This is a genomic window from Stenotrophomonas sp. NPDC077461, assembly GCF_049545475.1.
In the GTDB taxonomy this organism is placed as follows: Bacteria; Pseudomonadota; Gammaproteobacteria; order Xanthomonadales; family Xanthomonadaceae; genus Stenotrophomonas; species Stenotrophomonas nematodicola.
The window spans coordinates 56,386-112,295 of record NZ_JBMWDO010000005.1; the positions used below are offsets into that span (position 1 = coordinate 56,386).

The 55,910-nt window shown below is 67.4% G+C and carries 49 protein-coding genes, 1 tRNA gene and 1 pseudogene (1 of these 51 running past the window's edge); 23 read left to right on the plus strand and 28 right to left on the minus strand.

Features of this window, described 5'->3' with window-relative positions; all coding sequences use genetic code 11:
- From ACPEH8_RS10525 to ACPEH8_RS10535, 3 genes are all read left to right on the plus strand, one after another.
- Positions 1–401, plus strand: the final stretch of a protein-coding gene (locus tag ACPEH8_RS10525; RefSeq protein WP_423666705.1) for a TIM-barrel domain-containing protein. Its footprint begins 2,962 nt before the window's first position; the window shows 401 of its 3,363 coding nt (coding positions 2,963–3,363); the start codon falls outside the window, past its left edge; the stop codon is at positions 399–401.
- A gap of 148 nt (positions 402–549) precedes the next feature.
- The gene (locus ACPEH8_RS10530) at positions 550–3,522 is read left to right on the plus strand and encodes a TonB-dependent receptor domain-containing protein (RefSeq protein ID WP_423666707.1); all 2,973 of its coding nucleotides are present in this window, start codon (positions 550–552) and stop codon (positions 3,520–3,522) included.
- Between the two features lie 52 nt (positions 3,523–3,574).
- Positions 3,575–4,930, plus strand: coding sequence for a Gfo/Idh/MocA family protein (locus tag ACPEH8_RS10535; protein ID WP_017355728.1), 1,356 nt, complete (start codon positions 3,575–3,577; stop codon positions 4,928–4,930).
- A 10-nt stretch (positions 4,931–4,940) separates the two neighbouring features.
- On the opposite strand, the gene ACPEH8_RS10540 is transcribed toward ACPEH8_RS10535, so the two are convergent.
- The 3 genes from ACPEH8_RS10540 to ACPEH8_RS10550 all read right to left on the minus strand — a co-directional run bounded on the left by ACPEH8_RS10540 (position 4,941) and on the right by ACPEH8_RS10550 (position 6,874).
- Positions 4,941–5,384, minus strand: coding sequence for a hypothetical protein (locus ACPEH8_RS10540; protein ID WP_136005973.1), 444 nt, complete (start codon positions 5,382–5,384; stop codon positions 4,941–4,943).
- A 111-nt stretch (positions 5,385–5,495) separates the two neighbouring features.
- The gene (locus ACPEH8_RS10545; protein ID WP_423666709.1) at positions 5,496–6,341 is read right to left on the minus strand and encodes a hypothetical protein; all 846 of its coding nucleotides are present in this window, start codon (positions 6,339–6,341) and stop codon (positions 5,496–5,498) included.
- Between the two features lie 392 nt (positions 6,342–6,733).
- A complete protein-coding gene (locus tag ACPEH8_RS10550) occupies positions 6,734–6,874 on the minus strand; it encodes a hypothetical protein (protein WP_017355725.1) in 141 nt (46 codons plus the stop codon).
- Between the two features lie 964 nt (positions 6,875–7,838).
- On the opposite strand from ACPEH8_RS10550, the gene ACPEH8_RS10555 reads away from it, so the two are divergent.
- Together ACPEH8_RS10555 and ACPEH8_RS10560 are read left to right on the plus strand one after the other, a co-directional pair.
- A complete protein-coding gene (locus ACPEH8_RS10555) occupies positions 7,839–9,692 on the plus strand; it encodes a PAAR domain-containing protein (protein WP_423666711.1) in 1,854 nt (617 codons plus the stop codon).
- Positions 9,689–10,372, plus strand: coding sequence for a GAD-like domain-containing protein (locus tag ACPEH8_RS10560; RefSeq protein WP_423666713.1), 684 nt, complete (start codon positions 9,689–9,691; stop codon positions 10,370–10,372). Before ACPEH8_RS10555 ends, ACPEH8_RS10560 begins: the two co-directional genes overlap by 4 nt.
- 177 nt (positions 10,373–10,549) lie before the next feature.
- On the opposite strand, the gene ACPEH8_RS10565 is transcribed toward ACPEH8_RS10560, so the two are convergent.
- A tRNA-Arg gene (locus ACPEH8_RS10565) sits at positions 10,550–10,626 on the minus strand.
- 160 nt (positions 10,627–10,786) lie between these two features.
- Here ACPEH8_RS10565 and ubiA point away from each other — a divergent pair.
- The gene (gene ubiA / locus ACPEH8_RS10570; protein WP_017355723.1) at positions 10,787–11,680 is read left to right on the plus strand and encodes a 4-hydroxybenzoate octaprenyltransferase; all 894 of its coding nucleotides are present in this window, start codon (positions 10,787–10,789) and stop codon (positions 11,678–11,680) included.
- A gap of 120 nt (positions 11,681–11,800) precedes the next feature.
- Positions 11,801–13,192 carry a short-chain fatty acid transporter gene (locus ACPEH8_RS10575; RefSeq protein WP_166473732.1) on the plus strand — a complete coding sequence of 464 codons (1,392 nt, stop codon included), beginning with the start codon at positions 11,801–11,803 and terminating at the stop codon, positions 13,190–13,192.
- A gap of 18 nt (positions 13,193–13,210) precedes the next feature.
- On the opposite strand, the gene ACPEH8_RS10580 is transcribed toward ACPEH8_RS10575, so the two are convergent.
- The 3 genes from ACPEH8_RS10580 to ACPEH8_RS10590 all read right to left on the minus strand — a co-directional run bounded on the left by ACPEH8_RS10580 (position 13,211) and on the right by ACPEH8_RS10590 (position 18,371).
- A complete protein-coding gene (locus ACPEH8_RS10580) occupies positions 13,211–16,081 on the minus strand; it encodes a type I restriction endonuclease (RefSeq protein WP_423666715.1) in 2,871 nt (956 codons plus the stop codon).
- Positions 16,082–16,260: 179 nt separating this feature from the next.
- Positions 16,261–17,775, minus strand: coding sequence for an HsdM family class I SAM-dependent methyltransferase (locus ACPEH8_RS10585; RefSeq protein WP_423666717.1), 1,515 nt, complete (start codon positions 17,773–17,775; stop codon positions 16,261–16,263).
- Positions 17,772–18,371 (minus strand): restriction endonuclease subunit S, encoded by a 600-nt coding sequence (locus tag ACPEH8_RS10590; RefSeq protein WP_136004659.1) that lies wholly within the window; start codon positions 18,369–18,371, stop codon positions 17,772–17,774. The genes ACPEH8_RS10585 and ACPEH8_RS10590 overlap by 4 nt, the downstream gene beginning before the upstream one ends.
- A gap of 451 nt (positions 18,372–18,822) precedes the next feature.
- Between ACPEH8_RS10590 and ACPEH8_RS10595 the strand changes: the two genes are divergently transcribed.
- Positions 18,823–18,954: a hypothetical protein gene (locus ACPEH8_RS10595; protein WP_017355718.1), complete on the plus strand. Its 132-nt coding sequence runs from the start codon at positions 18,823–18,825 to the stop codon at positions 18,952–18,954.
- A 47-nt stretch (positions 18,955–19,001) separates the two neighbouring features.
- Here ACPEH8_RS10595 and ACPEH8_RS10600 read toward each other — a convergent pair whose 3' ends face one another.
- Positions 19,002–19,691 (minus strand): VOC family protein, encoded by a 690-nt coding sequence (locus ACPEH8_RS10600; protein ID WP_423666719.1) that lies wholly within the window; start codon positions 19,689–19,691, stop codon positions 19,002–19,004.
- A 209-nt stretch (positions 19,692–19,900) separates the two neighbouring features.
- Here ACPEH8_RS10600 and ACPEH8_RS10605 point away from each other — a divergent pair, with 209 nt between their 5' ends.
- Positions 19,901–21,088: a hypothetical protein gene (locus tag ACPEH8_RS10605; protein ID WP_017355716.1), complete on the plus strand. Its 1,188-nt coding sequence runs from the start codon at positions 19,901–19,903 to the stop codon at positions 21,086–21,088.
- 15 nt (positions 21,089–21,103) lie between these two features.
- On the plus strand, positions 21,104–21,307 hold the full coding sequence (locus ACPEH8_RS10610; protein WP_313159964.1) for a CD225/dispanin family protein: 204 nt from the start codon (positions 21,104–21,106) through the stop codon (positions 21,305–21,307).
- Between the two features lie 282 nt (positions 21,308–21,589).
- Here the strand turns inward: ACPEH8_RS10610 and ACPEH8_RS10615 are convergent, their stop codons facing one another.
- Complete coding sequence (locus ACPEH8_RS10615) at positions 21,590–23,095, minus strand: YifB family Mg chelatase-like AAA ATPase (RefSeq protein ID WP_423666721.1); 1,506 nt, start codon at positions 23,093–23,095, stop codon at positions 21,590–21,592.
- 100 nt (positions 23,096–23,195) lie between these two features.
- Positions 23,196–23,456, minus strand: coding sequence for a ubiquinone biosynthesis accessory factor UbiK (ubiK, locus tag ACPEH8_RS10620; RefSeq protein WP_136004651.1), 261 nt, complete (start codon positions 23,454–23,456; stop codon positions 23,196–23,198).
- A gap of 126 nt (positions 23,457–23,582) precedes the next feature.
- Here ubiK and ACPEH8_RS10625 point away from each other — a divergent pair, with 126 nt between their 5' ends.
- On the plus strand, positions 23,583–23,921 hold the full coding sequence (locus ACPEH8_RS10625) for a P-II family nitrogen regulator (RefSeq protein ID WP_017355128.1): 339 nt from the start codon (positions 23,583–23,585) through the stop codon (positions 23,919–23,921).
- Between the two features lie 54 nt (positions 23,922–23,975).
- Here ACPEH8_RS10625 and ACPEH8_RS10630 read toward each other — a convergent pair whose 3' ends face one another.
- Entirely contained in the window at positions 23,976–24,626 is a 651-nt protein-coding gene (locus ACPEH8_RS10630) for an RIO1 family regulatory kinase/ATPase (RefSeq protein ID WP_166473533.1), read from the minus strand.
- A gap of 511 nt (positions 24,627–25,137) precedes the next feature.
- Between ACPEH8_RS10630 and ACPEH8_RS10635 the strand changes: the two genes are divergently transcribed.
- Positions 25,138–26,043 carry an aspartyl/asparaginyl beta-hydroxylase domain-containing protein gene (locus ACPEH8_RS10635; RefSeq protein ID WP_026070635.1) on the plus strand — a complete coding sequence of 302 codons (906 nt, stop codon included), beginning with the start codon at positions 25,138–25,140 and terminating at the stop codon, positions 26,041–26,043.
- A gap of 132 nt (positions 26,044–26,175) precedes the next feature.
- Here ACPEH8_RS10635 and speE read toward each other — a convergent pair whose 3' ends face one another.
- Positions 26,176–27,030, minus strand: coding sequence for a polyamine aminopropyltransferase (gene speE / locus ACPEH8_RS10640; protein ID WP_017355131.1), 855 nt, complete (start codon positions 27,028–27,030; stop codon positions 26,176–26,178).
- 189 nt (positions 27,031–27,219) lie between these two features.
- On the opposite strand from speE, the gene speA reads away from it, so the two are divergent.
- A complete protein-coding gene (gene speA / locus ACPEH8_RS10645; RefSeq protein ID WP_017355132.1) occupies positions 27,220–29,109 on the plus strand; it encodes an arginine decarboxylase in 1,890 nt (629 codons plus the stop codon).
- A gap of 43 nt (positions 29,110–29,152) precedes the next feature.
- Complete coding sequence (locus ACPEH8_RS10650) at positions 29,153–29,476, plus strand: DUF6122 family protein (RefSeq protein ID WP_017355133.1); 324 nt, start codon at positions 29,153–29,155, stop codon at positions 29,474–29,476.
- A 25-nt stretch (positions 29,477–29,501) separates the two neighbouring features.
- Here the strand turns inward: ACPEH8_RS10650 and ACPEH8_RS10655 are convergent, their stop codons facing one another.
- From ACPEH8_RS10655 to ACPEH8_RS10665, 3 genes are read right to left on the minus strand one after another with little or no spacing between them, the layout of a single operon-like run.
- Positions 29,502–30,827, minus strand: coding sequence for a sensor histidine kinase (locus tag ACPEH8_RS10655; RefSeq protein ID WP_423666723.1), 1,326 nt, complete (start codon positions 30,825–30,827; stop codon positions 29,502–29,504).
- Entirely contained in the window at positions 30,824–31,486 is a 663-nt protein-coding gene (locus ACPEH8_RS10660; protein WP_017355135.1) for a response regulator transcription factor, read from the minus strand. The genes ACPEH8_RS10655 and ACPEH8_RS10660 overlap by 4 nt, the downstream gene beginning before the upstream one ends.
- Complete coding sequence (locus ACPEH8_RS10665) at positions 31,486–31,785, minus strand: PepSY domain-containing protein (RefSeq protein ID WP_017355136.1); 300 nt, start codon at positions 31,783–31,785, stop codon at positions 31,486–31,488. The genes ACPEH8_RS10660 and ACPEH8_RS10665 overlap by 1 nt, the downstream gene beginning before the upstream one ends.
- Positions 31,786–31,922: 137 nt before the next feature.
- Between ACPEH8_RS10665 and ACPEH8_RS10670 the strand changes: the two genes are divergently transcribed.
- Entirely contained in the window at positions 31,923–32,357 is a 435-nt protein-coding gene (locus ACPEH8_RS10670) for a PepSY domain-containing protein (RefSeq protein ID WP_017355137.1), read from the plus strand.
- Positions 32,358–32,423: 66 nt separating this feature from the next.
- On the opposite strand, the gene ACPEH8_RS10675 is transcribed toward ACPEH8_RS10670, so the two are convergent.
- The 3 genes from ACPEH8_RS10675 to ACPEH8_RS10685 form a co-directional block, all read right to left on the minus strand.
- Complete coding sequence (locus ACPEH8_RS10675) at positions 32,424–32,915, minus strand: hypothetical protein (RefSeq protein ID WP_153165061.1); 492 nt, start codon at positions 32,913–32,915, stop codon at positions 32,424–32,426.
- Positions 32,916–33,013: 98 nt separating this feature from the next.
- Complete coding sequence (locus ACPEH8_RS10680) at positions 33,014–34,225, minus strand: NAD(P)/FAD-dependent oxidoreductase (protein ID WP_423666725.1); 1,212 nt, start codon at positions 34,223–34,225, stop codon at positions 33,014–33,016.
- A gap of 66 nt (positions 34,226–34,291) precedes the next feature.
- Positions 34,292–34,786 carry a lipocalin family protein gene (locus ACPEH8_RS10685; RefSeq protein ID WP_423666727.1) on the minus strand — a complete coding sequence of 165 codons (495 nt, stop codon included), beginning with the start codon at positions 34,784–34,786 and terminating at the stop codon, positions 34,292–34,294.
- A 164-nt stretch (positions 34,787–34,950) separates the two neighbouring features.
- On the opposite strand from ACPEH8_RS10685, the gene ACPEH8_RS10690 reads away from it, so the two are divergent.
- Both ACPEH8_RS10690 and ACPEH8_RS10695 read left to right on the plus strand, forming a co-directional pair.
- Entirely contained in the window at positions 34,951–35,199 is a 249-nt protein-coding gene (locus ACPEH8_RS10690) for a hypothetical protein (RefSeq protein WP_017355141.1), read from the plus strand.
- A gap of 83 nt (positions 35,200–35,282) precedes the next feature.
- Positions 35,283–37,700: a DUF3772 domain-containing protein gene (locus ACPEH8_RS10695; protein ID WP_423666728.1), complete on the plus strand. Its 2,418-nt coding sequence runs from the start codon at positions 35,283–35,285 to the stop codon at positions 37,698–37,700.
- A 43-nt stretch (positions 37,701–37,743) separates the two neighbouring features.
- Here the strand turns inward: ACPEH8_RS10695 and ACPEH8_RS10700 are convergent, their stop codons facing one another.
- Both ACPEH8_RS10700 and ACPEH8_RS10705 read right to left on the minus strand, forming a co-directional pair.
- Entirely contained in the window at positions 37,744–39,852 is a 2,109-nt protein-coding gene (locus ACPEH8_RS10700) for a phosphoglycerol transferase I (protein WP_166473531.1), read from the minus strand.
- 262 nt (positions 39,853–40,114) lie between these two features.
- Positions 40,115–41,761: pseudogene (locus tag ACPEH8_RS10705) on the minus strand (ABC1 kinase family protein); the annotation flags it as partial.
- Between the two features lie 176 nt (positions 41,762–41,937).
- Here ACPEH8_RS10705 and ACPEH8_RS10710 point away from each other — a divergent pair.
- Positions 41,938–42,876 carry a DUF808 domain-containing protein gene (locus tag ACPEH8_RS10710; protein ID WP_017355145.1) on the plus strand — a complete coding sequence of 313 codons (939 nt, stop codon included), beginning with the start codon at positions 41,938–41,940 and terminating at the stop codon, positions 42,874–42,876.
- Between the two features lie 28 nt (positions 42,877–42,904).
- On the opposite strand, the gene ACPEH8_RS10715 is transcribed toward ACPEH8_RS10710, so the two are convergent.
- The 3 genes from ACPEH8_RS10715 to ACPEH8_RS10725 are packed head-to-tail and all read right to left on the minus strand — an operon-like array spanning position 42,905 to position 45,697.
- On the minus strand, positions 42,905–43,558 hold the full coding sequence (locus ACPEH8_RS10715) for a hypothetical protein (protein ID WP_423666730.1): 654 nt from the start codon (positions 43,556–43,558) through the stop codon (positions 42,905–42,907).
- A 10-nt stretch (positions 43,559–43,568) separates the two neighbouring features.
- On the minus strand, positions 43,569–44,084 hold the full coding sequence (locus ACPEH8_RS10720) for an RNA polymerase sigma factor (RefSeq protein ID WP_136004638.1): 516 nt from the start codon (positions 44,082–44,084) through the stop codon (positions 43,569–43,571).
- Between the two features lie 50 nt (positions 44,085–44,134).
- Entirely contained in the window at positions 44,135–45,697 is a 1,563-nt protein-coding gene (locus tag ACPEH8_RS10725; RefSeq protein WP_017355148.1) for a GGDEF domain-containing protein, read from the minus strand.
- Between the two features lie 147 nt (positions 45,698–45,844).
- On the opposite strand from ACPEH8_RS10725, the gene ACPEH8_RS10730 reads away from it, so the two are divergent.
- Entirely contained in the window at positions 45,845–46,486 is a 642-nt protein-coding gene (locus ACPEH8_RS10730) for an NAD-dependent dehydratase (protein ID WP_017355149.1), read from the plus strand.
- Between the two features lie 96 nt (positions 46,487–46,582).
- Here the strand turns inward: ACPEH8_RS10730 and ACPEH8_RS10735 are convergent, their stop codons facing one another.
- From ACPEH8_RS10735 to pdhA, 4 genes are read right to left on the minus strand one after another with little or no spacing between them, the layout of a single operon-like run.
- Positions 46,583–47,947: a dihydrolipoamide acetyltransferase family protein gene (locus ACPEH8_RS10735; protein ID WP_423666732.1), complete on the minus strand. Its 1,365-nt coding sequence runs from the start codon at positions 47,945–47,947 to the stop codon at positions 46,583–46,585.
- Complete coding sequence (locus ACPEH8_RS10740; RefSeq protein ID WP_136004635.1) at positions 47,944–48,297, minus strand: SH3 domain-containing protein; 354 nt, start codon at positions 48,295–48,297, stop codon at positions 47,944–47,946. Before ACPEH8_RS10740 ends, ACPEH8_RS10735 begins: the two co-directional genes overlap by 4 nt.
- A gap of 1 nt (position 48,298) precedes the next feature.
- Positions 48,299–49,369 carry an alpha-ketoacid dehydrogenase subunit beta gene (locus tag ACPEH8_RS10745; protein WP_136004633.1) on the minus strand — a complete coding sequence of 357 codons (1,071 nt, stop codon included), beginning with the start codon at positions 49,367–49,369 and terminating at the stop codon, positions 48,299–48,301.
- Positions 49,362–50,444 carry a pyruvate dehydrogenase (acetyl-transferring) E1 component subunit alpha gene (pdhA, locus tag ACPEH8_RS10750; RefSeq protein ID WP_017354863.1) on the minus strand — a complete coding sequence of 361 codons (1,083 nt, stop codon included), beginning with the start codon at positions 50,442–50,444 and terminating at the stop codon, positions 49,362–49,364. Before pdhA ends, ACPEH8_RS10745 begins: the two co-directional genes overlap by 8 nt.
- Positions 50,445–50,767: 323 nt before the next feature.
- On the opposite strand from pdhA, the gene ACPEH8_RS10755 reads away from it, so the two are divergent.
- The 4 genes from ACPEH8_RS10755 (at position 50,768) to ACPEH8_RS10770 (ending at position 55,294) form a co-directional block, all read left to right on the plus strand.
- A complete protein-coding gene (locus tag ACPEH8_RS10755) occupies positions 50,768–51,646 on the plus strand; it encodes a tryptophan 2,3-dioxygenase (RefSeq protein ID WP_017354862.1) in 879 nt (292 codons plus the stop codon).
- A gap of 242 nt (positions 51,647–51,888) precedes the next feature.
- Positions 51,889–53,391: a peptide MFS transporter gene (locus tag ACPEH8_RS10760; RefSeq protein WP_017354861.1), complete on the plus strand. Its 1,503-nt coding sequence runs from the start codon at positions 51,889–51,891 to the stop codon at positions 53,389–53,391.
- Positions 53,392–53,399: 8 nt separating this feature from the next.
- A complete protein-coding gene (locus ACPEH8_RS10765) occupies positions 53,400–54,005 on the plus strand; it encodes a thioredoxin family protein (RefSeq protein WP_153165053.1) in 606 nt (201 codons plus the stop codon).
- Positions 54,006–54,151: 146 nt separating this feature from the next.
- On the plus strand, positions 54,152–55,294 hold the full coding sequence (locus ACPEH8_RS10770) for a hypothetical protein (RefSeq protein WP_229296524.1): 1,143 nt from the start codon (positions 54,152–54,154) through the stop codon (positions 55,292–55,294).
- A gap of 12 nt (positions 55,295–55,306) precedes the next feature.
- Here the strand turns inward: ACPEH8_RS10770 and ACPEH8_RS10775 are convergent, their stop codons facing one another.
- Entirely contained in the window at positions 55,307–55,798 is a 492-nt protein-coding gene (locus ACPEH8_RS10775) for a MarR family winged helix-turn-helix transcriptional regulator (protein ID WP_051008562.1), read from the minus strand.
- Positions 55,799–55,910: the final 112 nt, after the last annotated feature.

Sequence of the window (55,910 nt, forward strand, 5' to 3'; positions counted from 1 at the left end):
CGCAGGTCGCAAGCGACCACGCCTTCGGTGGCCAGGCCGACATGCGCATGAACGGCCTGCACTTCCGCCGCGGTCTGGGCGTGGGTGCGGCCAGCCGGATCGACCTGCAGCTCAAGGGCAACTGGCGCCTGCTGCGCGCCGACCTGGGCATCGACGACCAGTGCCGCGCCGCCGGCGGCATGCAGTTCCAGGTCTGGGGCGACGGTCGGCTGCTCTACGACAGCGGTCTGGTGAAAGCGCCTGGTGTGGTCAAACCGGAGCTGGACGTGCGCGGCCTGCAACGGCTGAGCCTGCGCACGCTCGGGGCGCAGGGCGACATGCCTGCGCAGGTCTGTGGCAACTGGGCCAACGCGGCCCTGATCGGACAGGAGGGCGATACCGCCAGCATCGTGTCGCCCTGACGCCGCACCCCGCGCGCGACCCACCCGTTTCTGAACTGCTCTCTCCGTTTCCCGTCTGCGGCCCTCCGGCCGCGGCACGGGGGACGTTTGCCTGACATCCACCCATCCACCGCCAGCCCCACGCTGCGGATCGAACAAGGAGACACAGATGTTGACCGAACGCCATCGCCATCGCTGCATCCCCGCCACGCCCTTGTCCATCGCACTGGGCCTGGCCCTGGCCGCCGCCGGCAGCGCCGCTGCGCAGGATGCCACGCCCGATCCCACGGCCACCGAGCTGTCGCGGATCGAAGTCACCGGCTCCAACATCCGCCGCAGCGATGTGGAAACCGCCTCGCCCGTGCAGGTGATCAGCAAACAGGACATCGAGAACATGGGCGCGCGCACCCTGTTGCAGGTGCTCGACAACCTGCCGGCCGCGCGGCCGGGCCAGCAGGATTCGCGCTCGCTGTTCACCGGCTCCGACGGTGCCTCGCAGGCCAACCTGCGTGGCCTGGGGGCACAGGGCACGCTGGTACTGCTGAACGGCCGACGCCTGTCGTACTACGGCGCACCGGCGGGTTTCCAGACCCAGTTCGTCAACATCGATGCGATCCCGGCGGCGGCGATCGAACGCATGGAAGTGCTCACCGACGGCGCCTCGGCCGTGTACGGTACCGACGCGGTGGCCGGCGTGATCAACGTGATCACCAAGCGCAACTATCAGGGGGCGGAAGTCAGCCTCACCACCGATACCTCTTCGCGCATCGATTCCTATGGCGAACACCAGGGCAGCATCACCGCCGGTTTCGGCGACCTGGACGAGGACCGCTACAACGTCTACGCCTCGGTCAACCTGTACCGGCGTGACGCGATTCCGCTGAGTGACTTCTACAACAAGCGGCCGCCGCAGTATTACGTCAACAACCCGAACTACATTCCCAACCTGCGACTGGGCACCGGCAGCAAGCCGGGCGAGTTCAATCCGGGCAGCTACTTCGCCTTCGACCCGGTCACCGGCCGGCGCGTGCAGGAAGCCGCACCGGGCTGCAACAACGTGCTCACCACCGAAGCGGCCGGCCCGCGGTGCATCTGGGAAACCTGGATGAACAACGAGATCGACGCCGGTGCCAAGTCCGAACGCAACACCGCCTACGTCAACGCGCACTTCCTGATCGGCGACAGCACCGAAGCCTTCGCCGAAGCGACCTACACCGACATCGACCTGACCGCCAACGGCGGCACGCCGCGCGCCTATGGCACCACCACCGGCAACCCCACCAGCTGGTTCTCCCGCAACACCGGCACCACGGTCAACCAGTTCCTGTACCCGTACCTGGGGCCCAACAACGAGTACAACCATGCCAGCCCCGAGCTGAAGGCATTGATGGGCGGCGTGGTGGGCCTGCAGTACCTGCTGCAGGACGTGGGCGCCAACCACTTTGGCCAGCGCAATACCGACCAGAGCTACCGCGTGGTCACGGGCCTGCGCGGCGCCGCCGGCGACTGGAACTGGGAAACCGCTTTCGCCACCGCCGGTTCCCATTCGGTGACCTACCAGACCACCAACGTCAACCTGGCCGGGTTCCAGAAGGCCTTCGGCCCTTACACCATCGATCCGGGTACCGGCCGGGTGATCATCTCCGACCATCCCGCCTACAAATTCGGTGAGATCAGCGACGCCAACGCCGCACTGATCCGCGAGGCCTTCCCCACCTTCGACATCGAGTCCTGGACCCGCCTGCACACGCTGGACGGCAAGATCGAAGGCCCGCTGTTCACCCTGCCGGCCGGTGAAGTGCGCGCGGCCTTCGGCTTCAACGCCACCCGCGAAACGTTCTACACGCCGGGCAACCCCGACGCGGCCAATGGCCTGATCACCCAGCAGGGCGGCTCGTGGTTCGACGGCAGGCGCAACACGTACGCGCTGTTCGCCGAAACCGTGGCGCCGCTGACCGACAAGCTGGAACTGGAAGCCGCGCTGCGCGTGGACAAGTACCCCGACTTCAGCGCCAACCTCGCCCCGAAGCTCGGCCTGACCTACCAGATGTTCGACCAGCTGATGCTGCGCGGCACGTATTCCGAAGGCTTCCGCGCGCCGAGCCTGGCCGAAGCGGGTACCGGCGGCGTGTTCGCGCAGATCGGCGGCTACCGCGACGAACTGCGCTGCAACGAAACCAACGCGATCGCCAACCTGCTGCGCCGGTCCGCGCGCCCCGGCGATGTGGACCTGGGCAATTCACTGCTCAACAGCGACTGCAGCCGCAACGTCGCCCGCATGACCCAGCCCAACCAGGACCTCAAACCGGAAAAGGCCAAGATCGCCACCGCCGGCGTCGTGTTCGAACCGACCCAGTGGCTGTCGGTGTCGGCCGACTACTGGTTCATCTACCGCCGCAACGAGATCGCCGCACCGGACTACAGCAAGGCTGAAGACATCCAGTCGATGACGCGCTCGCCAATCACCGAGGCCGACCTGGCCAACCAGGCGGCGCTGGCGGCCATGTGCGCCGACCCGGCCAGCGGCGTGGCATGCCCGGCCACCCTGCCGGGCTACAGTGCAGGCAACGTGCTCAGCGTGGTCGGCCAGTACAAGAACCGCGGCCGCACCCTGATCGACGGCTTCGACATCGACGCGCGCACCCGCTTCACGCTGGGTGACTGGGGCGCCCTGAACGTCGGTGTTGCCGCCACCATCCAGCGTCGCAAGGAGACCTACACCGACGACGAGCTCGGCTGGTACTACGGCAACACCATCGGCTACTACGGCAACCCGCGCCTGCGCGCGACGTTGAACGCCGACTGGAACTACCAGGCCTTCACCACCAGCTTCTTCATCAACTATGTCGGCGGCACCAAGTGGGCGTGGGACCGTATCGATGCCGAGGACAACAATCCCGAGACCTGCACCGGTGGCTACCTGGCACTCAATCCGGCCCAGTGCGACGGCGTGCCGTCGTGGTGGACCGCCAACCTGAGCGTGGCCTGGCGTCCCGACGCGCACTGGAACATCGGCTTCACGGTCAAGAACCTGTTCGATCGCATTCCGTTCTACGATCCGAACAGCTTCCTGGGCGACTCCAGCGATTACGCCACCATCTACGGCCGTGGCTACAGTCTCACCGTCGGCTACAAGTTCTGACGTTTCCACCGCGCCGGTGCCTGCCGGCGCGGTCTTTCGAGGAGGGTTTTTCATGCAACGTAGGGAATTCATTCTGGCCAGTGCCGCCGTGGCGGCCACCAGCCTGCTGCCGCAGACGCCGGCATGGGCGCGCGGTCGCAAGGTACGCCTGGGGGTGATCGGCACCGGCATGCGCGGTCAGGTCCTGCTGAAGGAACTGGTGCGCCGCGACGACGTGGAGGTGGTCGCGCTGTGCGACATCGAACCGATCATGCTCGGCCGTGCCGTGGAGATGGTGGCGAAGGCAGGCAAGCCTGCGCCGAAAACCTACGGCCAGAACGGCGACGTGAACGCCTGGAAGCGTCTGCTGGAACAGCGTGGCCTGGACGGTGTGATCATCGCGACCCCGTGGGAGTACCACGCGCCGATGGCCATCGCCGCGATGCAGGCCAAGGTCGCGGTCGGCTGCGAAGTGGTCGCCGGCATCACCCTGCAGGACCACTGGGACGTGCTCAAGACCCAGCTCGACACCGGCACGCCGTACATGCTGCTGGAGAACGTGTGTTACCGCCGCGATGTGATGGCGGTGCTGCAGATGGTGCGCGCCGGCCTGTTCGGCGAACTGGTGCACCTGCAGGGTGGCTACCAGCACGACCTGCGCGGGGTGAAGTTCAACTCCGGCGATCCGTCCCAGCCTTACGACAGCGGTGTGGAGTTCGGCGCCAAGGGCTGGTCCGAGGCGCGCTGGCGTACCGAGCATTCCGTGCAGCGCAACGGTGAGCTCTACCCCAGCCACGGCATTGGCCCGTGCGCGATGTACACCGGCATCAACCGTGGCAACCGCTTCACCCACATCAATGCGTTCGCCAGCAAGGCACGCGGGCTGCACGAATACACCGTGGCCAAGAGTGGCGGCACCACCCATCCCAGCACCAAGGTGGCGTTCAAGCTGGGCGACATCGTCACCACCACGCTGGCCTGCGAGAACGGCGAGACCATCCTGCTGCAGCACGACACCTCACTGCCGCGTCCCTACTCGATGGGCTTCCGCGTGCAGGGCACCAAGGGCCTGTGGATGGACGTCAACCAGTCCATCCACATCGAAGGCCGCAGCCCGCCACACAAGTGGGAGCCGATCCAGGCCTACCAGGACCAGTACGAACACCCGCTGTGGAAGCAGCACGCCGCTACTGCCGCCAGCGCCGGCCACGGCGGCATGGACTGGTTTGTGATCCACGCCTTCGTCGAGGCGCTCAAAGCCAAGGCGCCGATGCCGATCGACATCTACGATGCCATCACCTGGAGCGCGATCACCCCGCTGTCCGAGCAGTCCATCGCCAACAGCTTCCAGACACTGGAGTTCCCGGACTTCACCGCCGGCCTGTGGAAGCAGCGCAAGCCGATCTTCGCCTTCGACGGCACCTACTGAGCCCGCGCCGTCACCGCGACGGCCACCACCAGAACCACAGCGCTGCCGCGCCGGTGCCCATTGCATGGTCGCCCCGGCCGGCGGCGATGTCGTTCACGCCCTGCCTGAGCAGGGCCAGGGCACCGGCGTTCAGACGCAGATGAGCCCGGTCGCCCTCGTGCTGCCACCCCCAGCCGTCCACAGTGGCGTCGTGTCCGATCCGGACCGAGACGGGTGCTTCCCACGCGGCACGGCGGTTGTTGGGGACGGCGAGCAGCGGTGGGGACGGCGGGGTTACCCGCACCGTGCGCGCCGCGCCGGTGCCATCGGCCAGCAACGCATCGATCAGCCCCTGCAACGACGCGCATCCGGCCGCATCACAACTGAGGTGCCAGCCGGGGAAGTTGCGCTGATGACCGGTGTAGCGCCACAACGCGGTCGTGCCGTGCTGCTGCCAGGCGTGTGAGGTTCTCATTGGCGCATTCTGCCCCAGCGACCGGCCCACCGTGTCCGCGCGGACGCTCCCACTGGAGCGGGGTTGGAAACGAGCGTCCGTTGCTTTGTTCGGGCTGATTCGGAAAAACGCCTACCTGCAGCATGATCCATATATCACCGCTCCTTTCCTTAGGGCGAGTGAAAGCTGCTGTGAACTCATCTCCTTTTCAAGGCCTTTGATCTGCTGGACCGGTACCAACGATGGATCGGACAGTCGCACGGCCTCGAAATAGGCCCTGCTTGCAACAAGGTCCTCGTTCACCAGAACGCCGGCCTGATAAGCATTGCCAAGTTGCAACAGCGCGTCCGCACTCCCTTGCGAAGCCAGGCCTTCCAGGTAGCCTGTGGCCTTTCGCTTGTACTCCAGCGTGGCGTCTGGGTCGCGAAGCATCGCCGCTTCTCCGCCCAAGGCGGATGCAGGATCCATCGAATAAAAAAGCTGCGCTCCGATATTTCCCTGCTCAGCGGCCAGGCTCAGCCATTCTGTAGATGTGATTCCGTCGGCGGCCGAAAGCGCTTCGCATTGCTCAGCCGCGTCGTTGTCGCGAATCGGCAAGCCCTTTGCAGCGCGCATGTTGAGGGTGTTGCATTCGAACAACTTGAGGAAGATTGCGTAGGATGCCGCGCCGTCACTGGCCAGGGCCTGAGTTTTCAGCTGGGCAAGTACTTCGTTCACCGGCCCATTGGGGGCGGATCCGAAATCCCGGACTGCAAAGGCGCGCCCCGACAGGGGTTGAATCGTCACGTTCCTGTTGGCAGGCGAGGCGCGGGCGGAAGCGTTGCGGACTGCGGAGTCGCTCTCCGGCTCTGCGGCCAGCAACGTCTGCGCCGGCGCATCGGTGTGTTGCGGACGTTCCTGTTTGCATCCAGAGGCAAGCCACAACGTCGCCGCCAAAGGAAAAATCAGTATCCCTAATCTGTTCACGATCTTATTCAATTCAAAGAGCGCGCTTCCTGTCTCTCATGCACGTGGGACCCTGTCAATCAGCCTCCTGGATCTGCGTCACTCTGCAGGTGGTGGTGGAAGTCACCTCATCGGCTTCCAGCAACAGCTTTCAATCCGGCATGGCCACGGTCGGCTTCGATCTGTCTTCTCGACAGCTACACATCCAGCGGGTCCGATGGGACGAGCCAAGAAAGGCCGACATCCCGGACTGAAGGCAGGACCCGGTCATTCAAAAGACGGTGTAGACGTTCAGATGGTGCGCCCGGAGGAAGTTACATAATCCTCGAAATCCATTGGCATTAAAGGGACTGAAGGTCAGCGGCTACCCGTATTACCGCCATAGTTGCCACCACGGTACAGGCGCTAGGTAGGTTGAGTCAGCATCAGCGCGGCCTTGGTGACGTGGAGAACTGCTCGACCAAGACGGCGAGGAAGCGGCACAGGACGCTGAGTCCCCATACAAGCGTGACGCCTACCGTCGCAAGCAGCAGGAGCGCGATGAGCGCGAAGATCAGGTGTTCCATAGGGGGCAATCTACCAGCGCCTGACGGCATACGGGGCATGCGCCCGCGTCTGCAGCTGGCGACGAGCATGGCGACCGTCCTGGGGCGATTCAGCCGGGCGAAATGGCATCAAGAACATTGCGCCGTACCCCAGTTGCCTGCGAAGGATCTGCACCCGGCGCGCGCACTCGCTTCCCCGCCACGCCTGCGTTCTTCATGGAGTCTTCTGTGCACCATCTGCAAACACCGCAGTGCCGACGCAGCAACGCTATCGATGACACTGCAGGGGCATTCACCTACTTGGGAATCCCTGTGCCCAAGGCGTCACCGAGGATGCCAACCAAGTGCCAGGCGGACAGCTGAAAGCGGTGATCGGGAAGGAGCCGACGTCCCCCCACGATTCTGCGTCCATCGAAAATACTCTCGGCCGCCCATCCCCTGACCTTCGATGAATTCAGGCATGCTTTGGGTCAGCAGGGATGCAGCGGTGAAGGCCTGTTGGGCGGCGGCATCGAAGAACCCCACCAAGTAACCGCGTACCTTGGGGCTCGCCAAGTGCCCGGGGAAATCTTCAATACTCCGGCAAATGATCAACTCCAGAAGGAGCAGTTGTGCGGTCGCCTCGGCAACGTGGGATGGCCCTAGGCTTCTTGGGCCCGAATGTATTCTTGCGCTTGAACCATCCAAACATGAGGTGCCTACTACAACGGCGACCAGCCCAGCATGGGCGAGCATATGCCTTGTATCACATCGCAGGAGCCCTGATTTCACGCAGCTCCGCTTCTGGCTGCTGCCAAACGGCGTGGTGCCGCGATTACTCCATTTTTGCTGTTTGAGTGCCTTCGTGAATCCCGTGCTGTTTGGTAGGAAAATTCCGAATGGTCTATATCCTTGACCAGGATCACGCGCATCTTGTGTTGGTCGTCAGGAAATACCCCGAAACCATTGCTAGCCTGTCCTGCATGACCAAAGCTAAGGATCTGGCGTGGCGCGGATTGCAATTGTCGTAGGCGACAGCACCAGCAGCGGGGGCACCGTCCTCACCGGCTCGCCCTTCACCGATATCAATGGAATGGCGGTCGCCCGCGTCGGTGACAAGGCTTTCTGCCCCAAGCACAAGGGGGCTTTCCCGATTATCACGGGCGATCCGACCTTCATTGTCGATGGCAACCCCTTGGCCCGGCACGGCGACTACCTTGCCTGCGGTTGCCAGGTGCTGGCGGTCAAGCAAAGCACCGTATCGGTGGAATCCGGCGGCAGTGGCGCGCCCCGTGGTGCAGTTGCCGCAGCTGCCAGCGCGGCACCACCGCCAGGGTTTGTGCCCCAAGGCACTACCCCGCAGAAATCTGCCGCCGCGCCTCCACTCAAGCAGGACATCAGCCTGTACTACCACTATGGCGACCTCGACCGCACCCCCGTGCGGGGCGTGGGCTACCAGGTGATGCTGCCGGACGACAGCGTGGTGACCGGTCGCCTGGATGATGAGGGCCGCGCACTCATTCCCCAGGTGACGGTCGGTCCCGCGCAGATGGTGCAGGTGCTGTTCCAGCCCGATGTGAGCGACGACGACGATGCTCCCATCCTGGCGGCCCGCGAGCGACTCAAGGTTGCATTGGATGCCATTGTCGCCCAGACCCGCACCGACATGGCCTCGGAGTGGCGGCAATGGGACGACGCCGGTACGGCCAAACGCTGGGGGCTGCAGCGTGGCAACCAGGCGCTGGGCACCGGACAGGGCGCGTGGGACTACGTGGCGGGAACAGTGGAGACGGCGGTGGATCTGGCCGTGCTCATGTACAAGACCGACCGCGAGATCAAGGAATGGACCCAGCTGCTGCTCACCGGCGACCGCGATGGACTGGACCGCAAGATCGCCGCGATGCGCGCTGCCGGCGGCAAGGTGATGGCGGTGGCCAGCGAGGCCAAGGAGCTGTTCAACCTGCTCATCGAAGACCCCGCCATCACCCTGCTGATACCCGCCTTTGGCAAGGCGTGGTGGGAGGTCGTGCCGCCAGATGAACAGGAGCGCATACAGGCGCGTTTCAGCTCGCAGATCATGACCGATGTAGTGGTCTCCATCCTGCTGGCGGCAGTGACGGTGGAGCTGGGAGGCGCAGGTGGATTTGGTTATGCTGCGGCCAAGGCAGGCAACACCGCCGCCCGCATCGGCAAGCGGCTTCTGCACCTGATGGAAGACGTGGAAGAAGCATTCAAGGGCTTGGCCAAGGCTCTGCGCACCCGCAAGCGCCGACAGGGGGATGGGAACCGCACACCGGATAGCAAGAGAACGGTGGAAACCCAGCGGCTGCCCAAGCGCATGCCGCGCAAGGATCTACCGTGCTTCAGTCCGCAGAAGCTGCCAGCGTCCAAGTATCCGGAAATGGATCGGCAGTTGAAGGGGCAGGAGCAGGGGCTCAATGATATGAGCGTTGAGGAGTACCTTGAAGCCCGTGAGGCATTTGATCCGAAGAGTCGGAACCCCAAAGTTGCCAAGCAGGCAAGATCGGACTACAGGGACAAGATACACAGGGAAAAGGTCAACGAATTGAGGGCTTCGGGTAGTTCGCCCAAAGAAGCGGAGCGACTGGCTGAAGAGCATGCTGATGCAACGATGAAGACAATGAATGCTCTTCACAATCCAGATCTTGTTGCTGGGGGGAAGGACAGGATTGCTGATTTTGGGGATGGCGAGGTGAACCAGACCATCGGTCGTCAATGGAAGCATGAAAAGAAGGGCCAGACGACGCGGATCCAAGACCTTGATGAGGCAGCAAGCAAGGTGCCGGTGAGTGAGCGGCGAACAGCGAAAATGAACGGCGGACTGGAGCGGTGCAAATGATCAAGATGGTCGATGAAGATTTCGAGTACTTCTACTTGGACAAGGACTTTGGACCGGCGGTTGACGCTCGGCCAGTGTCGAATTCCAAGCTGGACCATTACAGAGGAAAGTTGCCGGAGAAGCTGCTTGAGTATTGGCAGGCGTACGGCTTCGCCGGCTATGGCAATGGCTTGCTCTGGCTGACGGATCCTGACGATTATTCCGAGGTGCTCAACGCCTGGCTCTACGAAACCGAGTTCTACGGCAAGGACCACTTTTACGTGATTGGTCGAAGCGCCTTTGGAAAGCTCGAGGTATGGGGAGCGAAAACAGGCCCATGCATCACCATAAACTGTGCCTGGGGAATGATCTATCCCGCCGACCAATCCCGATGGATGAATCAAGGCAAAGGGGACTTCCTGATTTCAACATGGCTGTCCGGGATGCAGGCCCACGGCCTGGATCAGACTGACGAGAAGGATGCACCTCTCTTTGATCGAGCAGAGAAGCTGCTGGGCCCGCTGGCCCACGACGAAATGTATGGCTTCGTCCCCGCACTTGCGATGGGCGGGCCGTGCCGCCTCGATCATTTGAAGAAGGTCAAGGCCGTCGAACACCTGATGTTCCTGGCCCAGCTTGGAGAGCCTCAGATCATGCTGGACATCGTGAAGGAAACGAAGGACCGTGGGCTTTGGAAGTAACGGCTCTCTCGTTACTGTTGCCCGGCGTGGTGGAGGCTGCCCATCGGCTGCCAAGCAGCCGCCGTTGAGCGGCGGCGGTTAGCTACATCAGGATTGGACGCAAACAGACACAAAAAAGCCGAAATCCGTGATGTGAAAGGAAAGTTCGGCCTTCATGGGATGGTGTAGACGTTCAGATGGTGCGCCCGGAGGGATTCGAACCCCCGACCAATGGCTTCGGAAGCCACTACTCTATCCGGCTGAGCTACGAGCGCGTTGTCTGCTGCTTCCCGCCGGGCAGCCCGTTGCGGGCGACCGGACCGTCGAGACGGCGCGGGAGTCGCATTCTAGCGGTAAACGCGGCGCAGGTCTCCCCCCTCTGCGATTGTGCCGTCCGGCAGCGCTCCGGGCGGGCCCAGGCGGTATCCTTTACCGATGGCTTACGAACGTTTTGAAACGCCCGGGCAGGCGGCACCGCCGCGCTGGCGGCACTACTGGAAACTGATGCGCGCCGATCGCCCGATCGGCACCCTGCTGCTGCTGTGGCCCACCTGGTGGGCGCTGTGGCTGGCCGCTGGTGGCCTGCCGCCGCTGTGGACCCTGTTCGTGTTCACTGCCGGCGTCTGGCTGACGCGTTCGGCCGGCTGCGTCATCAACGACTACGCCGACCGGTGGCTGGACCCGCACGTCAAACGCACCAAGGACCGTCCCCTGGCCAGTGGCGCCGTGTCCGGGCGCGCGGCGCTGGTGCTGTTCGCCGTACTGATGCTGGTGGCCTTCGCGCTGGTGCTGACCCTGAACGCGCTGACCATCGGGCTGAGTTTCATCGGCGTCTTTCTGGCCGCCAGCTACCCCTATCTGAAGCGTTACACCCACCTGCCGCAGGTCTATCTGGGCATGGCCTTCGGTTGGGGCATTCCGATGGCCTTCGCCGCCGTGCAGGGCGAAATTCCGGTGATCGGCTGGCTGCTGTATGGCGCCAACATCCTGTGGTCCACCGCGTACGACACCTGGTATGCGATGGTCGACCGCGACGACGACCTGAAGATGGGGTCGCATTCCACCGCGATCCTGTTCGGCGATCTCGATCTGGTCATCCAGGGCATCCTGTACGCGCTGTTCCTGGGCGCGATGGCGCTGGTCGGCGTACGTGCCGGGCTGGGGGTGGCCTACTGGGCGGGCGTGGCAGTGGCGGCCGGGCTGATCGCGTACGAATTCTGGATCGCCCGCAAGCGCGAGCGGGAGCCTTGCTTCAAGGCCTTCCTGCACAACAACTGGGTCGGCGCGGCCCTGTTTGCCGGTATCGCTGCGGCGTTGGCGCTGGGCTGAAGCCCCACCGGCCTAAGACCAATAGGCGACTGACAGCATCGCCGGCAGCGCCCAGAATCGGTGCCATTGAGACCTGGGAGGGTAACGATGGGTACCTCGACGACAGTGCAGGATGGGTGGATGGCGCGCGCGGCGCTGCGGTCGGCCGCATGGGCCGAGAAGTGGTTCCCCGATGCCTATGTGTTCGCCGTGCTCGGCGTGGTCATCGTGGCCGCCGCCGCGATCGGTTTCGGCGCCACCCCGCAGGCCACCGCCCGCGCTTTCGGCGACGGCTTCTGGAGCCTCATCCCGTTCACCATGCAGATGGCCTTCGTGGTGATCGGCGGCTATGCGCTGGCGACCGCGCCGGTGGTGGCGCGCTTCATCGACCTGCTGGCCCGGGTGCCGCGCACCGGTCGGGGGGCGGTGGTGTATGTCGGCTTGATCAGCATGCTGGCCTCGCTGCTCAGCTGGGGCTTCTCGCTGGTGTTTGGCGGTCTGCTGGTGCGCGCGCTGGCGCGCCGCGGCGACCTGACGATGGACTACCGCGCCGCCGGTGCCTCGGCCTACCTCGGACTCGGCGCGGTGTGGGCGATGGGGCTGAGCTCGTCCGCCGCGCAGCTGCAGGCCAACCCGGCCTCGATGCCGCCGGGGCTGGTGGAGATCACCGGCGTGCTGCCGTTCACCGACACCATCTTCCTGTGGCAGTCGATCGTGCTGACCGCCGCGCTGATCCTGGTCTCCCTGCTGATCGCGTGGCTGACCGCCCCCGGTGCGGCGACGGCCCGCACCGCAAAGGAATTCGAGGGCGCCGCCCAGGCCGAGGCGGTGCCGATGCAACCGCGCACGCGTCCGGGCGAATGGCTGGAGTACAGCCCGCTGCTGACGGTGCTGCTGTCGCTGCTCGCCTTCGGCTGGCTGTTCGGCGAATTCGCCAGTAAGCCGCTGGTCACCGCGATCGCCAACCTCAATACCTACAACTTCCTGTTCATTTCGCTGGGCCTGCTGCTGCACTGGCGGCCGCGCAGCTTCCTCAATGCAGTGGCAAAGGCGGTTCCGAGCACCACTGGCGTGCTCATCCAGTTTCCCCTCTACGGCGGCATCGCGATGATCCTCACCCATGCCACCGGGCATGGCGATGAAACCCTGGCGCATCGGCTTTCCAGCCTGTTCGTGCACGTGGCCACCACCGATACGTTCGCGCTGGTAATGGGCGTGTACTCGGCGGTGCTGGGCTTCTTCGTCCCCTCCGGCGGCGGCAAGTGGATCATCGAGGCGCCGTACGTGATGCAGGCCGCCAATGAGCTGAAGGCGCATCTGGGCTGGGCGGTGCAGGTCTACAACGCGGCCGAGGCGCTGCCGAACCTGATCAATCCGTTCTGGATGTTGCCGCTGCTGGGCGTGCTGGGCCTGAAGGCACGCGACATCGTCGGCTTCACCTTCATCCAGCTGCTGGTGCACATCCCGCTGGTACTGGGCCTGCTGTGGTTGCTGGGCATGACCCTGACCTACGTGCCGCCGGTCATGCCGTGAGCCAGGCCGGCAGGCCGGTCATGGCGCCGCGTCGGCCGGCAGGGTGAGGGCCACCTCGATCAGGCCTGCCAGCACGGCGTCCGCCCCGACCGGGCCGACCAGATAGGTCACGCGCGCATGCAGGCACCGGTGCAGCGCCACCCGGAACAGGTGCGGCAGGCGCGGCAACTCACGGCGGACCTTCTGCACCACGGCGTCCAGTTCTTCGGCCAGCGCCAGCAGCGGGGCGGCTTCCGGATCGGCGATGGACTCTTCCAGGGCCAGCCTCAGCACGCCATAGCAGGCACGGACCCCGCGCGCGGGTGACAGCGCTGCGGGCAGATCGGGGCGCTCGTTCTGCGCCCAGGCCGCGGCGACGGCCAACAGCTCACCATAGGCCGAAGGACCCGACAGCGCCGTCGCCAACGCCGCATCCCACTGACGGCGCGCGAAGGGATCGCCGGCCAGTGCGACGTCGCCCTCGCGGAGCAGCCGCTGATACAGGGTGGCCACGGCGTCGCGCTCCGCCTCGGGCGGCGTGGCCGCCTGCTCCAGCTCGCGCAGGGTGGCGTAGTCCATCAAGGGTTCGCGGATTTCCGGTACGTGGTGGCGCGCCCAATGCCGGATGCGGATGTCCGCTGGTGTGTAGCCGGCATCGTCGGCAGCCGCGGCGTTGACGGCGTCGCGCAGCACCGAGCAGAAGTGCAGGTCGCGTGCGTAGGGCTGCGCACCGGTATCGTCGACGCCATCGGCATCGCCACGCGGACGAGGGGCAGACGTGCTCTGCGCGGCCTGCAGCGATTCGCCGAACCGGGTCACGCGTTCGTGGAACAGACGCCGTGACCGCGCGACGGCCGGGACGGGTGGCGCACCGGCAGGTGACGGCGCCAGACGGCGGCGCGCGGCATGGAAGTCGCGGCCGTTGTCGCCTGCCACTGGCGCGCACATGCGGGCGTGCAGCCGGGGCAGGCCGGCGCTGGCGGTGTTGGTGGACTGCAGGGGCCATACCCCCAGGGACGTGGCTGCCGCGACCAGCGGTTCGGCGTCCTTCGGCACGCCTTGATAGTCGATCACCACCGCGTGGTGCTTGTCCGCATGCGGCGCATTGATGGTGGAGATCGCAGCGGCGAGCGCCTGCGCCGACAGCATCGCATCCACATACAGCAGCGCCTGTCTGGCCCGCGCCGGCACGGTGGGCATGTGCGCGGCCACCAGCTCCACCCCGGCCTCTCCCACGGAACGGGGGCGGGTGTCGGGCACGATGCCGCGCACGTGCACGGCGCGCCGCAGCGCGGCCTGGTACGCCGACCGCTGTTCATCGCGCACGATCACGCGCGCCAGCAGATCGCGCTCGGCCCAGCGGGTCTGTTCGGCATGGTGCCGGGCAATGTCGTTGGCAATGCCAACGACGCGTGCGGTGCCTGCCGCAGCGCTGTCGCCCGCTGTTTCCGGCCACGCATCGGCGCGCGACGCATGGAACACCGGCACGGTTACCCCGTCATCCACTGCGTCGGCAGCGCTGTAGACGTACAGCAGCTGGTCCGAGGTGTCGCCGCCCACGGATGCCGCCACGGGCAGAGACGCCAGTGTCACCCAGGCCGAACGCGGCAGTGCGGCGCGCAACCGCGCGCGCTCTGCCGCTGTTGCCGACCAGAAACCGGAGTCCATCCACAGCACGATCGCGTGGCCGCCATCGTCGGCGGGCAGTTCGCGCTGCACCCGCAGCACCTGATGCAGGCTGGCACTGAACGGACCGGATTCATCGCCCAGCAGGAACCGCGCCAGGGTGGCCGAGCCCACCCGAGGTGGCACCGGCCAGGCGGCGCTTCGGTGCCGGTCGATGCGCACCGCAGGGCCGGTGGCCACATGCAGTACCCGGCACCCACGCAACTGTGGGTCCTGCCGCAGTGCGTCCAGCAGCCAGTGCGCGGTCAAGCGCAGGCCGCTGCCGCTGGACAGACAGACCTGGCCACCGTTGCGGCGCCCGCCCGCATCGTGGGTGCGCAGCTGTGAGAGGACCGCCTGCACGGCGCCGAACTGGCCGGCGTGGGCGATATGCCGCTGCCCGTCAGGCCCGATGTGCGTGAAGCACCGCAACAGCGCCAGCAGCCGGGCTGGGGCCATCAGCCCGCGCAGCAGCCCCGCATGGGCGCCTCGCAGCACCGGATCACCGATGCCGTGCAGGCCATCGCGCGCGAGCGCCGCCTGCACGCTCGGGCGCACCACCAACCGCCCGGTACGCAATGGCCGCGCGGGGCGTTCCTGCCAGCGCCGCCAACCGGTTGCCGGCGTTCCCGCGGCGGCATAACGGCCGCCACGCCGATCCAGTGCAAGCAGCACCTGCGCGACGTCGTACAGCGCCCGGGTGGTGGCCCCCCGCTGGACGCCCAGGTGGCGTGCGATGGCGTCGTCATCGCGCGCCCATCGCCCCACGGCATCGCGCCCACTGCAGGCCATCAGCGCCACCGGCACGCCATTGATGTAGGCCACCAGGTCCAGTGACCGGGGGGCACCTGACGGTGACGAGCCGAGCGGCACGTTGGCACGGACATCGAAGCAGTTGGCGGTGACATCCTCCCAGTTCACGAGGGGCACGGCGACGTTGATGCGCTCACCATCTGCAAGCGTGTCCTCCACGGTGAGGCCATGCAGGAGCCTCGGCATGTCGCCCGTGGCGGCGACCAGCACCGCCGCCACGACCTGCTCGATGGCGGCCTCCGACAACGGCCGGTCACCCGCGCCGTGGATGAAGCGGAACACCTGCAGGTAGCGGCGCAGCCGGTGCGTCAGCACGCTGCCGTCCTGCCGATGCCGGCGATCGTGCGGCAGATAGCGCCAGCCAAGGTGCAGCATCCAGCCCAATGCGGAGCGCTGCACCAGCGTGTCGAGGGAGTGGGAAGAAGGCGGCATTGACGCAGTGTGGACGACGCTGCGCCATGCCTGTTGTGTGCATCATTCCGATTCCTGCCGTCGCATCGCGCCGGTTCGAACTGGTTCCAGATTGATCTTCGCATCTTGATTGCATGCATCAATCCATACCCCCTCACCGCCGGCACGCGCCCCTTTGCCACTGCGCCCACGCAACGGTGTCACGGCCGGTCAGGTGCAAGCCCACGCAGGTCCGCGTCGATGTGCTGGCCGATCTGCGACAGGGTGCGGCACAGTGCCCTGCGCTCGTCGCGCAGGGCAGCCGTGTCGGCCGGTGCGGTGTCCTGGGCGTCGGCGAGGTAGCGGGCGATGCTCAGCGAGCCCTCGTGCCGGACCAGTTCGTCGGGCGTTGCACGGTGGGAGAATCCCGGCAGCGATACCCGCTGCTGGCAGGTGCTGATGACCCGTGCCACAAGGTCGGCCGGCAGCTTCGGGCCACGCCGGCCGCGGCACGCGGCCCCACGTGCGTCGATGAACAGGACATCGGTGTCGTCGCGCGTTCGGCGCAGCACCAGCAGCGCCGTGGCCACCGGCTGCCCGGCGAACAGGCGGTCGGGAAGACCGATCACCGTCTCCAGCAGGTGGGCGTCGAGCAGGCGCTGGCGGATGGCGGCTTCTTCGCCACTGCGGAACAGCACGCCATGCGGGACGACGATCGCCATGCGTCCCTGCTGCGGGTCCAGCGCGTGCAGCATGTGCTGGATCCAGGCCAGGTGGCCGCGCTGACGTGGCGGAAGGCCGAAGGCGAATCGTCCGTGCGGGTCGCGCGCCGCGATCGTCGGGTTCCAAGAAAGGTCGAAGGCCGGCCGCGACAGGCAGACCTGGACACGTTGCGGACCACCGTCGCCGGCCAGCGGTTGCTCCAGCGGCTCGCCGCGGATGAGGCCGTGAGTGTCTTCTCCGTGCAGCATCAGCCGCATGCGGGCGCGGGCCCACTGGACCTGGTCGCGCTCCCGCCCGTACACCACGTGCCGACAGGCGCCGTGGTGCGTGCGCGCCCACTGTGCGCAGGCCAGCAGCAGTGCGCCGCTGCGGCTGCCGGGATCGCAGATCGTGTCGTCCTCGCCAGGGTCCAGCAATGCGGCCATCAGGTGCGCCAGCGGGTCGGGTACGTGCCCGTCGGACGTCTCGGCAGGCGAACCGGCGGTACGGTCCAGAAGGCGATCCACCGCTGCGCCGATATCGCGGCGATGGCCACCGCGCAGGCATCGGAAGTCCAGCGCCGGCACCGCCATGCGACCCAGCAGGTGTGACAGGGCCGCCTCCTGGTGATCCTGACCGGGCGGCAGCGCGGCCTCCAGCCGCAGTGGGGTAAGGACGCCGGCCAGCGCAGCTGGATTGGCGGTTGCCAGGTCCTGCAGGGCAGCAAACAGCCGCTGGCGGTTACCGGCCACGAACCGTTGCCGATGCAGGCGTTCGAAGCGCGCGTTCGCGGGCACGCCGAGCTGCTGGGCACCGGGCGCCAGTGGGCTCCAGTCGAGCGGTGACAGCGCACTGGCGACCGCAGTGCTCGCCAGTGCCTGGTTGTCGCTGGCGATCTTGAGCATCAGCAGGGCCAGCACCAGGTGAACCGTGGCCTGCCTGTCCCGGGCGTCGGCAAGCGTGTCGCAGGCCGAGGTCAGGGCGGCAAACGTGGCATGGGGACCTGCACCACGGGCAGCGGGGATCGCGTTCACGCGATCACGCCGGTCAGCACGTCCGCGGCGACGGCGGCGAACTGTTGCTGACGGTTGCGGATCAGGGCTTCCAGACACGCCTGTTCATCGCGTACACGGCGCGCCAGGGCAATGATCCGTTGTTGCTGGGGCAAGGGCGGCACCTGCACCGGCAACTGGTCCAGCACGCTGCGGCGGATGCTCCGCTGCCGCGACCCTGCCGACTGCCGGCGCAGATACTGTTGAGCCGGCGGCTGGTTGAGCTGCCAGGCCAGGAACGCCGGCAGCACCTGCTGCGGTTGCTCGACCCGGAGCACGTACAGATGGGGGCTGCACAGCGTGGCAGGAGGAGGATCACGCAGCAGCATGGCCAGCGGATGATTGCCTCGACCGGCAATCAGGATGTCCTGATCGCGCACCCAGTCCGGTGTCTTGCGGGCGCGCACTACGGTGCGCAGAAGCGGAACGCCGGGACGCAGTGCATCCACGGTGAGGTCCTTCAACTGGATCACCTGCACGTCGCCCTCCGCAATGGCACGGATGGCGCCGCGGAAGGGATGTCCCTGGCGGATGGTGGCGAGAGTGCCGAGCGGGTGGGGAGCGGTGACGGCGTGCATGTCGTGCACCATCGCGTGGCGCGTTCGATAGCGTCAACACGTGAAAGTGCAGCCTTTCGAATGGTGCAGAGTTGTAGCCACTCGAGCCTTGGAAGTGCGATGAAGCTCGCAGGAACGGGGCGTGATTTTCAACAGTTTCATCTCTTGATCTGTGCTTCACCCAATGCGGCATCAATTGAAATGACGCGACTGCGCAACGGTTGGTCCCTCACGCCGGTGCGGATCGGAGACCGCGGCCCTGTTCAGCACGTGTGCGGTCGCCGGGCATGACGACATGGCAAGGGGTGATCAGCCGTGGACACGCCTTGTGGCGCAAGGGTTCTTCGCGTTTCGTGGCGCGCAGGCAGGCGAATTGACGCCGTTGTATGAAAACGGCCACGCACCGTTAACCTCCCTCTGCACAGCATGGTCCCGACCGCGGCATTCCGCCTGCGGCACCCGGAGACCGGACATGGCACAGCAGCGCAATCAGACCCCGCAGCAGGACCAGGAACGCGGGCGCAATCAACAGCAGCAGCAACAGCAGGAACAGCAGCAGCGCAATCAGAACCAACAGCAGGGTGGGCAGGACGAAGAAGAGTGATGGCCTCCGGCCATGCTCGCCTGCGAAGCCCCGCATGACGCGGGGCTTCATGTTTCAGCGCGCCGACACTCGCTGCGGAGCTGCCAGCCGAGCGCCTCGTCACCCAGCGTCGCGCCGGGTGTGATCCCGCCCAGATGCACCTGGATGCCATCCGCATTGGGCAGCGCGCGCTGTTCAGGGAACCAGCGGCGCGTGGCATCGACAATGATCAACAGGCCTTCGTCATCGCCCATCGGCGCGAAGTGCGGTGTAGGCGTAGAGAACGGTGCAAGACCGAACGTGGCCTCCACCTGGGCCTGCATGGCCTCCACGCTCAGCGCCGGCAGGCCGACCTCGCTGATGCAGGTCATTTCGCTGCCGTGGAAGATGCCGGTCCGCGCCGATGCGGGCAGGCGGCGGCGCGCGATCAGTTCCAGAATCAGCCCGTCCGGGCCGGTGAAATAGATCGACTCGGCATCCCAGCTGCCACCGAAGTCGAAGTGCTCGCGCCCCTCGGCGTCGCGCTGCCGCTGCGCGCGCGCGTCCAGCCAGGCGGTGGCCGCGACGAAGCGGTTGTGCGGCACGGTGAAGGCCAGATGCACGCCGCCCACCGGGCGATCCCCGGCGGGTTCGAGCTGGAGCGTGCTCCAGCCGATGCGGACCTGGTCCGCGTCGGTGTCCAGCTCCAGTACGGTGCTGAAGTAGCGGGCGACGGAGCCGGGGTCGGATACCGGCAGCAGGAGATGTTGGATGCGCATGCGGACAGGGTGCGACCGCGTTGCGCGCCTGTCCAGCGCAGGCGGCTACCGGCGGTCAAGACATTGCAACAGGCTGCACCGTGACGCCTGCCCTGTGCTGCCACGCTGTGCCTGCCGTGCCTGCGTTGCGCAGTGCGGTGCAGGCGCGCGGTCTCCCCACCCCTTGAGGATGCCGCGCGACCTGCCTTGTCCACGGAGGAGGGAGCAGGATGGGCATCATCGATGGCAGGCCGCTGGGCCTGGCGGCGGAGGACGCCGCGCAGGCGCGGCTGGAATCGGACGTGATCTTCGGCTGCGTGTTTCTCGGCTTCCTGCATGACGCGCTGCGACAGGGCGTGGTGCTGTGCTGGGATGTGGACCCGGCCGATCCGCCCGCGCAGGTGGAGCAGGGCATCCAGGCACTGCAGGCGGTGCTGGAGCGGCTGGTGGCACTGACCGGCATCCACACCGATACGGTGCGCGTCGGCCAGAGCCCGCGCTACGAGCCGGCCCGCCGCCAGATCGCGATCGCGGCCGTCTCGCGCCCGCACGGCGACGATGCAGCGCGGCAGGCCCGGCGCCAGATCCAGTGGACGCCCGAGGTGGAACAGCGCATCACCGAGCTGCTGGACAACGATCCGCTGATGGAACAGAACCTCGACGCCGAGTTCGGGGCGTATTACGGCATCGTCGATCATCCCGACAACACCAACCCCTTGGTGATCAGCTCGGTACGCCGGTTGATTCCGTATGCGGATGAAGGCGGTCGCTGGAACCGTCGCGTGCCCGGGCATGGCCTGATCCACTACGACGACCCGGCATGGACGCTGGAACAGGCCAGGCAACTGCCCAAGCAGGCCGGCTCGACCGAAACCGCGGCGCGCATCGCCACGTGGGACGGCAGCGGACACGTCTGCGGCTACTGCCACGGCATGGTCTGGGCGGTGGCCCAGGTGCGGTGCAACTTCCCCGATGGGCGTCCGTTCGAACTGGGGCTGGGCAGGAACACGCACAAGCTGGCGTCGTGCTTCGGCTGCAGCACGTTCCTGCACGCCAATGGCCTGGCTCCCAGTTCGATGCATCTGGGACGGTCGGATTCGTGGGTGCCGCTGCCCGAAGGGGAAGACGGCGTGGCCGTGTTCAACCTCGGGCTGGGCAACGAGGCGCGGCACCCCGGCATCGTTGCCGGGTTGAACGCGGCATGGGCGACGCACGTGGCCGGGTGGCTGGTGGCCGGTACGCGCATCGCCGCGCAGGACACCGCGCGGGTGCCTGCCGAGGTGCGTGCCGTGGCGCGCACGCTGCAGCGCGAGGCCATCGCGCGCGGGCGCGATACCCGTGCCGTGGCGAACCTGTTCCTGGATGCGCTGACGGTGCACCAGAAGGATCTGCATCGGCTGATGCGGTTTGTGGGATAGCGGGCCGTCCTCGGCATCATTGTGATCTTCTTCCCGCCCGGTATCGTGGCAACCATCCATGCATGCCGCGTGTCTTCGCAGTTTCTGGCGGGCAACGTCGAGCGGGCCAATGCATCGTCGCGCAAGGCATTGCGCTGGCCGGTCGCCTCGCTGCTCACGATGCCGGCACTGCTGGTGGCGCTGGTTGCGTACGCGCTGCCGACGCGCGCATTCGCCTGAGCGCGCCGCATCACACACGCGCCCTGGCGGTCCGGCGGCCGGCATGGGGCAGGCCATCGGTGAGCGCCACCTGGATTCGCGCCCCCCCCTGTCTCACGTTCACGAGGAGAATGGCGTTATTCTCGGTCGCAGGACACAGGGGAATTCATCGGATGAAGAACAGACAACAGTACGTTGTGGTGGGCGTGGCAGCTCTCGCGTGGTGTCTGGTCGTCGGCGGCTACTGGGTGGGCAAGCGCCTGGCATTGGCCGAGAACTGTGACTCCGGCGCCAACGCGGTGGTCACGTGCCCGTCCCCTGCCGATCAAGCTGCCGGTAGCCGATAGCCTCGGCCAGGTGCGCGCGGCCGATGGCGGCGCTGCCCTCCAGATCGGCGAGAGTGCGCGCCACGCGCAGGATGCGATGCATTGAGCGTGCCGAGAGCTGCAGGCGCTCGACGGCGTCTTCGAGCAGATCCTGCTCCCTGCTGTCCAGCCGGCAGTGGATGGCGAGCAACGCCGGTGGCAGTTGTGCGTTGGGCATGTTGCCGCGCGCGAGCTGCACGGCGCGTGCGGCGATCACGCGCGCACGCACGCTGGCGCTGTATTCGCCGGCCGGCGCGTCGTCGCGCATCGCGCGGGGTTCCAGTCGTGGCACATCCACGTGCAGGTCGATGCGGTCCAGCAGCGGGCCGGAAACGCGGCCGCGATAGCGGGCGATGGCATCGGCGCTGCAGCGACAGCGGCCACTGCGGTCCCCGGCCCAGCCGCAGGGGCAGGGATTCATCGCGGCGATCAGCTGGAAACGGGCAGGAAACGTCTCGCTGCGTGCGGCCCGGGTGACCACCACGTGCCCGGATTCCAGCGGCTCGCGCAGCACTTCCAGCGCATGGCGGCTCCACTCGGGCAGTTCGTCGAGGAAAAGAACGCCGTTGTGCGCGAGCGAGATTTCGCCGGGGCGCGGATGCGAGCCACCGCCCGCCAGTGACACCGCGCTCGCAGTATGGTGAGGCGCGCGGAACGGACGCTCGCGCCAGCGTGACGGATCGATGCCGTGGGCGCTGCACGAGGCCACGGTGGCGGTTTCCAGCGCATCGGCGTCGCTTGGCGGGGGCAGGATGCCGGGCAGCCGTGAGGCCAGCAGGGTCTTGCCGCAGCCGGGCGTGCCGAGCAGCAGCAGGTGGTGGGCGCCGGCGGCGGCCACCTCGAGCGCGCGGCGTGCCTGGTGCTGCCCACGGACGTCGCGCAGGTCGGCGCTGGCCGGCGCGGGCGCGGGTTCGGCGGTGGCGGCGGGCAGCGACCGGCCATCGAGGCCCGCGCAGACCTCCAGCAGGGTGCGCGCGACGCGCACATCGGCATGTGCCGCGAGGGCGGCTTCGGCGGCGTTGGCCGGCGCGACCACCAGGGCGCGCTGCTCGGCAGCGGCGGCGAGCGCGGCGGGCAGCACCCCGTCGACGCCGCGCAGTTCGCCGGTCAGGGCGAGTTCGCCGAGGAACTCATGGCCGTCGAGCGCGCGTGGATCGATCTGCCCGCTGGCGGCGAGGATGCCCAGCGCGATGGCGAGATCGAAACGTCCACCTTCCTTGGGCAGGTCGGCCGGTGCCAGGTTGATGGTGATGCGCCGCTGCGGGAACTCGAACTGGGCGCAGAGCAGCGCGGCGCGCACGCGGTCGCGCGATTCACGTACGGCAGCGGCCGGCAGCCCGACGATCTGGGTGTGCGGCAGCCCACCGGTAAGCATCACTTCGATGCGCACCGCAGGCGCATTGACACCCGCCCGCGCGCGGCTGTGCACCAGGGCCAGGCTCATCGGTGTGCGTTCGAGTCATCGGTCATACCGGCCACAATGGCCGTGCGTGCCGGTGTGTTCCATCAGCGCTTGCCGCACCCGGGGGTAGGCAAGCGCGGGCTCAGGCGGCCGGCGGTGGCCGATCGCGTGCCTCGAGCTCGGCCACGACCTTCTCCAGCGCCTCCAGCTTCTCCCGTGTTTTCAGCAGCACGGCGCGCTGGACGTCGAATTCCTCGCGGGTGACCAGGTCAAGCTTGCCCAGCCCGGCCTGCAGGGCGGTCTTGAACGTGGCCTGCAGTTCCTCGCGGGACTGGCGCAGGCCCGGCGGGACCATGTCGCTCAGGCGGCGGGCCAGGTCATCCAGATGGTTGAGGTCGATCATGCTGTGCTCCGCGGGGTATACGCTAAGGATAATCCGCCGCGACCGCGCCGGCACCGGTACGGGTGCATCGCGTTCACCGGCGGACAGGCGTTATCCTCGCTCGCCGGAAATACAGGAGCCCAGCAGATGAAGATGGTCATGGCGGTGGTCAAGCCGTTCAAGCTCGACGACGTGCGCGAAGCGCTGGCCGAGCGTGGCGTCACCGGGATCACAGTGACCGAAGTCAAAGGCTTCGGGCGGCAGAAGGGCCATACCGAGCTGTACCGCGGCGCGGAATACGTGGTCGACTTCCTGCCGAAGGTGAAGATCGAGGTGGCGGTCACTGACGGCCAGGTCGACGAGGTGGTCGAGGCCATCGTCAAGGCGGCCGGCACCGGCAAGATCGGCGACGGCAAGGTGTTCGTGTACGACCTCGGCAGCGTGGTGCGCATCCGCACCGGCGAGCTCGACGCCGACGCGCTGTAATGCCGGGCCCTGCCCGGCAGCTCATAACGCCAGACGCTGCCCGGCAACCGGCCCTCAGGCCGACTTGAACCAGCGATAGAAGCGCTTCCAGCCCACACGCAGGCTGGCCACCCAGCGCGGGTCGGCCACCAGCGCGGCCTGTGAGGGCGTGGGCTTCAGCCCGGTCAGGCGCTGGCGCATTTTCAGCAGGTTCTTCATGTCGCTGCGGCGCAACTGGCGCGAGACCGGGTGCACCGGCAGCCAGCGCGGGCTGCGCCATGCCGAGGTGAAGTCGACCAGGACCGGCACGCCACCGCTGACCATCACATTGGTGCCGTGCAGGTCGTTGTGCGTGATGCCGGCCGCATGCAGGCGGCTGAGGGCGTACTGGAGCTGTTCGAACACCTCGACCCCCACTGACTGGGCGGCGCTGAGCGTCTGGCCGGGAATGAACTCCATGCCCAGGGCCAGGCCACCGATGGTGCCGAGCAGGGCCGGGGCGTGTTTCCAGCCGCTCAGGCGTTGCAGGATGCGCGCTTCGCGGCGTACCAGCAGGCGCGCCAGCAGCGACAGCGGGGTGCCGCGGTAACGGGTGTAGTCCTTGACCACCGCCGGCTGGCCGTTGAGGCAGGTGCGGTAGACGTCGGGTTCGAGAAGGCGTTCGCCGCGCTTGAGCAGCTCGGCGGGGGTGGTGTCATCGACACACGGGGAGACGAAATTGTTCATGGGGGTCTGGGCGACCCGGCGGTCGGCGCGATGCGTCAGGCGTACCGGTGCTGCTGTCTAAGGCGGGAACTAAAGATTTCGTTAATTTTAGTACTGGCGAGTACACCAATCCAGCGTTTGTCGGAGAAATGTCGTAGGCGGGCGTAGAACAGTTCGTCACGCAGACGCGGACAAAAATGTCTCAATTGGAAATAAATCGTTTGTGGATCAGCCGGTTGCAGCCTCCGCCCGCAGGGGGCATCGGGCGCGCGCCGGCCCGGCGGCGGATGCGGATCGGTGTCGGCAGCGCTGCACATCGGCCAAGTCCAGGGCGCTGTCGGCCCCCGGCACGCTGAACCGGAGGCGAGGCCCGCTTGACCCCGACGCAGGTGCTGCCGACCATACGCTGTTGATTGCGACATCGGCGGCCGCCCCTCTACGGCACGTCCCCGCCCCCTGCCGCCTTGCCGGTGCCGGATTCTCCCGTGCCCCGTCCCCCCATTTCAGGTCCGGCCCTGCCGGAGGAACACTGATGATCAAGATTGTGCTGGCCGTGCTGTTCATCGCCTGCGTGCTGTACATCCATTACCGCGGCAAGGTGCGTGCGCGCTGGTCGCGTCAGCTGCTGGACCATTCCAGCTTCATGGCTCCGATCAACGTGATCATGTACATGTTCTCCAAGGTCCCGACCACGCCGTTCCTGGACCCGGGCAAGGCGTTCCCGCAGCTCGAACCGCTGCGCGAGAACTGGCAGATGATCCGCGACGAAGCGCTGGCGCTGCGCGATGCGGACAAGATCGCTGCGTCGAGCACGTTCAACGATGCCGGCTTCAATTCGTTCTTCCGCCGCGGCTGGAAGCGTTTCTACCTGAAGTGGTACGGCCCGTCGCACCCGTCGGCCAGGACGCTGTGCCCGAAGACCACCGCCTTGCTGGAGTCGCTGCCGGACGTGCGCGCGGCGATGTTCGCCCAGCTGCCTTCGGGCAGCGAGCTGCGCCCGCACCGCGACCCCTTTGCCGGCTCGCTGCGCCTGCACCTGGGCCTGGCAACGCCGAACGATGACGCCTGCTACATCGAAGTGGACGGCATCAGGAAGAGCTGGCGCGACGGCGAGTGGATGATGTTCGATGAAACCTACATCCACCATGCGCACAATGAGACGCAGGACGACCGGGTGATCCTGTTCTGCGACATCGCCCGCCCGCTGCGCTTCGGCCTGCCGGGCCTGTTCAACCGTGCGGTGGCGTCCACGCTGCTGGCCGGTGGCGCCTCGCCGAACCTGCCGGGCGATCCTACCGGTGGCGTCAACAAGGCCTTTGGCGGCGTCTACAAGGTGCGCCTGAAGGCCAAGGCGCTGCGCGAGCGCAGTGTGGTGGCCTACCAGGTGATCAAGTGGGGCCTGGTGGTGGCGGTGATCGCGGGGATCTGGGCGATCTGAGGCCTTGCTGCCTGGGGGGCCGGTCAGCGGCCTGGCACTACCGGACACAGAAAACCCGCGCTGTTGCCAGCGCGGGTTTTTGTTGGGCCACAGGCCACCGGCAGAGCCGACCAACGGTCGGCGTCCAACGCATCAGCCCTTCAGGGCGGCCGCGACGAACGGCGGGGTGACCAGCACGCCGGTATGCAGCGCGGCGGTGTAGTACAGCGTATCGAACGACTTGGAGGCCGAATCGGCCTGGCGGAAGTCGAAGCTGCTCTGGCCCTTGCGCGCCAGCGTCACGCTCCACCAGCCGGTGGGGTAGCACGGCTGCGGGAACGGCAGGGTCTTGAACGAACCGAAGCCGGCCTTGCCCATTTCGGTGCGCATTTCGTTGATCAGGTCCAGCTGCATCAGCGGCGACTCGGACTGCTGCACCAGGATGCCGTCGTCCTTGAGCGCCTTGAAGCAGCTCTCGTAGAAGGCCTTGTTGAACAGGCCTTCGCCCGGGCCGACCGGATCGGTGGAATCGACGATCACCACGTCCACGCTGCCGGCCGGGCAGTTGGCCATGTAGGCCACGCCGTCATCGAACATCAGCTCGGCGCGCGGGTCATCGTTGGACTCGCACAGTTCCGGGAAGTGCTTGCGGGCCATCACGGTGACCTGCTCGTCGATGTCGCACTGGGTCACGCTCTCCACGCCCGGGTGCTTGAGCACCTCGCGCAGGGTGCCGCAGTCGCCGCCGCCGATGATCACCACGCGCTTGGGCGCGGCATGGGTGAACAGCACCGGGTGGCTGATCATCTCGTGATAGAAGAAGTTGTCCTTGCTGGTCAGCATGATGGCGCCATCGATGGTCATCAGGTTGCCCCAGTCGCTGGTCGCGAAGATCTCGATCTTCTGGAACGGCGACTGCACTTCGTCCAGCTTGCCGGTCAGGCGGTAGCCGATGGCCGAGCCGGTGCGCTCGAAGTGCTCGATGTACCAGTTGTTGTTGTCAGTCATGGAGAAACGGTCCTGTTCGGGGTGTTGGAGCCGGGCTGGCGGCGGAGGCCGCGTGGCACTAGCCACATCCGGACGGGTCGGCCCGTTCAGGTTCTGACCTGGGCACGGGCGCGGGCGCGCATGATAACGGAGCTGTCGCCATATAGGCGTTATCATGCACCCCCTTTTTTACCAACCAGGCCCACTGAAATGACCGATTGGTCCCTCGACCAAGCCCGCAAGACCTACTCGATTCCGCATTGGGCGGATGGTTACTTCGACGTGGATCAGGCAGGACACATGGTGGTGAGACCGACTGGCCAGGACGGCCCGGTGGTGTCCTTGCCGAAAATCGTCGACGCCGCCCGCGAGGCCGGCGCGAAGCTGCCGCTGCTGGTGCGTTTCCCGGACATCCTGGGCCAGCGGCTGGGCAAGCTGCAGGCGGCCTTCGCCCAGGCGCAGGCCGATTGGGAGTACCCGGGCGGTTACACCGCCGTGTACCCGATCAAGGTCAACCAGCACCGCGGCGTGGCGGGCACCCTGGCCAGCCACCACGGCGAGGGCTTCGGCCTGGAAGCGGGCAGCAAGCCGGAACTGATGGCCGTGCTGGCGCTGTCGCGCCCGGGTGGGCTGATCGTCTGCAACGGCTACAAGGACCGCGAGTACATCCGGCTGGCCCTGATCGGGCGCAAGCTGGGCCTGCAGACCTTCATCGTGATCGAAAAGCCATCCGAGCTGAAGCTGGTGCTGGAGGAATCCAAGGCGCTGGACGTCAAGCCGGGCCTGGGCGTGCGCATGCGGCTGGCCTCGCTGGGTGCGGGCAAGTGGCAGAACAGCGGCGGCGACAAGGCCAAGTTCGGTCTGTCCCCGCGCCAGCTGCTGGACCTGTGGAAGTCGCTGCGCGACACCGAATACGCCGACTGCCTGAGCCTGCTGCATTTCCATATGGGCTCGCAGATCTCCAACGTGCGTGACATCGCCAACGGCATGCGCGAGGCCACCCGCTACTTCGTGGAGCTGTCGCGCCTGGGCGCGAAGATCACCCACGTGGACGTGGGCGGTGGCCTGGGCGTGGATTACGAAGGCACCCGCTCGCGCAGCTTCTGCTCGATCAATTACGGGCTGAACTCCTACGCCAGCAACATCGTGCAGCCGCTGGCCAACGCCTGCGAGGAGCACGGCCTGACCCCGCCGCGCATCGTCACCGAATGCGGCCGCGCGATGACGGCGCACCATGCGGTGCTGATCGCCAACGTGTCCGAGGTGGAAGAGGCGCAGGAAGGCCGTGTGCCGGACCAGCACGATGACGAGCCGGCGGCGATCCGCCACCTGCGCGAGATCCATGCCGAGCTCGACGAGCGCCCGGCGGTGGAACTGTTCCAGGAAGCCCAGCATTTCCATGCCGAAGGCCTGTCCAGCTACGCGCTGGGCCAGATCGACCTGCCGCAGCGTGCGCGCATCGACGACCTGTTCTATGCCATTGCCCACGCCGTGCGCGCGCGCCTGAGCTATGACGAGAAGAGCCATCGCCCGGCGCTGGACGAGCTGAACGAGCGGCTGGTGGACAAATACTTCGTCAACTTCAGCGTGTTCGAGTCGATCCCCGATGCATGGGCGATCGACCAGGTGTTCCCGATCGTCCCGATCGAGCGCCTGAACGAGCAGCCGGCACGCCGCGGCATCATCGCCGACATGACCTGCGATTCGGACGGCATGGTCAAGACCTATGTCGAAAACGAGAGCCTGGACAGCTCGCTGCCGCTGCACGCGATGAATCCAGGCGAGAGCTATCGCATCGGCTTCTTCATGGTCGGTGCGTACCAGGAGATTCTGGGCGACATCCACAACCTGTTCGGCGACACCGACGCGGTGGAAGTGCTGGCCGACGCCGATGGCTACGCCATCACCCAGCAGCGACGCGGCGATACCACCGATGTGATGCTGGACTACGTGGGCTACAGCCTGGCCGATCTGCGCGCGAGCTATGCCGCACGCGTGGCGGCGGCGAACCTGTCGCCGGCGCGTGCGCAGGAGCTGTCCGATGCGCTGGAAGCGGGTCTGACCGGCTATACCTACCTGTCCGACGAGCCGCTGGTCTGATCGGCGCGGTCCACCGCATCCGGGTCTGTGGCGCGGCGGCACGATGAGCAGCCGCGCCATCATTCACCTGTTGCTGCATGCCGCCGTGCCGGCGCTGCTGGCGTGGCTGTTCTGGCGCAAGCGGTTCGCCTCGGCATGGCTGTTGCTGCTGCTGGGCTGGATCATCGACCTGGACCACCTGCTGGCCGACCCGATCTACGCCCCCAACCGCTGCAGCATCGGCTTCCATCCGTTGCACACCGCGCCGGCAATCGCTGTGTATGCCGGGCTGTGCGTGCCAAAGAAGACGCGGTTGTTCGGCATCGGGTTGATCGTGCACATCGTGCTGGATGCCATCGACTGCTGGTGGATGCACGCAGGCAGGTGAGGGCAGCGCCGCCGTATCCCGTCGCTCAGCCTGCGGGCAGTGTCAACGTCGCGCGCAGGCCGGGATGTCCATTGCGCAGTACCAGCGTACCGCCGTAGCTCTCGGCGATATCGGCCACGATCGCCAGGCCCAGTCCGCTGCCGGGCATGCGTTCGTCCAGGCGCACGCCACGGCCGAGCGCGCGCGCCAGATCGTCCTCGGGCAGGCCGCTGCCATCGTCGTTCACGTCGATGCGCATGCGGTTGCCGATGTGCGCCACGGTCACCTGCACCCGATGCGCGGCCCATTTGCCGGCGTTGTCGAGCAGGTTGCCGAGCATTTCCTCCAGATCTTCGCGCGCGCCGGCGAACAGCCCCTGCGCGTCCGGATCGTAGTGGAAGGACACCTCGCGCCCGACGTGCACGCGCTGCATCAGCCCGCACAGGCTGGCCAGCACCGGCGCCACCGGCGTCCTCTGCTGGCTGTCCGCACCGATGCCGGCGGCCAGGTAGCGCTCGATGCTGGCCTGCATCCGCGCGGTTTCGCTGCGCAGGGTCTGCCGCCAGTCGCTGCCCTCGCTTTCGGCCTCGGTGGCGAGCACGGTCAACGGGGTCTTCAGGGCGTGGGAAAGATCCTCGGCACTGCGGCGCGCGCGCAGCACCATGCGTGCATGGTGGTCGAGCAGATCGTTGAGCTGCGCCGCCAGCGGGGCGACTTCCTTGACCAGACCCTGCTGCGGGAAGCGCACCTGTTCGCCGTTACGCACCTGCCCGGCAATGCGGCCGAGCTCGGACAGCGGGCGCAGGCCGTAGTGCACCTGGGTGACCAGCACCGCGAACCACAGGGCGATCAGCACGGCCAGGGCCAGCGCGGTGCGCTTGCGGAACGCGCTGACCTGGGCGTCGAGTTCACTGCGGTCGGTGGCCACCACCACCTGCAGCGGTGTCGACATGCGCGGCAATGTCACCTGCTGCGCCAGGGCGCGCAGCGGCTGCTGCAGCGGCCCGGTGGTGTCGTAGGCCTGCGCTGGGCCGGTCCGCAGCGTGGCGGGTGTCAGCAGGGTGTCGTCCCACAGCGAACGCGACTGGCCCAGCGGCTGGCCCTTGGCATCCTGCACCTGCCAGTAGGTGCCGGAGAACACCCGCTGGTAGCGCTCGTCCGACAGTGCCCGGCGCAGCTGCAGGCCGCCCTGCGCGTCGCTTTCGGCCAGTGCCAGCACCGCGATCAGTTCGTTGCCCAGGCGCTGGTCCATCGCTGCGCGCGCCGAGCGCTCGAACATCGCGCCCAGCCACCAGGTGGCCACGGCCGAAACCAGAATCAACCCCAGTCCGCCGGCGAGCAGCAGGCGGGTGCGCAGCGAGCCGCTGGTCATGGCGCGGCCGACAGCCGGAACCCCTGCCCGCGGTGGGTGTGGATCAGCTCGGCGCCGAGCTTGCGGCGGATCCGCCCGATCAGCACGTCCAGCGTGTTCGAATCGGGGTCGAAGCCCGCGTCGTAGACGTGTTCGCCCAGGCGCGACCGGCTGATCACGATGTCCGGGTGATGCATGAAGTAGCTGAGGATGCGGTGCTCCTGCGGGCTCAGGTGCAGCAGCTCGCCGCCCAGCTCGAAGCGGCCGGCATTGACGTCCAGCAGCAGCGGCCCGCACTGCAGGCGCGGGCTTGCGTGGCCGGCGCTGCGGCGGATCAGGGCGCGCAGGCGCAGCAGCAGCTCTTCGGGTTGGAACGGTTTGGTCAGGTAGTCATCGGCGCCGGCGTCGAAACCGGCCAGCTTGTCGTGCCAGCGGGCCCGCGCGGTCAGTACCAGCACCGGGAACCCCTGGCCGGCCTGGCGCCAGCGCTCGATCACGCTCAGGCCATCCAGGCCGGGCAGACCGAGATCGACCACCGCCGCGGCAATGTCCTCGATCTGCCCCAGTTCTTCCACCGCGCGGCCCTCGGCGCTGTGCAGGACGACGTAACCGGCGTCCTCCAGCAAACGCTGCAGGCGGCTGGCGAGCAGGGCGTCGTCCTCGGCAAGCAGGATCCGCATCAGTCTTCTTCCATCTTCAGCAGGCGCCCGCTGCGGGCATCATAGTCGAGCTCCATCACCACGCCGCTGGGACCGAGAATCTCGATCTCGTAGCGGTCATCGTCCAGCTCCACCTCCACCAGCGTGCCCGGATAGCGGCGCATCGCGTCGGCGACGACCTGCTCCAAGGGCACATACCGGCCCTGGCGGACCGCCTGGCGTACCGCGTCCTGCTGGCGCGCGCCGCCGTCGAGCACCCGTGCGGGGTCCTGCGGGGCGATACCAAGCAACAGCGGCAACAGCAGCGGGAGGGCGGACATGGTCAATGATCGTGGGCGGATGCATACGGTATACGGTGCACGTCTAAACGCTGCCTAACAACCGGCCTCATGGTGCGGTTAGGCCCGCTTGCCAGACTGGCGGTGCCGGAATCGCCCGGCCACCCCTGGAGCCTCCCATGAACATTCCGATGCTGACTGCCGCCCTGACGGCGGCGCTGTTCTCCGCCCCGGCTTTCGCCGCCGATCTGACCGCTGCCGATGTGCAGGCCAAGCTGCGTGCGGCCGGCTACACGCAGGTGCATGAGCTGGATCGCGAGGACGGCGTGTGGGAAGCCGACGTCACCCGCGCCGATGGCACCGTCGACGACGTGATCGTCGATCCGTCCAATGGCGAGATTTTCGATGCCCGCGGCGGGCGCCCCGTGCTCGATGCCGGGCAGATCCTGGCGCTGGCCGGCAAGGCCGGTTTCCGGAAGATCGAGTCGTTCGAACGCGACGGCGCCACCTGGACGCTGGACGCCCGCAATGCCCGCGACCAGCGCGTCGAGGTGCGCATGAGCGGTTACGACGGCCGCGTGCTGTCGAGCCGTCGCGACCGCTGGTGGGACTGACCGCGCACGGCGGAAACGAGAACGGCCGGGGTGCCCCGGCCGTGGATGCTGGTGTCGCTGGCCGGCTTACCAGCCGATCGGCGGCGGGTCCCAGTAGCCCGGGCCACGCCCGTAGCCATACCCGCCATACGGACCGAAGAAGCCCGGCCCCTTGCCTTCGCTGACCTGGATGTTGACGTTGACCCCGCGGGTCTTGCCTTCATCGTTGGTGTAGTTCTTGCTGAGGTTGAGTTCGGCGGCGTTGAAATGCGTGTTGCCGTAGTTCTTCGCGTAGCCGATCCCGGTGGTGAAGCTGCCGTTGATGCGCAGCTTGTCGTCGGTGACCTCGGCGATGCCGTTGCCGGCGCGCTCGCTGACCCGGCGGCCGCTCTTGTCACCGTAGAAGGTACCCGGCGGATCGCCGCGCAGCGACGGGTCGCCCAGATACTGCAGCGGCTGGTCGGGGATGGTCAGGTCCAGGCCGGTGGCCGACTGGGGGCCGGTGGCGCCTGCAGCGGACTGGGCCAACGCCACACCGGGCATGGACAGGCACAGCAGCAGGGCAAGCAGGCGGATCATGGGAAGCTCCGGGGCGGACAGGCGGGACGGCCGACAGCGCTGACGCTAGCAGCCGATTCTTGAATGATGCCTGTCATGCCGCCAGTTGCAAGGGGAACTCAGCCGAGGCGGTCGAATCCGAACAGCGCCGCCAGTGGATGCCCCCGGCGTTCGATCCGGGCCCGCAGCAGCCCGGCGCCGATCATCGAGTAGGTAATGCCGTTGCCGCCGTAAGCCATCGCGAACTGCACGCGCGGCCCCCACTGTTCATGCGGACCGAAGAACGGCAATCCGTCGGCGGTCTCGGCGAAGGTCCCGGCCCATGAGAATGCCGGCGTGGGGGCGAGCCGGGGGAACCAGTCCAGCAGCTGCTTCATGAGCTTGTCTGCCTTGCCTTCCACCCGCCGGTCGCGCCGTGCCGGAATGTCGATGGCATCGTCCAGCCCGCCCACCAGCAGGCGGCGGTCGCCGGTGGCACGCAGGTACAGATAGGGGCGTGCGCTTTCCCACACCATCGTGCGCTGCAGGGGACCCAGCACCGCGGCATCGACAGGATCGGTGATGAAGGCATAGCTGCTGCGGTTGCGTGCGACGCGCTGCCTGATCCAGCGCTGGTTGGCGTATCCCATCGCCAGCACCACATGGCCCGCGCGGATCGTCGCCCCGGATTCGGTCTGGGCCGTGACGCCCCGCGTGCCCGGCGTCAGCGTGTGCAGGACCGTGCGATCGTGAATGTGACCGCCGCGCCGGCGCACCCGCTTCAGCAGTCCATAGGTGAGGCAGTACGGGTCGGCCCGCGCCGCCTGCCGGGTCAGCAATGCGCCGCCAGCATCCACATCGAAGCGCTCCGCCAGCGCCTCCGGGCCGAGCCAGCGGGCGTCCAGGCCGGCACTGCGACGTGCCTGGCCCTCAGCCATCAGGCGGGGTACGTCGCGGCGGCGACTGGCCAGGTACAGGCTGTCCATGCGCCGGAAGTCCACGTCCTTCAGGCCGCGCGCCACGTCGCCCAGTGCCGGGATCGCCTCGGCACAGGCGCGGTAGGCCAGCGTTGCCGCCTCGTGACCATAGCGCTGGGCCAGTTCCAGCAGATGGGTGTCGATCTCGTACTGCAGCAGCGCGGTGCTGGCGGCGGTGCTGCCCCAGCCGATGTCGCGCTGCTCGATCAGGGCGACCTCATGGCCGTGCCCTGACAGCTCATCGGCGATCAGCGCGCCGGTGATGCCGCCGCCGACCACCAGCACATCGCAGCGCAGGTCGCGCTCCAGCGGGGGAAATGCCTGGATCAGTCCGTTGCGTACAGCCCACCAGGGATAACCACTTTTCAGATCCATGCGCTGCCTTTTGCAGAGTTGGTTTCATCCATGTCGGCTGGCTGAGCGTCCACGCCTGCCAGCCCATCAGGCGGTGGGATGGCCGGTGTGCGGCGTGTGGATCAGGTCGGTGAGGTCGAAGCCCTGTTGACGTGCACAGGCCAGGTAATGGTCCTGCACGGTGCGGTCCAGCGTCGGCGTGCGCGAGAGCAGCCAGAGGAACTTGCGGTCCGGGCTGCCAACCAGCGACACGCTGTAGTCCGGGGCGATCTGGATCACCCAGTAGTCGCCCTTGGTGAATGGCAGCCAGCGCAGGCCCTTGGGCAGGAAACTGACCGCCAGCCGCGCGCTGTCGTCACCGGTCACGCTCGCCTCGCCGATGGCTTCCTCGACCTCGCCATCCATCCGGCACCGATTGCGTACCTGCACGTTGCCGTTGTCCTGCAGCGTGTAATGCGCCGAGACGTCGGTGCAGCCCTCCGGCTCGTGCCGCATCGGCAATCGCGCGATTTCGTACCAGGTGCCCAGGTAGCGCGGCAGTTTCAGGTGGGGCACGGTCTTGAGGTCGTCGGAGGTGTTCATCGCGGCCAGAGAAGGGAAGAGGCCTCCACGATGCCCACGCCACCGCCACGGGCGGGTGAAGCCCGGGCGAGCGGGGCGTCGAGACAGTGCGTTGTCGCGGTGGGGTGCTGCGGCCCGGGGGGGCGGCGCTATGCTGTGGATGGACCAGAGCGAGGGAGGTGCGGATGTATCAGGTGATTCTGCTCACGAGCGACAGCGGCTTCGTACGCGACCGCTGGGATACGGTGGACGACGTGGTCGAGCACCAGGGCATCAGCTATTCGCTGCGCGCCGGGCCGCGCCAGCCGCTGCCCACCGACCACGCCTGGGACCCGATCGCGGTGTACGCCCCGGAAGAGATCACCGAAGAGGAATTCCAGGACTGGTACGCCCGTCTGCAGCCGCAGGTGGAAGAGCTCCGGCTGAAGTACTGAGCCGCGCATACCCGGTCTGAACGACGCCGGGTTTATAGTTCGCGCAGGCGCGGTGGTCCGCGCGAAGCCCGTGGTGCGCCGGTTTGTCTTCCCGTTTCCCTTCTTTCCTGTCGCGGCCACTGGCGTGGTTGCTGCTGCTGGTCTGGCTCGGCATGGCGCCGGTGGCGCTGGCCCAGAACGACGACCCGGCCGAGCCCGACCCGATCGCGCAGCTGGCGCAGGCCGACAAGGACCTCAAGCAGATCCAGGCGTCGCTGGACGACGGCGATACCCTGGACACCCTCAAGACGCTGTCCGACCGCGCACTGGCGGTACAGCGTGATGCGAAGGCGGCGCGCGACGCGCTCGATCCGCAGCTCAAGCAGGTAGACGGACGGCTGGCGCAGCTGGGCGAGGTGCCCGAAGGGGCGACCGAAGCGCGCGACATCGCCCAGCAGCGCAAGGCCATGACCCAGCAGCGCGCCGATGTCGCCTCGGCCATCGCACGGGCCAACCTGCTTGCCGACAACGCCAAACAGCTGAGCGCGGACATCGAAAAGATGCGCGTGACCCAGTTCAGCGAGGAACTGGCGCGCAAGGTCAATTCACCGCTGTCGCCTTCGCTGTGGCGGCAGTTCGCCACCCATGTGCCGGCCGACATCCACCGTCTGGTGCTGCTGTACCGGCAGGGCGAGACCACCGCGCGCAAAGCCATCGCCCGGCACGGCTGGAGCGCACCGCTGACGGGCTTGGTGCTGGCGCTGCTGATGTTCTTCCCGCTGCGCCTGTGGTTGCGCGCGCTGGGCCGCCGCTATGCCGCGTCCGAGCGGGCGCCGGATGGCCGCCTGCGCCGCTCCGGGCTGGCGGTGTGGCTGCTGGCGGTGGGAACGCTGCTGCCGGGGTTCGCGGCAGTGGTGCTGGTGGCCTCGCTCGAGTCGATCGGCGCGATTCCGCCGCGCCTGCAGCAGCTGGCGCTGCACTTCCAGGTCGCCACCTTCGTTGCCGCCTTCATCACCGCGCTGAGCGCCTGCCTGCTGGTGCCCAAGCGACCCTCATGGCGGTTGCTGGCGCTCGACGACAGCGCCGCGTGGCGCCTGCGCAAGTACGCCTGGGGCGCGGCAGGGCTCACCTTCATCGGCATTCTGCTGGTGGAGATCAACCGCGCCTCGCGCACCAGCGAGATCACCACCGTTGCGGTGGATGGGCTGGTGGCCATCACCTACATGGCGCTGATCATCGCCATCCTGGTGTCGCTGGCGCGGTTGCACCGCCGCCAGGCCGCCGAGGCGGCCGCCAAGCTGGACGCGCAGGAAGGCGACGGCAAGCCCAAGGGCGTGCCGCGCCGGAGCGGCTGGATCGTGCTGGCGCGCGTGGCCGGGCATGTGGTGGTGGCCGCGGCCGTCATCGCGACCCTGCTGGGCTACCTCAACTTCGCGCTGTTCGTGGCCCAGCAGCTGGTCTGGGGGGCGGTGGTGCTGCTGGCGGCCTCGCTCCTGCTGAAATTCGCCGACGACCTGGCCACCACGATGCTCTCGCCCAGCAGCCGGGTCGGGCAGACCATCGTACTGACCACCGGGCTGAGCGGTGCCCGGGTGGAGCAGGCCGGCGTGCTGCTCTCGGCGGTGCTGCGTATCGGCGTGATTCTGCTGGCGGTCCTCGCGCTGGCGGTGCCGTTCGGCAACCTCAATGCGTTCTACGGCGGGCTGGATGCGCTGTCGGGCGGATTGAAGATCGGTGAAACCACGCTCAAGCCCAGCAGCGTGGTATATGCGCTGCTGGTGTTCCTGGTGGTGTGGGCGGTCATGCAGGCGTTCCAGCGCTGGCTCACCGAGACCTACCTGCCGAAGACCGAGCTGGATGCCGGCGCGCGCAATTCCATCAGCACCGTCACCCGCTACCTCGGCATCATCGCCGCGGTGCTGTGGGGGCTGACCGCGCTGGGCATCGGGTTCGAGAAGCTGGCGCTGGTGGTCAGCGCGCTGTCGGTGGGCATCGGCTTCGGTCTGCAGGCGATCACCCAGAACTTCGTTTCGGGCCTGATCCTGCTGGCCGAGCGGCCGGTCAAGATCGGCGACTGGGTCAAGCTGGGCGACCAGGAAGGCGACATCAAGCGCATCAGCGTGCGCTCGACCGAAATCCAGGTCGGCGACAAATCCACCCTGATCGTGCCCAACTCGGAACTGATCACCAAGACCATCCGCAACATGACGATGGGCAATGCGCAGGGGCGCATCCAGATCCAGTTCTCAGTACCGCTGAGCACCGATGTGGCTGCAGTGCGGCAGATCCTGCTGGATACCTATGCCGCCCACGTGGCGGTCCTCGCCGATCCGGCGCCGTCGGTGTTCATCGATTCGATCGCCAACGGCCAGATCGCGATCAACAGTTTCGCCTACGTCTCCGGCCCGCGCGCGGTGTACGGCGTCCGCAGCGACCTGTACTTCAACATGCTGCAGAGCTTCGCCGCCGCCGGCATCGCGTTGTCCTCGCCGACGGACATCCACCTGGTCCGCGACCGGTAATGCCGGCCGCTGGCCGGCAACTTCCCGCCGTCGCCGGGGTCCGTCAGCCGCGGTTGCCGCGGCGCGACGGCACCAGCGCGAAGGTATCCACGGCGAGCTTCTCGGCGTGGTTCAACCAGGCGCGGATCTCCAGGTCGTCCACTTCGTGATCCAGCCCGAACGGCACGTTGATACGGCCATCGGCATCGGGCTGCACCCACTGCTGGGCGACCACCACCTTGCGCTGCGATGACACCGCCTCGATCCAGAAGCCGCGGTCGGGCGACTGCCTGGCCACCATCTGCAGCATGTACTGGCCGGCGCGGGTGCGGCGGCCCTTCTGCGTGATCATGTGCGCCTGGCGGATGCTCGGGCGCGGGCCGGTGCTCGGGTCGAGCGGACCGTCCACGGCGATCCCGGTACGCAGCTGCTCATCGCGGAACAGTTTGATGCCCTTGTCCTGGTTGACCAGCATCGCGCACCAGTCACCATCGGCCGAGCCATCTTCGAAGGCGGTGCAACGATCCACATAGGCCAGGGTGTTGGCCGGGTCGGCCAGGTCGAACTGCTTGGAGGTGTTCTCCAGGTACACCGACTTCAGGTCCCACTGCTTGTCGTATTCCAGCAGCACCGGCGGTTGCACATGCTGCAGCCCGACCACGACCTGGTTGTCATCATCGATGCGCAGCTGACGGGTCTTGTCCCCCAGCCACAGCGAGCGTGAGAACGCCAGGTAACGCGGGTAGTCCCGTCCGTTGTCGCGGAAGGCCGCCGCGCTCGCACTGGCGCGGTCTGCCCGCTTGGGATCAAGCAGCGACCGGCCGAAACCGATGGCGTTGATCTGCGGTTCGAGCAGACTCAGCAGGGTGGCACCCGAATCCAGCGTGGAGGCATCGGTGGCGGCCAGCTGGCGCGGGGCAATGTCCTTGCCGAGGAACAGCAGCAGGTTCTCGCGCGACTGCCTGGCCAGCACATGGCTGAGATCGTTGGGCATGGCCAGGTGGTCCGAGGCGATCACGATCAGCGTGTCCTCGCCATACGGGCTGGCCTGGATGCGGTCGACCAGGCGGGAGATCAGCCCATCGGTGCACTTGAGGGCGTTGAGCAGGCCGATGTTGCCGTAGTCGCTCTGGTAGCGGGTGCGCTTGCAGGCCACCGGCAGGTGCCCGGCCGGGTGATGGGTATCCATCGTGAGGGTGGTCAGCATGAACGGCTCGCCCTTGCGGGAGAGCTGCATGAAGCGGTCGTAGGCCTTGTCCAGCAGCACGTCGTCATGCACGCCCCAGGTGGAGAAGTGCGCGCGTGCGATCTTCTGCTGTTTGAACCAGGCCAGGTCGTCGACCGCATCGAAACCGTGCGTGGCCAGGAACTGGCCCTTGCCGGCGAACTGGCCGTTGGCGCCACCGAGATAGTGGTTGGTGTAGCCCTGCTGCTTGAGGTAGTCGCCCAGGCACACCGCTTCGGGCAGGAAGCTGCCCATGCGGCCCATGCTGTTCTCATCGCCCTGCGCGGTGGTGAGTGGTACGCCGCACATCGACGACACCAGCCCGGCGATGGTCCAGCCGCCGCCTTCGGCCGAGGCCAGCCCGCGCACGTCCAGCGACTGCGCCGCCAGGCGGTTGAGGTTGGGCATCAGGCCGGGGAAGGTGGCCTCATCCAGATAGGTGCGCTCCAGACTCTCACCGTAGATCCACACGATGTTGCGCGGCTTGCGCAGCGGCTGCTGCGGCACGCGGTACTCCGGCGCGACCATGCTGTAATCGACCGGGCGCATCTGCTGATAGAGACGCTGGCCATCGTGATACAGCGGGCTGACCAGGATCGCGCCGAACCACACCACCACGAAGCCGCCGAAAATGGCGCCGCCGTGGCCGCTGCGCTGCCAGCGGCGGATCCGCGTCATCGCCAGTGGCAGCAGCGACACCAGCGCCAGCACGATGAAGCCGGCGATGTAGCGCTTGAAGTCGGCGATGCCTGCGCCCTCCATGTCCGCACCCAGGTGATACAGGGTGGCGGCATTGAGGCCGTCGCCGGAGAGCTTGTCGATCAGCCACCACGCGCTGAGTGCCAGCATCAGCAGTGACATCAGGCCGGCTTTCCACCACACCCACGTACGTGATGCGAGCAACAGCCAGGCGAGCAGCAACAGCGACAGCAGCAGGATCCAGAGCATAGGCACATTTGGCAGCGGAGACAGGTGGTGATGGACGTCATGACAACGTGATTCCCATCCGACCGGCTGTCCAACCACATGTGCATGACAGGCCGATGACCCGATCATGCCTGCACGAACCTGACTGAAATGTTTGTTTGGAACGACAGCAGATGTCGTTTATCGCACTGCCATCTGCGATGTAAAACACGCGTGAAAACGCGCGTCGCGTGCGGGTGCGCTGTCACGTCCAGTCGGGTGCCCACCGCAGGTGGGCAACACTTCAACGATGCCCGCGTTCTTCCCTGGAACGTGCGCGACGATCGAATATCAGCGCACTGAGGATGATGCCAAGCCCGAGGAACACGCCGATCAACATCAGCGTGAATGCGATGGCCGGGTAGCCGAACAGGTGCCAGCCGGTGTCCACCTTCATCATCATTGCCGCCGCCAGGATCAGTGCGGCGGTGACGATGCCGGCAGAGACCCGGTTGGCGATTTTCTGCAGGTTCTCCATCAACCGCGATTCTTCCAGCCCCGTCACTTTCATCTGCAGGCGGTTCTCGGCCAGCAGGGCGAGAATGTCGGTCATCTTGCGGGGGCCGTCGCGCAGCAGCTGCTGCAGCTCCATCGCCTCGCTGGCCAGGTTGGCCGCCGACAGCGACTTCTTCAGGCGTGCGCGCATCACGTGCTGCAGCTGGCGCTCGACGATGCGGCGTGTATCCAGATCCGGGGACAACAGCCGGCACACGGTTTCCAGGTTGAGCAGCGCCTTGCCGAGCAGGCTCAGTTCGGGCGGTGTGCGCAGGCCGCTGGCGGTGGCGATGCGGACCAGGTCGAGCACCACACGGCCTTCGGAGAAGCTGCTGTTGGCGGCGTAGCGCGCGATCACCTGGCCGGTTTCGCGCAGGTAGCGCTCTTCATCGAACGACTCCAGCCGCGTGCTGATGCCGATGATCTCGTCGGCCACTTCTTCACCGCGACCGTCGACCGCAGCAAACAGCAGCTTCAGCAGCCGCTCGCGCAGCCGCGGCGGCATGTGCGCCACCATGCCCAGGTCGAAGATGGCCAGACGTCCTTCCGGCGTGACGCGCAGGTTGCCTGGATGTGGATCGGCGTGGATCTCCCCATGCACGAAGATCTGGTCGACATAGCCGCGGATCAGCGCCGCCGCCAGCGGTGCCATCGGTTGTTCGGTCCGGCGCACATCAGGAATCATGTCCACGCGCACGCCCTGGGCCAGCTCCATCGTCAGCACGCGATGGCTGCAGTAGTCCCAGATCGGCTGTGGCACCCACAACGGTTTGAACGGACGCAGATGCTGGCCGAAGCGCTGCAGGTTCTCCGCTTCGGCCTGGTAGTCCAGTTCCTGCATCAGGGTCTTGGCAAACTCGTTGAGCCAGTCGCGAAGGCGCACCCGGCGCCCGACCTGGGTGAGATGGTCGGCGGCCAGCGCGAAGCTGCGCAGCACCTCCAGGTCCGAGCGGAGCTGCGCGGCCACTTCCGGCTTCTGCACCTTGACCGCCACCTCGCGCCCGTCATGCAGCGCGGCGCGGTGCACCTGCGCGATCGAGGCACACCCCAGCGGCACCGGGTCGAATGAGGAAAACAGTTTGGACACCGAGGCGCCCAGTTCCTGCTCGATGATCGCGTAGATGCGCTCCACCGGGATCGGGGCGACCTTCTCCTGCATCCGCTCCAGTGCGGTGGCGAACTCCACCGGCACCATGTCGGGCCGGGTGGAGAGCATCTGGCCGAGCTTGACGAAGGTGGGGCCCAGCGCCTCCAGATCGGTCACGAACTGCTCCGGATTGCCTTCGGGCGGCAGGTCGTGCACGGCGCGGGCATCCAGGTTCATGCCCGAGAACACGCCGGAATGGCGGTAGCGAAGCAGCAGCCGCAGGATCTGGCTGCGGCGGCTCATGCCCTTTACCAGCGAGGGCGAACCGGGGGCGACAGGTGGCGTATTCAAGCAGGACTCCGGCAACGGCGATCCACCGCAGTGTGGCCGGGTCCCGGTGGTGGAGCGGTGAATCCGGCGGCATCTACCGCGAGCGGGGCTGGATAAGTCAGAATCGGCGCTTCGATCGATCCTTTGGAAGCCTCATGGCCGGTGCCAGTCTGTTCGCGTTGCTCGATGACATTGCGTCCCTGCTGGACGACGTGTCGGTGCTGACCAAGGTGGCGGCCAAGAAAACCGCCGGTGTGCTGGGCGACGATCTGGCGCTGAACGCGCAGCAGGTCACCGGCGTCAATGCCAACCGCGAACTGCCGGTGGTGTGGGCGGTGGCCAAGGGCTCGCTGGTCAACAAGGCGATCCTGGTGCCGGCCGCGCTGGCCATCAGCGCGCTGGAAGCCTGGCTGCGCGGCAAGGGCTTCCCGGTCCCGATCGTGGTGCCGCTGATGATGATCGGCGGCGCGTTCCTGTGCTTTGAAGGCGTGGAGAAGCTGGCGCACCGCTTTCTGCATTCCAAGGAAGAGGATGAGCAGAAGAAGGCCGAGCGGGTGAAGGCGCTGGCCGACGAGAAGGTGGACATGGTGGCGTGGGAGAACGACAAGGTGAAGGGCGCGATCCGCACCGACTTCATTCTCTCGGCCGAGATCATCGTGCTGTCGCTGGGCGTGGTCTCCGCTGCGCCGTTCCTCAACCAGGTGACCGCACTGGTGGTCATCGCGCTGGCGATGACCGTGTTCGTCTATGGCCTGGTGGCCGGCATTGTGAAGCTGGACGACCTCGGTCTGTACCTGTCGCGAAAGGGCGCGGCGCTGGCCGCGTTCGGCCGTGGCCTGCTGGTCGCTGCGCCGTGGCTGATGAAGTTCCTCTCGGTCGCCGGCACCGCCGCGATGTTCCTGGTGGGTGGCGGCATCCTGGTGCACAACGTGCCGGCGCTGCACCACCTGGTGCTGTCGCTCGGTGGCGAGGGCCAGTGGGGCTGGCTGGTCAACGCGCTGGGCAACATGGTCGTTGGCGTGATCGCCGGTGCGATCGTGCTGGCTGCAGTCACCGCCGTCCAGAAGCTGCGCGGCAGGCACGCCGCGCACTGATCCCCGCAGCGCGGGGTGGAACCCGGCGCTACGACCAGTCGCGCAGTCCGTCCAGCTCGGCGCGTGCCTGTGCCAATCGGCGCCCGGAAAGGGCGTCAACCGCGCGCTGCAGGCGAGGTGACTGGGGATCGCGGGCGAACCAGCGCCGCGCCAGAAGCAGCAGCGCCACCATCAGCGCCGTGCCGGCCACCAGTGACACCAGCAGCCAGCGCGCGGCATACACCGCCAGGTCCACGCCCCAGGCCTGCCAGGCCAGCAGTACCGGCACCGCCAGCCACAACCAGCACCAGGGCAGCCCCAGCAGCAGCTCGCCGAAGGCGGTGTGCATGCGCAGCGACGCCAGCACGCGCGACTGCTCCACCACGGGCTGGTCGGGCTGCAGTTGCCGGCGCAGGTGCAGCCGCGCGGCGCTGGCGATGATCACCGCCACGCTGTAGGCATGCAGCGCGAGCGCGCTGACCATCACCGCCAGCGGCGGCTGCTGCCACCACACGCTGCCGCAGTAGATCGCCAGCGCCAGCCAGAACAGCAGCTGCACGACCTGCAGTGTCCCGAAGGCCGACAGCTGGCGCTGCACGGCGTGCTGCCGGTGGCGGCGCCAGGCATCCATCGCGGCGGGGCCCTCGTTGCCGTCGGTGCTGGCGTACTGCTGCCAGAGATGCTGGAGCGGGTCGTTGTGCATGGTGGTGCCCTCAGAGAGTGGGGTCGAACCGCGCCCGCAGCTGCTGGCGCAGGCGGTGCAGGCGGGTGGAGACATTGGCGCTGCTGATGCCCAGGATCTCGGCGATCTGGCGGTGGTCGTGGTCATCCAGGTGCAGCAGCATCAGCGCCCGGTCCAGGGGCGGCAGCGCCCGGATCGCCGCCTCCAGCTGCCGCAGCGTCTGCCGGTGTTCAGCCGGCACACCGTCGTCGGCGGCCAATGCCGCCTCGTCCAGCACCGCGTGGTGGCGCTGGCGCAGCTGCTGGCGGCGCAACTGCGAGATGGCCACGTTCAACGCCACCCGGTACAGCCAGGTGGAGAAGCGGGCGCGCGCCGGATCGAAGCTGTCGAAAGCATCCCAGGCCTGCACGCTGATGTCCTGGATCAGGTCCAGCCGGTCCTCGTGGTGGGCGCAGTAGCCGCGGGCGATCTTCAGCACGATGCCGCGGTGCTGGGCCAGCAACGCGGCGAACTGGGCGCGGGGATCGGCAGGGGCGGTGGCAGTCATGTCCATACCCGGATGATTCGCAGGGACGCGGCCGATATCACACGGTGCGCTCAGCGCGGAGGATCGGCCGCCTGCACGCGGTTCTTGCCAACCCGCTTGGCCGCATAGAGGGCCGCATCGGCCCGGCGCAGCAGCGTGTCGGCGTCCTCGCCCGGCTGCCACTGCGCGATGCCGGCGCTGAAGTGCACCGGCACCCGCTGCTGGTCCAGAGGCAGCGGGCGCTGGGCCAGCGAGCGCTGCAGGCGCAGCAGGGTGGACATGCTGTCCGCACCCGGCGTTTCCGGCAGCAGCAGCACGAACTCATCGCCGCCCAGGCGCGCGATCGCATCGCTGCTGCGCAGGTGCAGCTGGCAGACCGCGACCAGGTGCCGCAGGACCGCATCGCCGCCGGCATGGCCGTGCGTATCGTTGGTCTGGTGGAAGTCGTCCAGGTCGATCAGGGCCAGCGCCAGCGGGTGGGCCTGCCGGGCGGCCCGGGCCAGTTCGCGCTCCAGCAGTTCATCGAAGCCACGGCGGTTGAGCGCGCCGGTCAGGGGATCGGTGCGGACCAGTCCGGAAACATCGCGCAGTTCCTGCTCCAGCTCGGCGATGCGCGCTTCGGCCTGTTCGACTTCGCGGCGTGCGTTGCCCAGGTGGTCGCGTGCCTGCAGGGCCTGTTCCTGGACCCGGCCGGTGTCCTGCAGCACATCCTGAAGCAGCAGGTTGAGGTCGGCGATGCTGCGTGCTTCCTTCAATGCCAGGGCATAGCTGCTGATCCGGTCGTGGTACTCGCCGGTACTGACCGCCATGCCGTCCAGGCGTTCGATGAAGCCTCCCATCAGGTGTTTCATGGCCGCCTTGGAGTCGCTGATGCCCTGCTTGAGCAGCCCCTGCTTGTAGATCACCTCGCGCAGGTTGGCGCGCGCCTGTTCGACCGAGTCGCGGTCCAGCGGGCCACCGATCAGGGCCCGCACCGCGTGCACCTGGCCGTGCAGCCAGCTGCTGTCGTCGAGCAGCTCGCCGATGTTGTCCAGCAGCAGGTCGAACAGGCTCAGCAGCAGCTCCTGCTGCTCCTGCCAGCCATCGCTGCGCACGCCGATCTGGTGGGTGAGCTCGCGCAGGCGCTGCTCGATCGGCTGCAGCGGCTGGCCGGGATGCCAATGGCGCAGGTCGCCGGCGATGCGCGCCGGTTCGTCCTTCAGCTCGGGCATGTTCTGCAGCAGGCTGGCCACCGTGACCCCGAGCGTGTGCCGCAGCAGCTCGCGCAGGCGCAGGCTGTCGGGCTGCCCGTCCGGGCTTTCCTGCTCGATGGTGCGGATGTACTTGTCGATCAGCTGGCGCATCGCGCGGCCGTAGCTGACCCAGTCGGCGCTGCGCTGCGCCGATTGCAGGCGCAGTCCCATGTCGCCCAGCTCGCCCGGCAGCGTGGACATGCCGTGGGCAAAGGCAGCCAGCAGCGGCTCGGGCTGCTCGGCCCCGGCGAACAGGCGCTGCAGCATCGCGCTGCTGCCGCCCTTGGGACCGGCGGCAGCGACGCCGGCCTCCTCGATCACGCGGGTGTCGACCTGGCGCCGCGACAGCAGCCGGCCCACGGCGGTACCGGGGCTGGGGGGAGCGTCGTGCGGGTCGGTCATGCGCAGGTCCTTGGCGGGTTTCCGGCGCACGGGCCGGGCGGGTGGGAGGTTGGAACAGTATCGGCGCCGGGAACGCCGGCTTGAACCCACGGACCGGGCACGGCCGGTATGCCACGATGGTAGGCAATCGGAAAGCAGGAGCGTGCGATGAAGGTGATGCTGGCAGGGGCGACCGGGCTGGTCGGCGGGCAGGTCCTGCTGCAGTTGCTGGACGATGCGCGCTGCGATGCGGTGGTAGCGCCCACGCGCCGTCCGCTGGAGCAGAGCGACCCGGTCCTGGTCAATCCGGTGGTCGATTTCGAGCGGCTGCCCGTCGACGCGGACTGGTGGGCGGTGGATGCGGTGATCTGCGCGCTGGGCACCACCATCAAGCAGGCCGGGAGCCGCGAGGCATTCGCCCGCGTCGACCACGACTATCCGCTGCAGGTGGCCACCCTGGCGCAGGCGCATGGCGCCCATGCCTTTGTGTTGAATTCGGCGATGGGCGCCGACGCAGGCTCGCGGTTCTTCTACAACCGGGTCAAAGGCCGGCTGGAACAGGACCTGCGCGGCCTGGGATATCCGTCGCTGACGCTGGTGCGCCCAGGGTTGATCGGGGGCGAGCGCGCCGAGCGGAGGGCCGGCGAACACCTGGCCAGCATCGTGCTGGGCGCACTGGGCCCGGTCCTGCCGCGAGGCTGGCGGATCAACCCGGCGCACACCATCGCCGGAGAAATGCTGGAGGCGGCGCTGTCGCCGCGTCCGGGCGTCCACGTCATCGACTCGGCGCGGCTGGCGCCGCGCCGGTAGTGTCGGGCCGGGCTGACGCGATGAAAAAAAAAGCCGGGCAATGCCCGGCTTCTTCGTGGTACCGACCTGCGGCCGGTACCTCTTCCTACCTGTGGATCAACTGGCCAAGGCCAGGTCGTCCAGCATCGCGCGCAGGAAGCGGGCGGCTTCGCCGCCGGTGGCCGCGCGGTGGTCAAAGGTCACCGACAGCGGAATCACCTTGTGCGCTTCCACGCCACCCATCACCGGGGTCATCTGGTGGCGGGCACGGCCGGCACCGACGATGGCCACGCAGGGCGGCACGACGACCGGGGTCGCATAGCGGCCGGCGAACATGCCGAAGTTGGACAGCGAAATGGTGTAGCCACTCAGTTCGGAGGCGGCGATCGCGCGGGATTCCACCTGCTCGCGCAGGCGATTGACGCCTTCGCGGATGCCGCGTGCATCGAGCACGTCGGCATTGCGCAGCGCCGGCACGAACAGACCGTCGTCGGTGTCCACCGCGATGCCCACATCCACGTGCGCGTGCAACGTGCGGGTCAGGGCGTCGCCGTCGAACCAGGCGTTGAGCGCCGGCACCTTCTGGCAGCCCACCACGATCGCACGGACCAGGCGCGCGGTGACGTCGTTGCCCGGCACCCAGGCATGGATGTCGGCGTCGTCGTTCAACGTGGTCGGGACGACCTTGCTGTGCGCGTCGGCCATCACCCGCGCCATGTTGCGGCGCACGCCCTTGAGCTGTTCCGGCTGGCCCTTGGCGACAACGCCCGGCGGCTGGGTGCGCATCGGCTTGCCTGCCGCGGACAGCGGGGCGCGGGCCTCGCTCTGGCGGGCCACCGGTGCAGCGGCGGCAATCGGCGCGGCGGCGACCGGGGCCGGTGCGGCACCGACCTTGGCGCTGCCGTCGGCAGCAGCCTGCTTCACGTCGGCCATCGTCACCGCGCCATCGGCGCCGGTGGCGCGCACGCGGCTCAGGTCCACGCCAAGCTTGCGGGCGGTGGCGCGCACGGCCGGCACGGCCTTGACCCCGCCCACGGCCAGTGCCTGTTCGGCATGCACGGCGTTGGAGCTCTGCATCGCACCGACCACGGTGCCGGCGTCATCACGCTCGGCGGCGGGCTTGGCGTCTTCCACCGCTGCCGCTGCCGGGATCGGCGGCGGAGTCGGGGCGGCGGCAGGTGCGGCATGCCCGTGGCTGTGGCCGGTGTCCTGGCCATCGGCGCGCTGCGGCAGGTTCGGGTCCAGCTGGAACTGCGCCAGCACGCTGCCGGTGGGGATGATGTCGCCCGCGCCGCCGGCCAGCTTCAGCACCGTGCCGGAGAACGGCGAGGGCACTTCGACGACGGCCTTGGCGGTCTCCATCGAGACCAGCGGCTCGTCCAGCTTGATCACATCGCCTTCCTTGACGAACCACTCGACGATGGTGGCGTCGGGCAGGCCTTCGCCGAGGTCGGGCAGGTGGAAATTCTTGTTCTCACTCATGTGCAGTTCTCTTCCAGCAGTTCGAGATCGCGGGCCGGCAGCCAGCCCGTCGCGCCGTTCGCGCGTTCGGACCACCACCAGCCACCGTGTTCGTGATGCAGTTTGACCAGTTCGCCGCTGTCCACGTCCAGTTCGCGGGCGTCGTAGTCGCGCAGAGCCTCTGCGCGACCATCATCCAGCCGCTGCAACCATGCCACCGGTGCCCACCCGGCACGCCCGTCATCGGTGCGTACCCAGGCGAACGCCGGCCATTCCTCGTCGCGGACGCCCAGTTCGACGATCTGGCCGGCGCGGAACCGGAGCGGGTTGGGATACTGGCTGCGGTACGGGCCTAGGAGGCGGGCCCGCATGTCAGCCCGCCGCAACCGCGCGTTTGGCCGCGCTCACGATCCGGTCCACGCTCGGCAGGTACTTCATTTCCAGGCGGAACAGCGGAATGTGGGTGTCATAACCGGTGACGCGTTCGACCGGTGCCAGCAGGTCGTACAGCGATTCCTCGGCCAGGCGCGCGGCGATTTCCGCGCCGAAGCCCGCCGTCTTCGGCGCTTCCTGCACGATCACGCAGCGGCCGGTCTTGGCCACCGATTCGGCGATGGTGGCAAAGTCCAGCGGACGCAGCGTGGCCACGTCGATCACTTCGGCGCTGATGCCTTCGCCGGCCAGTTTGTCGGCCGCTTCCAGCGCTTCCTTGACCTGTGCGCCCCAGGTGACCAGGGTGACATCGGTACCGTCGCGCAGCACGAAGCACACGTCCAGCGGCAGGGCTTCGCCGTCATCGACGACGACTTCCTTGTACTGGCGGTAGATGCGCTTGGGCTCCATGTAGATCACCGGATCCGGTTCGCGGATCGCGGCCAGCAGCAGGCCGTAGGCGCGTTGCGGCGACGACGGCAGCACCACGCGCAGGCCCGGCACGTTGGTGAAGATCGCTTCGTTGGCTTCGCTGTGGTGCTCCGGCGCACGGATGCCGCCGCCCCACGGCACGCGCAGCACCATCGGGCAGTGGAGGCGGCCACGGGTGCGGTAACGCAGGCGTGCGGCGTGGCAGACGATATGGTCCACCATCGGGTACATGAAGCCATCGAACTGCGCTTCGGCAACCGGCTTCATGCCCTGCGCGGCCAGGCCGATGGTCAGGCCGGCGATGGTGGTTTCGTCCAGCGGGGTGTCCAGGATGCGGTCGGCGCCGAAGCGCTGCTGCAGGCCGGCGGTGGCGCGGAACACGCCGCCGTTGACGCCCACGTCCTCGCCCAGCACCAGCACCGACTTGTCGTGCTCCAGCTCCCAGGCCAGCGCCTGGGTGATGGCTTCGATGAGGGTGATCGGGGTGGTGGTCATGTTCGGTTCTCCGCGCGCGATGGCGGCGCTGTCGGCGGCATTGGTCTGCGCGCCCGAGGCGCTGGTGTGCTTGATCTCATCCATGACGCTGCTCCAGGGCGATCGCCTGTGCGCGCTGGGCCAGCAGATCCTGCGGCGGATCGGCATAGAGGAAGTCGAACATCGCTTCGACCGGCTGCACCGGGGTGTTGAGGTACAGGTTGACCTCGTCGTCCACGCGCTTGCCGCAGTCGACGGTCCACGCCGCTTCCTCTTCCTCGCTCCACACACCGGCATTGATGAGGTACTTGCGCAGGCGCAGCATCGGCTCGCGCTGCCAGGCATCCTTCACCTCGGCGTCGTCGCGATAGCGGCGCGCGTCATCGGCGGTGGTGTGGTCGGACAGGCGGTAGGTCATCAGTTCCAGCACGGTGCCACCGTCGCCGGCCAGCGCGCGCTCGCGCGCCTGCAGCATGGCCGCCATCACCGCGATCAGGTCGTTGCCGTCCACCTGCAGGCAGTGCAGGCCACCGGCCAGACCCTTCTGTGCCAGCGTTTCGGCACCGGTCTGGGCCGAACGCGGGACCGAGATGGCCCAGCCGTTGTTGACGATGCACAGGATCAGCGGCAGCTTGTAGGCGCCGGCCGAATTCAGTGCGGCGTAGAAGTCGGTCTTGGAGCTGCCGCCGTCGCCGCATACGGCCACCGCGATCTGCTTCTCGTTGTTGAGCTTGAACTTCAGCGCAGCGCCGGCGGCATGCAGGCACTGGGTGGAAATCGGCACGCAGAACGGGAAGTCCCTGGCGGCATTGCCACCGTAGTCGTTGCCACGCTCGTCGCCGCCCCAGTACATGAGGACGTCGCGCGGGCGCACGCCACGCATGAACATGGCGCCGTACTCGCGGTAGGACGGCGCGAACACGTCGTCCTTCTGCATCGACGCGCCGATGCCCACGTGTGCCGCTTCGTGGCCCAGGCAGGCCGCGTAGGTGCCCAGCTTGCCGGTGCGCTGCAGTGCGATCGACTTGCCGTCGAACACGCGCACGAACAGCATCTGCTTGAACATCGGCAGCAGGGCGCGCGGATCGCGCAGGGCTTCGGGCAGGTCATCGCGGACGAGCGTGCCGTCCGTGTCCAGGTACTGCAGGTATTCGATCTTGAACTCAGCGGCAACCGTCATTGCGTACTGCACCTTCGACAGGAAGTTACAAATGATATGAATTGCCATGTTAAGGAAGGCGTACGAAAAAGCCGTCCTGCGGCGCAGCAAGTGTCCCGGTGGACAGCGCCCCGGTATACCGCAGACAGGTGACGCAATGCCAATGACTACAACGTATTCAGTTGCCGGAACCGGGCATGAGCGGCCCCCGGCAGCGCCCCCGCCAGACCGGCCTCCGCGCGCGGACCGCGCAGAAAACCGCCCCCGGACGCCGGCGTAGGGAGCCCCCCGGGCGGGCGATGCGGCGGTGCGCTACCCTTTGTCCCCCTTCTGCGGCGCCCGCCATGTCTGTCGACAAGAACCAACGCGATCTCGAAGCCGGTATCCACACCGATCTGGAGGGGCGCCTGACCTACGGCGGCTACCTGCGGCTGGACCAGCTGCTGTCGGCGCAGCAGCCGCTGTCCAACCCGCCGCACCACGACGAGATGCTGTTCATCATCCAGCATCAGACCTCCGAGCTGTGGTTGAAGCTGCTGGCCCACGAACTGCGGGCGGCGATCGGTTTCCTGCAGCGCGACGAAGTCTGGCAGTGCCGCAAGGTGCTGGCGCGCAGCAAGCAGGTGCTGCGCCAGCTGACCGAGCAGTGGTCGGTGCTGGAAACCCTGACCCCGTCCGAGTACATGGGCTTCCGCGACGTGCTGGGCCCGTCTTCGGGCTTCCAGTCGCTGCAGTACCGCTACATCGAGTTCCTGCTGGGCAACAAGAACGCGCAGATGCTGCAGGTGTTCTCGCATGACCCGGCCGGCCAGGCGCAGCTGCAGCAGGTGCTGGACGCGCCCAGCCTGTACGAGGAATTCCTGCGCTACCTGGCCCGGTTCGGCCATCCCGTACCCGCCGCCTACCAGGGCCGCGACTGGCAGCAGCCGCACGTGGCCGACGATGCGCTGCACCCGGTGTTCGAGCGGATCTACCAGAACACCGACCGTTTCTGGCGCGAGTACTCGCTGTGCGAGGATCTGGTGGACCTGGAAACCGCCTTCCAGCTGTGGCGCTTCCGCCACATGCGCACGGTGATGCGGGTGATCGGCTTCAAGCGCGGCACCGGCGGCTCCAGCGGGGTGGGCTTCCTGCGGCAGGCGCTGGAGCTGACCTTCTTCCCGGAGCTGTTCCAGGTGCGCACCACCATCCGCAACGACGATCCGATGCCGCCGGACGCCTGATCCGGCCGGGCGCCCCGGGCGCCCATTCATCATGACGCGATGATGACCGCCGGCGCGGTCGCAGGCCCCGCCGTTGCTGCGCCGACCGTCCGCCCCGGGGTCCGGAGCGTGCAAGTTCAGCGAGCGCGCGGCGAGCTGCACGAATCGGCGTGTATTTGACGTGAACGTGGTTGGTCTGGGATTCTCCCGCGCTGTTTCGCACATCGGACGTGCATGTCATCCACCGAACCCAGGAATCCCGCATGAGCGTAGACGCCGCCGCGAAATCCGTTCCCGAACCGGCGCTGCCGGAGTTCAAGACCACGCTGGGCCATCCACGCCCGTTGTGGATGCTGTTCATGACCGAATTCTGGGAGCGCTTCGCGTTCTACGGCATCCGCTGGGCGCTGGTGCTGTACATCGTCTCGCAGTTCTTCCAGGGCGACGCGGCCGGCCAGGCGGCCGCCAGCCGTACCTACGGCGCCTACCTGGCGCTGGTCTATGCCGCTGCGATCTTCGGTGGCTACGTCGCCGACCGGGTGCTGGGCTACCAGCGGTCGATCCTGACCGGCGCGGTGATCATGGCCGCCGGCCTGTTCATGGTCGCCATGCCCAACAAGGAGATCTTCGAACTGGGTCTGGCCACGATCATCATCGGCAACGGCCTGTTCAAGCCCAACATCTCCACGATGGTCGGCAAGCTTTACGGCCTGAAGGATGAGCGCCGCGATTCGGGCTTCACCATCTTCTACATGGGCATCAACATCGGCGCGATGATCGCCCCCGTGCTGACCCAGTACCTGGCCGAAGCGGTCTTCGGTACCCAGGCGATGCCGTCCTACAAGATGGTCTTCATCGCGTCGGGCATCGGCATGCTGATCAGCCTGGCATGGTTCTACGTCGGCCGTGCCGGCCTGAAGGGCATCGGCGCTCCGCCGGCAGGTGCCGAAGGGTTCGGCCGCATCATCATGGTGCTGGTCGGCTCGATCGTGGCCATCCCGGTCGCCTACTTCCTGCTCTCCACCGGCGCCACCGCGCTGGCCTGGATCCTCGGCGTGATGTTCGTGGCGCTGGGCGTGCTGCTGCTGGTCGAGGGCATCCGTGAGGGCAAGGTGCAGCGCGACCGCGTGATCGCGATGCTGATCATCTTCATCTTCAACGTGATGTTCTGGATGTTCTTCGAGCAGGCCGGCAGCTCCTTCACCTTCCTGGCCGACAACATCGTCAACCGCAACCTGGGCGGCTGGACCTTCCCGACCGCGTGGTTCCAGTCGGTCAACTCGGTGGCCATCATCACCCTGGCCCCGATCATCGCCTGGATCTGGATCAAGCTGGGCCGTGCCAATCCGTCGATTCCGCGCAAATTCGGCCTGGGCCTGCTGTTCAACGGCGCTGCCTTCGCCCTGCTGATGCTCGCGCTGTCGACGATGGTGGTGGACGGCAAGATCCCGTTCTGGACGCTGTTCATGGTCTACGTCATCCAGTCCGTGGGCGAGCTGTGCCTGTCGCCGATCGGCCTGTCGATGGTGACCAAGCTGGCCCCGGTGCGCCTGGTCGGCTTCGGCATGGGTGGCTGGTTCCTGTCCACCGGCATCGGCAACAACCTGTCGGGCATCTTTGCCGGCGTGGTCAGTGGCGAAGGCGGCATGACCGTCGAGTCGGCGCTGAAGGGCTACACCTTCGGCTTCTGGGCATTGATCGGCTCCGGCGCGGTGCTGTTCCTGATCGCCCCGCTGATCAACAAGCTGATGCACGGCGTCAAGTGAGGTCCGCGATGCGTACGACCCTGTGGTGGTCCCCGATGATCCTGGTCGGCCTGCTGGCCGCCTGTTCGCCATCGGCGCCCACTGCCGCGCCTGCGCAGCCGCTGGATACCTCCGAGCAGAAGCCACCGGTCGCCGATCCCGGCGAGCCGGTGGCCTCGGGCAACACCCCGGCCGCCGCGGATATCGCCGCGGTCGCCGCGCTCAACGCGCAGTTCGACCCGGGCCGCGATCCGGTCGCGGACCTGGCCACGGCCAAGGTCGAAGCCCAGCGCGGCGGCAAGCGCATCGTGCTGGACGTGGGCGGGGAGTGGTGCTCCTGGTGCCACCTGATGGACGCCTTCATCGAGGGCGATGCGGAGATCCGCAGCTTCCGCGATGCCCACTTCGTGTGGATGAAGGTCAACTACAGCGAAGACAACGAGAACACGGCGTTCCTGTCGCAGTTCCCGGCGATCAAGGGCTATCCGCACCTGTTCGTGCTCGACGCGGACGGCACGCTGCTGCACTCGCAGTTCACCGGCGAGCTGGAGGCCGACAAGGGCCAGCCGAAGGGCTATGACCGCACGCGGTTCTTCGCCTTCATGAAGGACTGGGCGCCGCCGAAGGCGCCATGATCGACAAGGCCGCGGATTCCGCGGCCTTTTTTGTTGCCGGTGGCGCGTCGCCTGCTGCCGGCCCTACAGGTTTCAGCCGGGCTGCCGTTACCTCCAAGGACGACATGCCGCGCAGTTCGTGGCGCGCACCCAACGGATTGAAACGCATGCAGCCGGGCACCAGCGACAGCAGTTCCGATATCTCCCTCGACGGACCGGCCGGCGTGAGCCTGCCGCCTGTCGATGTCCTGCTCGACGATCACGGCACGCTGGACACCCCGGACGCCGAGGCCGATACCCCTGCGCCCGGTGCGATACGTTACCGCCTGCCGCTGGTCGCGGTGCCCGACAATGTGCTGCTCAAAGCCGCGGTGCAGAAGCTGGTGGAGCAGAAGGCCCAGCTCGATGCGCTGGCCCGCAACCCGGCGCTGGCCGGGCTGCTGCCGGCCGAGTGGCTGGGCAGCGGGCTGCGCGCGGTCGATCTGCAGGGCTTCGTGCTCTCGGTGCTGCCGTTTCTGCACAACGCGGCCAAGGCCGAGACCGCACCGGCGCGGCTGCCGCTCAAGCACGTGCTGGGCGACGCCGGGCGCTGGGACCGCGACGATGTGGCCGAGCCCAAGTCGCTGGCGTTCTTCCTGGCCAGCGACGACCGCGCCAGTGCGGGCGTGAAGGATCCGGCGGAGGCCTACCTGGTCGGGGCGCTGGGGTTGGCGTGGGTCCACGAAGGACGCACCCGGCCAGGCTTCCTGCGCCAGATGGGCTACGACAGCATGGCGGCGCGGGTCAGCATGCTGGCCTACCCCGAACCGGGGCAGATGGCGCTGTACAGCGTGACCGCCCACGGTGTCAGCCAGATCTGGTGCGTGCTGGACCGGCGCAAGTTGCGGCCGCTGCTGGCGCCCTGGATCAGCGTGCCGCTGCTGACCGCCTACGGCGTGGCCGCACCCGTCGCCTGGCCCACGTCGTTCCCGGCGGTGGACGAAGTGGCGCAGATGCTGGCCACGGCACGCACCGGCAAGGGGCCGGTGGAAGTGGACCTGGGCAAGGTCGCGGCCAAGATCGCGCAGGACGCCTCGGCGGAAACCTGGATGCCGGTCAGCCTGCTGCAGGTGGGCACCTGGGCACCGCGCTGGCGTTACTTCATGGCCACCTTCATCGGCCTGCCCTCGCTGCTGCTGGTGGTGGCCGCCCTGGCGCTTCCCGGCGCCATCGAAGCGGCGGCGGTCGCCGCCTCACTCGGCTTCGCTGGCGGCGCCATCGGGGCACTGGCGGCCCCGTGGGTGCATGCGCGCCGCAAGCACCTGAGCTAGCAGAGCCCGGCTCTACCCTTCGTCCATGCGCTGCAGGCCTTCCCCGGCCAGGCGCAGGATCAGCGTTTCCAGCATCTGCTCCTCCTCCTCGCTGAGCACGGACATCAGCTTGCGGGTGATCTCGATCACCAGCGGCGCGATGGTCTCGTAGACCTCGAACCCGGCCGCCGACAGCGCCAGCACCGAACGACGGCGGTCGTCGCCGTGGGTTTCACGCTTGATGAAGCCCCGTTCGAGCAGTCTGGCCACGGCGCGGCTGACGGCCACCTTGTCCATCGCGGTGCGATCGGACACCTCGCTCGCCGACGACCCCGGGTACAGGGCCAGGATGGTGATGACCCGCCATTCCGGGATCGCCAGACCATACCGGTCCCCATACAGCTTGGCGATGTTGCCGCTGACCCGGTTGGACAGCACGCTGAGCCGATACGGCAGAAACTGCTCCAGATCGAGCAGGGCGTGCGAGGCGCGGATGCTGTGGCTGGTGGGATCGGGCGGGCTCATGCTGCGGTGCACCTTGATGGTGGTTTCATGTGAAACTATAAACCTTCAGTCCGGACTCCGCATTCTCGCGGGTCTGCCTTCCTCCCGCACCTGGTTTTTTCCGATGCGGACT

Bases quoted from the DNA above. Each gene is read 5' to 3' on its own strand.
- ACPEH8_RS10530 (WP_423666707.1), top strand. From the start codon at position 550: ATGTTGACCGAACGCCATCGCCATCGCTGCATCCCCGCCACGCCCTTG.
- ACPEH8_RS10535 (WP_017355728.1), top strand. From the start codon at position 3,575: ATGCAACGTAGGGAATTCATTCTGGCCAGTGCCGCCGTGGCGGCCACC.
- ACPEH8_RS10540 (WP_136005973.1), bottom strand. From the start codon at position 5,384: ATGAGAACCTCACACGCCTGGCAGCAGCACGGCACGACCGCGTTGTGG.
- ACPEH8_RS10550 (WP_017355725.1), bottom strand. From the start codon at position 6,874: ATGGAACACCTGATCTTCGCGCTCATCGCGCTCCTGCTGCTTGCGACG.
- ACPEH8_RS10560 (WP_423666713.1), top strand. From the start codon at position 9,689: ATGATCAAGATGGTCGATGAAGATTTCGAGTACTTCTACTTGGACAAG.
- ubiA (WP_017355723.1), top strand. From the start codon at position 10,787: ATGGCTTACGAACGTTTTGAAACGCCCGGGCAGGCGGCACCGCCGCGC.
- ACPEH8_RS10575 (WP_166473732.1), top strand. From the start codon at position 11,801: ATGGCGCGCGCGGCGCTGCGGTCGGCCGCATGGGCCGAGAAGTGGTTC.
- ACPEH8_RS10580 (WP_423666715.1), bottom strand. From the start codon at position 16,081: ATGCCGCCTTCTTCCCACTCCCTCGACACGCTGGTGCAGCGCTCCGCA.
- ACPEH8_RS10590 (WP_136004659.1), bottom strand. From the start codon at position 18,371: ATGCACGCCGTCACCGCTCCCCACCCGCTCGGCACTCTCGCCACCATC.
- ACPEH8_RS10595 (WP_017355718.1), top strand. From the start codon at position 18,823: ATGGCACAGCAGCGCAATCAGACCCCGCAGCAGGACCAGGAACGCGGG.
- ACPEH8_RS10600 (WP_423666719.1), bottom strand. From the start codon at position 19,691: ATGCGCATCCAACATCTCCTGCTGCCGGTATCCGACCCCGGCTCCGTC.
- ACPEH8_RS10605 (WP_017355716.1), top strand. From the start codon at position 19,901: ATGGGCATCATCGATGGCAGGCCGCTGGGCCTGGCGGCGGAGGACGCC.
- ACPEH8_RS10615 (WP_423666721.1), bottom strand. From the start codon at position 23,095: ATGAGCCTGGCCCTGGTGCACAGCCGCGCGCGGGCGGGTGTCAATGCG.
- ubiK (WP_136004651.1), bottom strand. From the start codon at position 23,456: ATGATCGACCTCAACCATCTGGATGACCTGGCCCGCCGCCTGAGCGAC.
- ACPEH8_RS10625 (WP_017355128.1), top strand. From the start codon at position 23,583: ATGAAGATGGTCATGGCGGTGGTCAAGCCGTTCAAGCTCGACGACGTG.
- ACPEH8_RS10630 (WP_166473533.1), bottom strand. From the start codon at position 24,626: ATGAACAATTTCGTCTCCCCGTGTGTCGATGACACCACCCCCGCCGAG.
- ACPEH8_RS10635 (WP_026070635.1), top strand. From the start codon at position 25,138: ATGATCAAGATTGTGCTGGCCGTGCTGTTCATCGCCTGCGTGCTGTAC.
- speE (WP_017355131.1), bottom strand. From the start codon at position 27,030: ATGACTGACAACAACAACTGGTACATCGAGCACTTCGAGCGCACCGGC.
- speA (WP_017355132.1), top strand. From the start codon at position 27,220: ATGACCGATTGGTCCCTCGACCAAGCCCGCAAGACCTACTCGATTCCG.
- ACPEH8_RS10650 (WP_017355133.1), top strand. From the start codon at position 29,153: ATGAGCAGCCGCGCCATCATTCACCTGTTGCTGCATGCCGCCGTGCCG.
- ACPEH8_RS10655 (WP_423666723.1), bottom strand. From the start codon at position 30,827: ATGACCAGCGGCTCGCTGCGCACCCGCCTGCTGCTCGCCGGCGGACTG.
- ACPEH8_RS10660 (WP_017355135.1), bottom strand. From the start codon at position 31,486: ATGCGGATCCTGCTTGCCGAGGACGACGCCCTGCTCGCCAGCCGCCTG.
- ACPEH8_RS10665 (WP_017355136.1), bottom strand. From the start codon at position 31,785: ATGTCCGCCCTCCCGCTGCTGTTGCCGCTGTTGCTTGGTATCGCCCCG.
- ACPEH8_RS10670 (WP_017355137.1), top strand. From the start codon at position 31,923: ATGAACATTCCGATGCTGACTGCCGCCCTGACGGCGGCGCTGTTCTCC.
- ACPEH8_RS10675 (WP_153165061.1), bottom strand. From the start codon at position 32,915: ATGATCCGCCTGCTTGCCCTGCTGCTGTGCCTGTCCATGCCCGGTGTG.
- ACPEH8_RS10680 (WP_423666725.1), bottom strand. From the start codon at position 34,225: ATGGATCTGAAAAGTGGTTATCCCTGGTGGGCTGTACGCAACGGACTG.
- ACPEH8_RS10685 (WP_423666727.1), bottom strand. From the start codon at position 34,786: ATGAACACCTCCGACGACCTCAAGACCGTGCCCCACCTGAAACTGCCG.
- ACPEH8_RS10690 (WP_017355141.1), top strand. From the start codon at position 34,951: ATGTATCAGGTGATTCTGCTCACGAGCGACAGCGGCTTCGTACGCGAC.
- ACPEH8_RS10700 (WP_166473531.1), bottom strand. From the start codon at position 39,852: ATGCTCTGGATCCTGCTGCTGTCGCTGTTGCTGCTCGCCTGGCTGTTG.
- ACPEH8_RS10710 (WP_017355145.1), top strand. From the start codon at position 41,938: ATGGCCGGTGCCAGTCTGTTCGCGTTGCTCGATGACATTGCGTCCCTG.
- ACPEH8_RS10715 (WP_423666730.1), bottom strand. From the start codon at position 43,558: ATGCACAACGACCCGCTCCAGCATCTCTGGCAGCAGTACGCCAGCACC.
- ACPEH8_RS10720 (WP_136004638.1), bottom strand. From the start codon at position 44,084: ATGACTGCCACCGCCCCTGCCGATCCCCGCGCCCAGTTCGCCGCGTTG.
- ACPEH8_RS10725 (WP_017355148.1), bottom strand. From the start codon at position 45,697: ATGACCGACCCGCACGACGCTCCCCCCAGCCCCGGTACCGCCGTGGGC.
- ACPEH8_RS10730 (WP_017355149.1), top strand. From the start codon at position 45,845: ATGAAGGTGATGCTGGCAGGGGCGACCGGGCTGGTCGGCGGGCAGGTC.
- ACPEH8_RS10735 (WP_423666732.1), bottom strand. From the start codon at position 47,947: ATGAGTGAGAACAAGAATTTCCACCTGCCCGACCTCGGCGAAGGCCTG.
- ACPEH8_RS10740 (WP_136004635.1), bottom strand. From the start codon at position 48,297: ATGCGGGCCCGCCTCCTAGGCCCGTACCGCAGCCAGTATCCCAACCCG.
- ACPEH8_RS10745 (WP_136004633.1), bottom strand. From the start codon at position 49,369: ATGGATGAGATCAAGCACACCAGCGCCTCGGGCGCGCAGACCAATGCC.
- pdhA (WP_017354863.1), bottom strand. From the start codon at position 50,444: ATGACGGTTGCCGCTGAGTTCAAGATCGAATACCTGCAGTACCTGGAC.
- ACPEH8_RS10755 (WP_017354862.1), top strand. From the start codon at position 50,768: ATGTCTGTCGACAAGAACCAACGCGATCTCGAAGCCGGTATCCACACC.
- ACPEH8_RS10760 (WP_017354861.1), top strand. From the start codon at position 51,889: ATGAGCGTAGACGCCGCCGCGAAATCCGTTCCCGAACCGGCGCTGCCG.
- ACPEH8_RS10765 (WP_153165053.1), top strand. From the start codon at position 53,400: ATGCGTACGACCCTGTGGTGGTCCCCGATGATCCTGGTCGGCCTGCTG.
- ACPEH8_RS10770 (WP_229296524.1), top strand. From the start codon at position 54,152: ATGCAGCCGGGCACCAGCGACAGCAGTTCCGATATCTCCCTCGACGGA.
- ACPEH8_RS10775 (WP_051008562.1), bottom strand. From the start codon at position 55,798: ATGAGCCCGCCCGATCCCACCAGCCACAGCATCCGCGCCTCGCACGCC.